The sequence below is a fragment of the Streptomyces sp. NPDC051214 genome (assembly GCF_040682375.1).
Lineage (GTDB): Bacteria > Actinomycetota > Actinomycetes > Streptomycetales > Streptomycetaceae > Streptomyces.
In genome coordinates this window covers 59,855-113,448 of sequence record NZ_JBFBAT010000021.1, presented here as the reverse complement: position 1 = coordinate 113,448, position 53,594 = coordinate 59,855, and the positions used below count along the sequence as shown (strand labels likewise).

The 53,594-nt window shown below is 71.0% G+C and carries 39 protein-coding genes, 6 tRNA genes, 1 pseudogene and 1 riboswitch (1 of these 47 cut by a window edge); of the genes and pseudogenes, 19 read left to right on the top strand and 27 right to left on the bottom strand.

Going from position 1 to position 53,594, the window contains the following annotated elements:
* Window positions 1-422 precede the first annotated feature (422 nt).
* Complete coding sequence (locus AB0M70_RS38670) at window positions 423-971, bottom strand: MarR family transcriptional regulator (RefSeq protein ID WP_363210067.1); 549 nt, start codon at window positions 969-971, stop codon at window positions 423-425.
* 122 nt (window positions 972-1,093) lie between these two features.
* Between AB0M70_RS38670 and AB0M70_RS38665 the strand changes: the two genes are divergently transcribed.
* Window positions 1,094-2,371 (top strand): MFS transporter, encoded by a 1,278-nt coding sequence (locus tag AB0M70_RS38665; RefSeq protein ID WP_365827902.1) that lies wholly within the window; start codon window positions 1,094-1,096, stop codon window positions 2,369-2,371.
* A 3-nt stretch (window positions 2,372-2,374) separates the two neighbouring features.
* Here AB0M70_RS38665 and AB0M70_RS38660 read toward each other — a convergent pair whose 3' ends face one another.
* Entirely contained in the window at window positions 2,375-4,048 is a 1,674-nt protein-coding gene (locus AB0M70_RS38660) for a SpoIIE family protein phosphatase (protein WP_365827900.1), read from the bottom strand.
* 142 nt (window positions 4,049-4,190) lie between these two features.
* Window positions 4,191-5,549, bottom strand: a complete 1,359-nt coding sequence (locus AB0M70_RS38655) for an NAD(P)/FAD-dependent oxidoreductase (protein ID WP_365827898.1) — start codon at window positions 5,547-5,549, stop codon at window positions 4,191-4,193.
* A gap of 374 nt (window positions 5,550-5,923) precedes the next feature.
* On the opposite strand from AB0M70_RS38655, the gene AB0M70_RS38650 reads away from it, so the two are divergent.
* Window positions 5,924-6,697 carry a helix-turn-helix domain-containing protein gene (locus tag AB0M70_RS38650; protein ID WP_365827896.1) on the top strand — a complete coding sequence of 258 codons (774 nt, stop codon included), beginning with the start codon at window positions 5,924-5,926 and terminating at the stop codon, window positions 6,695-6,697.
* Window positions 6,698-6,910: 213 nt separating this feature from the next.
* Window positions 6,911-8,812: a sigma-70 family RNA polymerase sigma factor gene (locus tag AB0M70_RS38645; protein ID WP_365827894.1), complete on the top strand. Its 1,902-nt coding sequence runs from the start codon at window positions 6,911-6,913 to the stop codon at window positions 8,810-8,812.
* A gap of 12 nt (window positions 8,813-8,824) precedes the next feature.
* Here AB0M70_RS38645 and AB0M70_RS38640 read toward each other — a convergent pair whose 3' ends face one another.
* Both AB0M70_RS38640 and AB0M70_RS38635 read right to left on the bottom strand, forming a co-directional pair.
* The gene (locus AB0M70_RS38640) at window positions 8,825-12,130 is read right to left on the bottom strand and encodes a BTAD domain-containing putative transcriptional regulator (protein WP_365827892.1); all 3,306 of its coding nucleotides are present in this window, start codon (window positions 12,128-12,130) and stop codon (window positions 8,825-8,827) included.
* A gap of 81 nt (window positions 12,131-12,211) precedes the next feature.
* On the bottom strand, window positions 12,212-14,314 hold the full coding sequence (locus AB0M70_RS38635; RefSeq protein WP_365827890.1) for an asparagine synthase-related protein: 2,103 nt from the start codon (window positions 14,312-14,314) through the stop codon (window positions 12,212-12,214).
* Window positions 14,315-15,015: 701 nt separating this feature from the next.
* On the opposite strand from AB0M70_RS38635, the gene AB0M70_RS38630 reads away from it, so the two are divergent.
* The 4 genes from AB0M70_RS38630 to AB0M70_RS38615 all read left to right on the top strand — a co-directional run bounded on the left by AB0M70_RS38630 (window position 15,016) and on the right by AB0M70_RS38615 (window position 20,294).
* The gene (locus AB0M70_RS38630; protein ID WP_365827888.1) at window positions 15,016-16,473 is read left to right on the top strand and encodes an MFS transporter; all 1,458 of its coding nucleotides are present in this window, start codon (window positions 15,016-15,018) and stop codon (window positions 16,471-16,473) included.
* Between the two features lie 143 nt (window positions 16,474-16,616).
* The gene (lhgO, locus tag AB0M70_RS38625; protein ID WP_365827886.1) at window positions 16,617-17,819 is read left to right on the top strand and encodes an L-2-hydroxyglutarate oxidase; all 1,203 of its coding nucleotides are present in this window, start codon (window positions 16,617-16,619) and stop codon (window positions 17,817-17,819) included.
* Between the two features lie 214 nt (window positions 17,820-18,033).
* The gene (trmB, locus tag AB0M70_RS38620; protein ID WP_365827884.1) at window positions 18,034-18,825 is read left to right on the top strand and encodes a tRNA (guanosine(46)-N7)-methyltransferase TrmB; all 792 of its coding nucleotides are present in this window, start codon (window positions 18,034-18,036) and stop codon (window positions 18,823-18,825) included.
* A 107-nt stretch (window positions 18,826-18,932) separates the two neighbouring features.
* Window positions 18,933-20,294 (top strand): PrsW family glutamic-type intramembrane protease, encoded by a 1,362-nt coding sequence (locus AB0M70_RS38615; RefSeq protein WP_365827882.1) that lies wholly within the window; start codon window positions 18,933-18,935, stop codon window positions 20,292-20,294.
* Here the strand turns inward: AB0M70_RS38615 and AB0M70_RS38610 are convergent.
* The 5 genes from AB0M70_RS38610 to AB0M70_RS38590 form a co-directional block, all read right to left on the bottom strand.
* Window positions 20,291-21,235: an aldo/keto reductase gene (locus AB0M70_RS38610; protein WP_365827880.1), complete on the bottom strand. Its 945-nt coding sequence runs from the start codon at window positions 21,233-21,235 to the stop codon at window positions 20,291-20,293. The two genes, AB0M70_RS38615 and AB0M70_RS38610, sit on opposite strands and share 4 nt — an antisense overlap.
* A gap of 171 nt (window positions 21,236-21,406) precedes the next feature.
* Window positions 21,407-22,492: a M23 family metallopeptidase gene (locus AB0M70_RS38605; RefSeq protein ID WP_365827878.1), complete on the bottom strand. Its 1,086-nt coding sequence runs from the start codon at window positions 22,490-22,492 to the stop codon at window positions 21,407-21,409.
* Window positions 22,493-22,503: 11 nt separating this feature from the next.
* Window positions 22,504-22,650, bottom strand: a riboswitch (cyclic di-AMP (ydaO/yuaA leader).
* Window positions 22,651-22,852: 202 nt separating this feature from the next.
* Window positions 22,853-23,989 carry a PP2C family protein-serine/threonine phosphatase gene (locus AB0M70_RS38600; RefSeq protein WP_365827909.1) on the bottom strand — a complete coding sequence of 379 codons (1,137 nt, stop codon included), beginning with the start codon at window positions 23,987-23,989 and terminating at the stop codon, window positions 22,853-22,855.
* Between the two features lie 155 nt (window positions 23,990-24,144).
* Window positions 24,145-24,218 (bottom strand) — tRNA-Met (locus AB0M70_RS38595).
* A gap of 109 nt (window positions 24,219-24,327) precedes the next feature.
* The gene (locus AB0M70_RS38590) at window positions 24,328-25,545 is read right to left on the bottom strand and encodes an alginate lyase family protein (protein WP_365827876.1); all 1,218 of its coding nucleotides are present in this window, start codon (window positions 25,543-25,545) and stop codon (window positions 24,328-24,330) included.
* Window positions 25,546-25,674: 129 nt separating this feature from the next.
* Here AB0M70_RS38590 and AB0M70_RS38585 point away from each other — a divergent pair, with 129 nt between their 5' ends.
* Entirely contained in the window at window positions 25,675-25,926 is a 252-nt protein-coding gene (locus AB0M70_RS38585) for a hypothetical protein (RefSeq protein ID WP_365827874.1), read from the top strand.
* A gap of 69 nt (window positions 25,927-25,995) precedes the next feature.
* Here AB0M70_RS38585 and AB0M70_RS38580 read toward each other — a convergent pair.
* From AB0M70_RS38580 to AB0M70_RS38565, 4 genes are all read right to left on the bottom strand, one after another.
* Window positions 25,996-26,068, bottom strand: a tRNA-Lys gene (locus AB0M70_RS38580).
* Between the two features lie 295 nt (window positions 26,069-26,363).
* Window positions 26,364-28,712, bottom strand: coding sequence for a DEAD/DEAH box helicase (locus AB0M70_RS38575; protein WP_365827872.1), 2,349 nt, complete (start codon window positions 28,710-28,712; stop codon window positions 26,364-26,366).
* Between the two features lie 265 nt (window positions 28,713-28,977).
* Window positions 28,978-29,544: a hypothetical protein gene (locus AB0M70_RS38570; protein WP_365827870.1), complete on the bottom strand. Its 567-nt coding sequence runs from the start codon at window positions 29,542-29,544 to the stop codon at window positions 28,978-28,980.
* A 99-nt stretch (window positions 29,545-29,643) separates the two neighbouring features.
* Complete coding sequence (locus tag AB0M70_RS38565) at window positions 29,644-29,994, bottom strand: metallopeptidase family protein (RefSeq protein WP_365827868.1); 351 nt, start codon at window positions 29,992-29,994, stop codon at window positions 29,644-29,646.
* Window positions 29,995-30,053: 59 nt separating this feature from the next.
* On the opposite strand from AB0M70_RS38565, the gene AB0M70_RS38560 reads away from it, so the two are divergent.
* From AB0M70_RS38560 to AB0M70_RS38545, 4 genes are all read left to right on the top strand, one after another.
* Window positions 30,054-31,604: a metallophosphoesterase gene (locus AB0M70_RS38560; protein WP_365827866.1), complete on the top strand. Its 1,551-nt coding sequence runs from the start codon at window positions 30,054-30,056 to the stop codon at window positions 31,602-31,604.
* A 79-nt stretch (window positions 31,605-31,683) separates the two neighbouring features.
* Window positions 31,684-31,756: transfer RNA gene (locus AB0M70_RS38555), tRNA-Glu, on the top strand.
* A gap of 39 nt (window positions 31,757-31,795) precedes the next feature.
* Window positions 31,796-31,870 (top strand) — tRNA-Asp (locus AB0M70_RS38550).
* Between the two features lie 24 nt (window positions 31,871-31,894).
* A tRNA-Phe gene (locus AB0M70_RS38545) sits at window positions 31,895-31,968 on the top strand.
* Window positions 31,969-32,022: 54 nt separating this feature from the next.
* On the opposite strand, the gene AB0M70_RS38540 is transcribed toward AB0M70_RS38545, so the two are convergent.
* The 4 genes from AB0M70_RS38540 to AB0M70_RS38525 all read right to left on the bottom strand — a co-directional run bounded on the left by AB0M70_RS38540 (window position 32,023) and on the right by AB0M70_RS38525 (window position 35,250).
* A complete protein-coding gene (locus tag AB0M70_RS38540) occupies window positions 32,023-33,132 on the bottom strand; it encodes an ABC transporter permease (protein WP_365827864.1) in 1,110 nt (369 codons plus the stop codon).
* 30 nt (window positions 33,133-33,162) lie between these two features.
* Entirely contained in the window at window positions 33,163-34,047 is an 885-nt protein-coding gene (locus AB0M70_RS38535; protein ID WP_365827862.1) for a cytochrome c biogenesis CcdA family protein, read from the bottom strand.
* Window positions 34,044-34,814, bottom strand: coding sequence for a DsbA family protein (locus tag AB0M70_RS38530; protein ID WP_365827860.1), 771 nt, complete (start codon window positions 34,812-34,814; stop codon window positions 34,044-34,046). Before AB0M70_RS38530 ends, AB0M70_RS38535 begins: the two co-directional genes overlap by 4 nt.
* A 61-nt stretch (window positions 34,815-34,875) precedes the next feature.
* Window positions 34,876-35,250, bottom strand: a complete 375-nt coding sequence (locus AB0M70_RS38525) for a hypothetical protein (RefSeq protein WP_365827858.1) — start codon at window positions 35,248-35,250, stop codon at window positions 34,876-34,878.
* 84 nt (window positions 35,251-35,334) lie between these two features.
* Between AB0M70_RS38525 and hrpA the strand changes: the two genes are divergently transcribed.
* The 3 genes from hrpA to AB0M70_RS38510 all read left to right on the top strand — a co-directional run bounded on the left by hrpA (window position 35,335) and on the right by AB0M70_RS38510 (window position 40,155).
* Complete coding sequence (gene hrpA, locus AB0M70_RS38520) at window positions 35,335-39,324, top strand: ATP-dependent RNA helicase HrpA (protein ID WP_365827856.1); 3,990 nt, start codon at window positions 35,335-35,337, stop codon at window positions 39,322-39,324.
* 95 nt (window positions 39,325-39,419) lie between these two features.
* Window positions 39,420-39,494: transfer RNA gene (locus tag AB0M70_RS38515), tRNA-Asp, on the top strand.
* Window positions 39,495-39,945: 451 nt separating this feature from the next.
* The gene (locus AB0M70_RS38510) at window positions 39,946-40,155 is read left to right on the top strand and encodes a DUF6274 family protein (protein WP_365827854.1); all 210 of its coding nucleotides are present in this window, start codon (window positions 39,946-39,948) and stop codon (window positions 40,153-40,155) included.
* Window positions 40,156-40,710: 555 nt separating this feature from the next.
* Here AB0M70_RS38510 and bldC read toward each other — a convergent pair.
* Window positions 40,711-40,917 carry a developmental transcriptional regulator BldC gene (gene bldC, locus AB0M70_RS38505; RefSeq protein WP_003949541.1) on the bottom strand — a complete coding sequence of 69 codons (207 nt, stop codon included), beginning with the start codon at window positions 40,915-40,917 and terminating at the stop codon, window positions 40,711-40,713.
* Window positions 40,918-41,405: 488 nt separating this feature from the next.
* Window positions 41,406-42,290 (bottom strand): hypothetical protein, encoded by an 885-nt coding sequence (locus tag AB0M70_RS38500; RefSeq protein ID WP_365827852.1) that lies wholly within the window; start codon window positions 42,288-42,290, stop codon window positions 41,406-41,408.
* A gap of 209 nt (window positions 42,291-42,499) precedes the next feature.
* On the opposite strand from AB0M70_RS38500, the gene AB0M70_RS38495 reads away from it, so the two are divergent.
* Together AB0M70_RS38495 and AB0M70_RS38490 are read left to right on the top strand one after the other, a co-directional pair.
* A complete protein-coding gene (locus tag AB0M70_RS38495) occupies window positions 42,500-43,582 on the top strand; it encodes a Glu/Leu/Phe/Val dehydrogenase dimerization domain-containing protein (RefSeq protein ID WP_363210147.1) in 1,083 nt (360 codons plus the stop codon).
* Window positions 43,583-43,872: 290 nt separating this feature from the next.
* Window positions 43,873-44,130 (top strand): DUF3073 domain-containing protein, encoded by a 258-nt coding sequence (locus tag AB0M70_RS38490; RefSeq protein ID WP_363210148.1) that lies wholly within the window; start codon window positions 43,873-43,875, stop codon window positions 44,128-44,130.
* A 113-nt stretch (window positions 44,131-44,243) separates the two neighbouring features.
* Here AB0M70_RS38490 and purM read toward each other — a convergent pair whose 3' ends face one another.
* The gene (purM, locus tag AB0M70_RS38485) at window positions 44,244-45,338 is read right to left on the bottom strand and encodes a phosphoribosylformylglycinamidine cyclo-ligase (RefSeq protein ID WP_365827849.1); all 1,095 of its coding nucleotides are present in this window, start codon (window positions 45,336-45,338) and stop codon (window positions 44,244-44,246) included.
* Between the two features lie 35 nt (window positions 45,339-45,373).
* Window positions 45,374-46,900 (bottom strand): amidophosphoribosyltransferase, encoded by a 1,527-nt coding sequence (gene purF, locus AB0M70_RS38480; RefSeq protein WP_365827847.1) that lies wholly within the window; start codon window positions 46,898-46,900, stop codon window positions 45,374-45,376.
* 162 nt (window positions 46,901-47,062) lie between these two features.
* On the opposite strand from purF, the gene AB0M70_RS38475 reads away from it, so the two are divergent.
* Window positions 47,063-47,164 (top strand): putative leader peptide, encoded by a 102-nt coding sequence (locus tag AB0M70_RS38475; RefSeq protein ID WP_365827845.1) that lies wholly within the window; start codon window positions 47,063-47,065, stop codon window positions 47,162-47,164.
* Window positions 47,165-47,204: 40 nt separating this feature from the next.
* Window positions 47,205-48,604 (top strand): annotated as a pseudogene (locus tag AB0M70_RS38470) (sulfatase-like hydrolase/transferase).
* A 31-nt stretch (window positions 48,605-48,635) separates the two neighbouring features.
* On the opposite strand, the gene AB0M70_RS38465 reads toward AB0M70_RS38470, so the two are convergent.
* From AB0M70_RS38465 to purQ, 5 genes are all read right to left on the bottom strand, one after another.
* On the bottom strand, window positions 48,636-49,448 hold the full coding sequence (locus tag AB0M70_RS38465; protein ID WP_365827842.1) for an META domain-containing protein: 813 nt from the start codon (window positions 49,446-49,448) through the stop codon (window positions 48,636-48,638).
* 59 nt (window positions 49,449-49,507) lie between these two features.
* Complete coding sequence (locus AB0M70_RS38460) at window positions 49,508-50,302, bottom strand: sterol carrier family protein (protein ID WP_365827840.1); 795 nt, start codon at window positions 50,300-50,302, stop codon at window positions 49,508-49,510.
* Between the two features lie 9 nt (window positions 50,303-50,311).
* Window positions 50,312-50,950, bottom strand: a complete 639-nt coding sequence (locus AB0M70_RS38455; protein ID WP_365827838.1) for a TetR/AcrR family transcriptional regulator — start codon at window positions 50,948-50,950, stop codon at window positions 50,312-50,314.
* 108 nt (window positions 50,951-51,058) lie between these two features.
* The gene (gene purL / locus AB0M70_RS38450; RefSeq protein WP_365827836.1) at window positions 51,059-53,308 is read right to left on the bottom strand and encodes a phosphoribosylformylglycinamidine synthase subunit PurL; all 2,250 of its coding nucleotides are present in this window, start codon (window positions 53,306-53,308) and stop codon (window positions 51,059-51,061) included.
* Window positions 53,305-53,594 carry the end of a phosphoribosylformylglycinamidine synthase subunit PurQ gene (gene purQ / locus AB0M70_RS38445; protein WP_365827834.1) on the bottom strand. 391 nt of this gene lie beyond the right edge of the window, so 290 of the gene's 681 nt are visible here — the last part of the coding sequence; its start codon lies off the right edge, out of view — the gene reads right to left on this strand; it ends in the stop codon at window positions 53,305-53,307. Before purQ ends, purL begins: the two co-directional genes overlap by 4 nt.

The following is a 53,594-nucleotide window of genomic DNA, read 5'->3' as shown; positions in this document are numbered from 1 at the left end:
TCATTTTGTTTTGCTGTGTTTCGCTGTCTTGCGTTTCCGACTCTATCAGACTCTTTCGTGTCCGATTTCCTCGGTGCCTTTCCGGTTCCCGCTCCTGCCTTTCGGCTTTCGCGTTTCCCTTTCCGGCGAGTCCGACTCTACCAGATCCTTTCGGGCCTGATTCCCAGTCAGCGGGCTTTGTCTTCCCGGCTGTTGGGCCGTTCCGACGTCTCAAACTCTAGCGGTTCTTCCCGGTTACTCATAATCGAGTCCTGGAATTGAATTCGGGCATGCCGAAATCGTTCCCGGTGGGATGTCGTGCAGAGTTTGTTTTGCCGCGTCTCAGCGGCGGGAGTTGCTGTCGCAGAACCGTTACGGCTCCGTGGCAACCCGAAGAACCTTACGGATCCGGCGGGTGACTGTCAAACGCCGTGGTGGGGCGCTCAGTCCAGGTCGGTGAGGCGGCCGCCGGCGTCCGGCTGGGCGTGCTCCACCCTGCGCAGGAGACGGGTCAGTACTTCGCCGAGGGCGCCGCGCTCCTCCTGGGACAGGTCCTGGAGGAGGTCCTCCTCGAACACCGTCGCGAGGCGCATCGCCTCCAGCCACTTCTCGCGGCCTTCCGCGGTGAGCTCGACGATCACGCGTACGCGGTTGGACTCGTCGCGGTCCCGCGTCACCAGACCCTCCGCCACCATGCGGTCGATGCGGTGGGTCATGGCGGCCGGCGTGAGGCCGAGGCGCTTCGCGAGCTCGCCGGGTCCCATTTGGTACGGGGCGCCGGAGAGGACGAGGGCCTTGAGGACCTCCCACTCGGCGTTGCTGATGCCGAGGGTCGCGGTCTGTCGCCCGTAGGCGACGCTCATCCGCCGGTTGAGGCGGCCGAGGGCCGAGACGATCTCCTCGACCTGGGGGTCGAGGTCCTGGAACTCCCGCTGGTAGGCGGCGATCTGCTCTTCGAGTGTCGGCTCACTGGGGCCGGGAGTGTCACCCATGGCCGCAGTATGGCACGCCCCTACTTGGCGTTGAAGTTCTTCGGTGTGTATTGTTTAGACTCTAACTTTAGCTTCGAAGTCTTCACGTCTAACTCCTAAGGCAGGTGAAAGTGACCAGGGCGATGGGCGCAGCGATGCGTCGTATTCAGGTAGGCAGCGCGCTGAGCGCGTTTGGTGTCGGGTTCACGGTTCCGTTCCTCTACGTCTACGTGGCGCAGGTGCGGGATCTTGGGGCCAGTACGGCGGGCATCGTGCTCGCCGCCTTTGCCATGGCCGCGCTGATCGTCCTGCCCGTCACCGGGCGCGTCATCGACCGTCGCGGCCCGCTCCCCGTACTCATGGGAGCCGCCCTGACCGCTTCGGTGGGCGCCCTCGCCCTGGGCTTCGCGAACAGTGAGCCGACCGCGATCGTCTCGGCGGCCCTCCTGGGTGCGGGCACCGCGGTGATGCAGCCGGCGCTCGCCACGATGATCGTCTGGTGCTCGACGCCCACCACGCGCACGCGTGCCTTCGCGATGCAGTTCTTCCTGCAGAACCTGGGCCTCGGCATCGGTGGCCTCTTCGGCGGCCAGATCGTCGACGAGCACGACCCGGGCAGCTTCCTCACGCTGTTCTCCATCGAGGCCGTGATGTTCCTGGTGCTCGCGGCGATCGTCGTCACCGTGCGCCTTCCGCACGCGCCGTCCATCCAGGACGCCGTGCCGAAGGACGGGTCCGCGCCGCAGAGCGGTCTGCGGACGCTGCTCCGGCACAAGGCGATGGTGCAGCTGTGCGTGCTGGGCTTCGTGCTCTTCTTCGCCTGCTACGGCCAGTTCGAGTCGGGTCTCTCCGCGTACGGCGTGGAGGCGGCCGGGATCTCGCCGTCGACGCTGGGCATCGCGCTCGCCGCCAACACGGCCGTGATCGTCATCGCGCAGTTCGCCGTCCTGAAGTTCGTCGAGCGGCGCAAGCGGTCGCGGGTGATCGCCGCCGTCGGTCTGATCTGGGCCGTCGCGTGGATCGCGGCCGGGTACGCGGGGCTCGGGCATGGCAGCCAGGCCATGGCGACCGCCGCGTTCATCTCCACGTACGCGCTCTTCGGGCTCGGTGAGGCGATGCTGTCGCCGACCGTCGCGCCGCTGGTCGCCGATCTGGCGCCGGCCGGGATGGTCGGTCAGTACAACTCGGCGTTCGCCCTGGTGAAGCAGCTGGCGCTCGCTGTCGGTCCCGCGGTCGGCGGTCCGATGGGGGCCGCGCTGCACGGGCCGTACATCGTGACGTTCCTGCTGTTCTCGCTGGGCATCACGGTGCTGGCCGTACGGCTCGGCAGGCAGCTCACCCCGCTGCAGAACCAGCCGTACGTGGCGAAGAGCCGGGTGGTGGCCCAGGGCGCCCCCGAGCCCGTACCGGCGAACTCCTAGACGCTACGGGCGCGGCAGGGCGAATTCGCACCAGACCGCCTTGCCGCCGCCCGGTGTGCGCCGTGAGCCCCAGTTCGAGGCGATCGTGGCGACGATGGCGATGCCGCGTCCCGCCTCGTCCGCGGGCTCGGCGCGCCGGCGCCTGGGCAGGTGGTCGTCGCCGTCCGTCACCTCGATGATCAGGCGGCGGTCCGTGCGGCGCAGGCGCAGGCGCATCGGGGGCGTGCCGTGCTGGAGGGAGTTGGCGACCAGTTCGCTGGCCGCGAGGACTCCCAGGTCGTGCAGTTCGGGCGGGAAGCGCCAGCTGGCGAGGACGCCGGTGGCGAAGGCACGCGCGCGTGGCGCCGCTTCCACGCCACCGAGCAACTCCAGTGCCGCGTTGCGGAACAGCTCGGCGTTCAGGCCGGTGCGTGCCGGGTGCTGGAGGACGAGGACCGCCACGTCGTCGTCGTGGTCGGCCGTCACGCCCAGGGCGCGGATCAGCCGGTCGCACACCACCTGGGGGGTGCCGGTGGCGCCCGCGAGGGCGCGCTCCAGTGCCGCGACGCCTTCGTCGATGTCCTCGCTGCGCCGCTCGACCAGGCCGTCCGTGTAGAGGACGGCGGTCGAGCCGGGGCCGAGGGGGACCGAGCCCGAGGTGTGCAGCCAGCCGCCGGTGCCGAGGGGCGGTCCCGTGGGCTCCTCCGCGCGGTGGATCGTGCCGCCCTCGTCCCGCACGAGGATCGGCAGGTGCCCCGCGGAGGCGTACACGAGGCTGCCTTCGTTCGGGTCGTGCACCGCGTAGACCATGGTGGCGATCTGGCTGGCGTCGATCTCCGCTGCGAGGCCGTCCAGGAGCTGCAGGACCTCGTGCGGGGGCAGGTCGAGGCGGGCGTACGCGCGCACGGCCGTGCGGAGCTGGCCCATGACGGCCGCCGCGCGGACACCGCGGCCCATGACGTCGCCGATGACCAGGGCGGTGCGGCCGCCGCCGAGGGTGATCACGTCGTACCAGTCGCCGCCGACCGCTGCCTCCGTGCCGCCCGGTTGGTACGTGGCGGCGATACGCAGGTCGTCCGGCTGCTCCAACTCCTGGGGCAGGAGCGAGCGTTGCAGGGTTACGGCGGTCTCGCGCTGGGAGCGCTCGCTGGCCCGCAGCCGCTCGGCGGCCTCCGCGTGGTCGGTGACGTCGGCCGCGAAGACGAGGACGCCGTCGTCCTTGAGGCCGGTGTCGGAGCCGCTCACGGAGAGCGTCACCGGGGTGCAGGTGAAGGTGTACGACCGGCCGCTCGCCGCCTTGCGGGACTTGACCGTGCGCGGCTTGGAGCTGCGCAGGACCTGATCCAGGAGGGGCAGCAGGCCGAGCTCCTCCAGCTCGGGCAGCGCCTCGCGGGCGGGCTCGCCCACGGGGCGCTCGCCGAACGCGCCGGCGTACGCGCCGTTGACGTACGCGATGCGGTGGTCGGGGCCGTGCACCAGGGCGACGAGGGCCGGAATGCGGTCGAGCACCTCACGGGTCGGCAGTTCGTCGACGCCCGCGGCGGCGGGGGTGAGGGTGGTGCCTTCCGGGCCTCCCTCGACGCGCGCCGCGGGGACCGAGCTCTCTGCTCGCTGTGGCGGGGAGATCCCCAGGTCGGTGCGCGCCGCGGCGCGGCGCTGCGTTCCGGGGAGCCGGGCGCTCCAGCGCGTGAAGTTCACTGCGGTAGGCCTCGTGATGTCGCTTCTGGATCGGGCGGGGATTTCCGGCGGTCCTGGCCCGCCCATGGTCACACGAACAGTCTGGCCGACCGGACTGACATCCGTCAGACGCCGGTGTCGTGCGGGGAGTTCCTGCCTCCGGTCAGGAGGACTCCTTCGGGCTTCTGCCCCCGGCCGCGAGTTCGAATTCCGCACGCGGGTGCTCGAGCGACCCCAGGGAGACGATCTCGCGTTTGAACAGGCCGGACAGGGTCCATTCGGCGAGCACCCGGGACTTGCGGTTGACGGTGGGCACGCGGCTCAGGTGGTAGACGCGGTGCATGAACCAGGCAGGGTAGCCCTTCAACTTCCGTCCGTAGACATGTGCGACGCCTTTGTGCAGCCCCAGGGACGCGACGGAGCCCACGTACTTGTGCGTGTACTCCTTGAGGGGCTGTTCGCGCAGGGAGGCGGCGATGTTGTCGCCGAGCGTCCTGGCCTGGCGTACCGCGTGCTGGGCGTTGGGGGCGCACTCCTTGCCGGGCTCTTTCGCGGTGACATCGGGGACGGCCGCCGCGTCTCCCGCGCCCCACGCGTGCGTGGCGCCGTTCACCGTCAGCTGCGCGGTGCAGTCGAGGCGGCCGCGTTCGTTCAGCGGCAGGTCGGTCGCGGCGAGCACCGGGTGCGGTTTGACGCCCGCGGTCCACACGACCGTACGGGTGGGGAAGCGTGCACCGTCGCTCAGGACGGCGACCCGGTCCTCGCAGGAGTCGAGACGGGTCTCCAGGCGTACGTCGATGTTGCGTCGCCGCAGCTCACGGACCGTGTACTTGCCCATCTCCACGCCGACCTCGGGGAGGACCCGCCCGGAGGCCTCGACGAGGATCCACTTCATGTCCTCGGCCTTGACGTTGTGGTAGTACCGCGTGGCGTAGCGGGCCATGTCCTCCAGCTCGCCGAGCGCCTCGACGCCCGCGTAGCCGCCGCCCACGAAGACGAAGGTGAGGGCCGCGTCGCGGACCGCGGGGTCGCGTGTCGACGAGGCGATGTCCATCTGTTCGATGACGTGGTTGCGCAGGCCGATGGCCTCTTCGACGGTCTTGAAGCCGACGCCGTGCTCGGCCAGGCCGGGAACGGGCAGGGTGCGCGAGATGGAGCCGGGGGCCAGGACGATCTCGTCGTACGTGATCTCGACGGCGCCCGAGCCCTCGTCCGCGGTGGCGAGCGTGGTGAAGGAGGCCGTGCGCTCGGCGTGGTCGACCGACTCGACCTGGCCGATGACGATGCGGCATCTGTCGAGGACGCGGCGGAGCGGGACCACGACGTGGCGCGGCGAGATGGAGCCGGCCGCGGCTTCGGGCAGGAACGGCTGATAGGTCATATAGGGATCGGGCGTCACCACCACGATCTCCGCTTCGCCCCGCTTCAGCTCCGGCTTCAGCTTCCGCTGGAGGCGCAGCGCGGTGTACATGCCGACGTATCCGCCGCCCACAACGAGAATGCGCACAGGTTCCTTCACCATCCCATGACGCACCCAGCTCTTGAGTTTGTCCACAGGCTCGACAATTTGTGTGACCGGTCATCGTGCGCGACGCGCCGTCGGGGCTTTGGCGGCGCGTGGGAAAGGTGCGCAGGTCAGCGGGGGAAAGCGGGGAATGACACGGGGGTGCAATCGGGTCGGAATCGGTGCGTACTCCGATCGGGGGGCGGTCCGTGCGGAACCCGCCTCTTCTGAATTGACTCTGGCTCAACTATGTTCGTGTGTCGTCGGGGTGTCGGGGGATGCGCTCGTCGGGTCGGGCTACGGGGCTCGGGTCCGGGCATGCTCCTCACACTCCGGTTAGTCAATGGCGGGGAGTGTCTCCGGGGGGAGACGTCATTACCGGGGGAACGCGTATGCATATTCAGGAATCTCACTGGACTTCGAGCACGGCGTCGGCATCAGCCGTCGCCACCAGCGGGAACGGACGCGACATGGGGGACGGGCCGCGTTCGACGCCGCTGCGGGTGGACGCACAGCGCAATCTCGAGCACGTGCTTCGCGCGGCGCGCGAGGTCTTCGGCGAGCTGGGTTACGGCGCGCCGATGGAAGACGTGGCCCGGCGTGCACGGGTCGGCGTCGGCACGGTCTACCGCCGCTTCCCCAGCAAGGACGTGCTGGTGCGGCGCATAGCCGAGGAGGAGACCTCCCGGCTGACCGACCAGGCGCGTTCGGCGCTCGGGCAGGAGGACGAACCGTGGTCGGCGCTCTCGCGCTTCCTGCGGACGTCCGTCGCGTCGGGCGCGGGGCGCCTCCTGCCGCCGCAGGTGCTGCGGGTGGGCGTCGCGGACGAGGTCGCGGGGGTACGGGACGACGAGGCGCGCGTGCCGCAGCAGCGGCAGGCGGCTCCGGCCGGTCCCGAGCTGCGGCTCGTCGAGCAGCGCTCGGCCCCGGCCGAGGAGTCGGCGGCCGACGACCCCGGGGCGATCGCGCTCCTGGACGTCGTCGGGCGTCTGGTGGAGCGGGCACGTACGGCGGGCGAGCTGCGCGCGGACGTGACCGTGTCGGACGTGCTCCTGGTGATAGCGACGGCGGCGCCCACGCTGCCGGACGCGGCACAGCAGGCGGCGGCGTCCTCGCGGCTGCTCGACATCCTGCTGGAAGGGCTGCGCTCGCGCCCCACGGCCTGACCACAGGGTCTGCACGGGTTCGTCACGCGGAAGGCTCAACTACCGCTCTGCACAAGGTGGTTGAGTCTTCCCCGAACGAGTGAACCGTAGTGCTCGATTGCGGTAAGTCACCCCGGAAGGGTGGTTGACCGTCATCGCCGTCCGCCGTGGCGGAACGTTGTGGCACTCTTTCCCGGATGGTCGGGTCCGAGTGTGCAAGCGGGGGCTTCCGCGATGAGTGGTGACGGGCGGGACGAGTCGTCCTCCGCCTTGGACGGGGAAGCCGCAGGGCTGCCTCCCCGACAGGTGCCGAACCAAGGCGGGCCCGCGGCCGCCGGTGGCCCCGGTGGTTCCGGCGACACCGATCCGAGCGTTCCACCGCAGCGCGAAGGCCTCCGGGGCGAAGGCCCGCCGGCCGACAGCGACCTGATCACCCGGATGCGGGCCGGCGACGACACCGCGTACGAGGAGCTGTACCGCAGGCACGCCGAAGCCGTCCGCAGGTACGCCCGCACCTGCTGCCGTGACGCGCACACCGCCGACGACCTCACGGCCGAGGTCTTCGCGCGGATGCTGCAGGCGGTCCGCGGCGGCAGCGGCCCCGAGCACGCGGTGCGCGCCTATCTGCTCACCACGGTGCGCCGCGTCGCGGCCGGATGGACGAAGTCCGCGAAACGGGAGCAACTGGTCGAGGACTTCGCGGTGTTCGCCGCGCAGGCCGCGCGCGGCTCCGAGGTCTCCGACGACGACACGCTCGACCTGGGCGCGGACGTGCGCGCGATGCACGAGGCCGAGCAGTCCATGGCCATGCAGGCGTTCCGCAGCCTGCCGGAGCGCTGGCAGGCCGTGCTGTGGCACACGGAGGTCGAGGACGAGTCCCCGAGTGACGTCGCCACGCTCTTCGGGCTGGACGCCAACGGCACCCGGGTGCTCGCCAAGCGGGCGCGCGAGGGCCTCAAGGAGGCGTACCTCCAGGCGCACGTGAGCACCACGCTCACCGCCGACGAGGAGTGCGCCCGGTATGCCGACCGGCTCGGCGCCTACGCACGCGGCAGTCTGCGCACCCGGGCCGAGCGCGGTCTGCGCAAGCACCTGGAGGAGTGCGCCAAGTGCCGCCTGGCCGCGGGCCAGATCAAGGAAGTCGCCAGCGGTATTCCCGGGGTCGTGCCGATCGCGGTCATCGGCTGGTTCGGCGCCGCCGGGTACGCGAAGGTGGCCGCCCTCGTCGGCGGTGGCGCCGCGGGTGCCGCGGGCGCCGGTGCGGCGGGCGCGGCAGCGGCGGGCGGCGGCTCGTCCGGTGGCGCGGCGGGCGGCGGGGCCGCGGCCGAGGGGCTCGGCGCGCCCGCGAAGGCCGGTATCGCCGCGGGTGTGATCGTCGCGGCGGCGGCCGTGGCGCTCGCCCTCACCGCGGGCGGGGACAAGCCGAAGGACCTGCCGAGCTCCGACAAGCCGCAGGCCGTCGAGCCCGTCGCGCCGAGCGAGCCACCGCCCCCGAAACCGAAGCCAAAGCCGCAGCCCGACCAGCCGGTCGCCGAAGCGAAGCCGAAACCGAAGCCGAAGCCTCCGGCGAAGTCCGCTCCCGAGCCGAAGCCGGCCCCGACGCCTGCGAAGCCCGAGCCCCCGGCCCCGGAGCCGAAGCCCACGCCGACTCCCACGCCGTCGGAGCCGAAGCCCAAGCCACCGCCTCCCCCTCCGCCGCCGCCCGCGGTCTACCAGTGGAGCGAGCTGCAGTACGGCATCGTCGGTGACGGCACCAAGCCCGAGATGCGGCTCGGCGAGAGCAGCTGGGTCTGGCAGCGTTCCGGCATGTCCATCGCCGACAAGCAGTACGGCCACGGCGTGACCGTCCACGGCCAGTCCTCCGTCACCATCGACCTGAACCGCACATGCTCCTCGTACGAGGCGGTCGTGGGCGTCGACGACATGACGATGGGCCTCGGCAAGGTGCGGTTCTCGGTCTTCGGCGACGGCACACGGCTGTGGAAGTCGCCGCTGATCGAGGGCGGGGACCCGGCGGTGCCGGTGCAGGTGAACCTGACCGGCCGCAAGACGATCCGCCTGGTCGTCGAGCCGCACTCGCCGTTCTACTCGGCAGCGCTCGCGGACTGGGCACAGTCGCGCTTCCGCTGTACGTAGACCGCGGGCGGGTCAGGCCGGCGCCGCGCGGGTCAGTTCCGCGAGCGCCTGGTCCGCGGTGAGTCCCGTGCCCGCGGCGGACTCCGCCTCGTACCGCTCGGGGCCGATCGCCGCCAGGGCCGCGGCCCTGGTCTGATCGGCCTCGGCGCGTTCCGGCATCGGGCGTGGGTGCCCGCCCCGCAGCCGGGTGCCGAAGGCGAGCAGGCGGGCCGCGCGCGGGTGATCGCCGAGCCGGCTGACCAGAGTGGCCCCGCCGTCCACCAGGCCGGCGACGACCACCTCCGCGCACCGGTGGTCGAGGGCGTCCCGCAGGCCCTCCGCGAGCAGCGGCAACGCCTGCTCCGGGCCGGACTCGGCGGCCACGATCCTGGTTTCCACGCCTTTCAGGGCCGCGCCGAACTGCGGCGGCGGCGTGCCCCGCGCCGCCTCGTCCCGGGACGCCTCGAACAGGGCGCGGGCCCGGGGCACGTCAGCGTCGTCCAGCGCCATGAGCGACTGGAGGAGACGCATGAAGGCCCGGGAATCCACCACCCCATAGCGGTCGGCCTCGATCCCCGCCTCGTCCAGGATCTTCACCGCCAGCGCGCGGTCACCTTCGCGGTACGCGATCTCGGCGAGCCGGACCAGCAGGAACGGCGTCTCGGCGTAGGCGCCCACCTCGTAGGCGAGCCGCAGCGCCTCGTCGTACTCGACGCGCGCCTCGTCGTGCAGGCTGCGCGCCATCGCGGCCTCGCCCGCCGCGCTGGACACCTGGGCGCGCATCCAGCGGTCGCCCGTGCGCGCGGCCAGCTCGCGCAGCTCGACGAGGTCCTCGTCGACTCCGTGGAGATTGCCGGGGGCGTCGACGGCCAGGTGCGTACGGAACATCAGGCTGACGCCGATCTCCCAGTCGCCGCCATATCTGCGGCAGTTGGCGACAACGGAGTCCATGGCGGGCCGCGCGGCGTCGGAGCCCTCGAGAAAGAAGGTGGTGAACGGCCAGATGAGGCCGGGGAAGCGGGCCGCCGCGGGCACCGGCCGCGCGAAGGCCTCCCGCACCTGAGCGACGTACGCGCGGTAGCTCTCCTCGGCCATGGCGTCCGACGGGCTGTAGTCCACCTCCAGGAAGATGTGGAGCAGGCGCAGGCTCATCCAGGACCAGTGGCGGGATTCGTCCTGCGGCCCGCCTTCGGGGCTTTCGGACGGCAGCGGCGGTGCGAGGGCCAGGAGGCGGGTCACCCATTCCATGGCTTCCCCGCGGTAGTTGCGCAGCCACCAGAACCAGCCGATGCCCAGGACGATCGCCAGGGCTTCGTCCTCCTCGCGCGACTCGATGGTGCGCTGCAAGGCCGCGCGCAGGTTGTCCAGCTCCGTCTCCAGGCGCTGGATCCACGGGAGTTGCTCGGCCGAACGGAGCAGGGGTTCCGCCTGTTCGACCAGCGCGCGGAAGTGCGCGGTGTGCCGGCGGGCCGCGGCCGCGCGGAGCTCCGGGCACTCGGCGGCCCGCTCGGTCGCGTACTCGTGGATGGTCTCCAGCATGCGATAGCGCATGTCGCCCTTGGCCGTGGGCTCGGCGATGAGCAGCGACTTGTCCACCAGGGCGCCGATGAGGTCGGCGGCGGGCCCGGTGCAGACCGCCTCCGCGGCCGCGAGGTCCCAGCCGCCCGCGAAGACGGACACCTCGCGCAGAACCGTCCGCTCGGACTCCTCGAGGAGATCCCAGGACCAGTCGACGACGGCCCGCAGGGTCTGCTGGCGCGGCAGGACCGTGCGGCTGCCGCTGGTGAGGAGACGGAAGCGGTCGTCGAGCCGGTCGGCGATCTGCCGTGGCGTGAGCAGCCGCAGGCGGGCCGCGGCCAGCTCGATGGCCAGCGGCAGGCCGTCGAGACGGCGGCAGATCTCGGCGACGGCCTCGGTGTCGTCCTCCGGGGCGAAGTCGGGGCGCACGGCCATGGCGCGCTCGGTGAAGAGGCGGTGCGCCGGGTCGGGCGGCAGAGGCTCGACCGGGCGGACGAACTCGCCGGGCACACCCAGGGGTTCACGGCTGGTGGCGACGACGGTGAGGTCCGGGCAGCGCGTGAGGAGGGTCTGGGCGAGGTCGGCGGCGGCGCCGATGACGTGCTCGCAGTTGTCAAGGAGCAGGAGCAGGCTGCGCGGGGCGCAGTACTCGATGAGCAGGGCGGTCGGGTCGCCCTGCGGCAGCGCGGAGAGCTCGCTGGTCATCAGCACGGTCTCGCGCAGACCGAGCGCGCTGACGACAGCGCCGGGCACCGCCTCCGGATGGTCGAGCGGGGCGAGCTCGGCCAGCCATGCCTGCGGATGCCCGGCGGCGGCTTCCTCGGCGAGGCGGGTCTTGCCGGAGCCGCCCGGTCCGGTGAGGGTGACCAGACGTGCTCGTCGCATGTCAGAACGGATGGCGGCGAGTTCGGGTTCCCGCCCGACGAAAGAGGTCAGACGGGGGCGGAGGTTGCCTTTTCGCTGGGGGCGCTGAGGGCGATCGGGGCCCTGCGGATGCTCCGGTTCCGCCGGGCTCCGCAGGTTCCCCGGGCTCTCTGGGCTCTCCGGGCTCTTCGGGGCCTCCGGGCGTCCGCCAGGAGCCACGGTGTCCGCCGAGCCCCCCTCCGGGTCCAGCAACTCCGCGTGGAGAGCTCGCAGTTCCGGGCCCGGATCGGCCCCGAGGGCGTCGGCGAGCGTGCGGCGCGCGTTCTCGTACGCGGCCAGGGCGTCGGCACCCCGGCCCGCGGCGCGCAGGGCGCGGATCAGGAGGGCGTGCAGCGTCTCGTCGTACGGCTGGGCGGCGATGAGCTCCTTCAGCTCCGGTACGACGTCGGAGGCGTGGCCCAGGAGCAGCCGCGCCTCCACGCGCGCGCGGGTCGCGTCGGCGAGCAGCGCTTCGGGGCGGGCGGCCGCGCTGCGGTCGGGCAGGTCGGCGAGGGCGGGACCCCGCCACAGGGTGAGCGCCTCGCCGAGGAGGTCGGCGGCTGCCGCCGGGTCGTGCCGGCCGAGGGCCGCACGTCCCTCGCTCACCAGGCGTTCGAAGCAGTGCAGGTCGACGTCTTCGGGAGCGGCGGTGAGGCGGTAGCCGCCGGGGTCCGAGGCGATGGCGGTCCTGCCCAGCGCGCGTCGGAGGCGGCCGACGAGGGCCTGGAGGGCGGCCGGGGCGTCCGTGGGCGGCTCGTCCTCGGCCCATACCTCGGCGATGAGGGCTTCTACGGGGACCGTGCGGTCGGTGCGGAGCGCGAGGGCGGCAAGGAGCGCGCGCAGCCTTCGGCCCCCCACGGGCAGGGGCGCTCCTTGTTCGTCGTACGCCTCGGTGGCGCCCAGGATTCTGTACCGCACGGGGTCATTCTCGCCGGTAGTGCGGTTCGAGGCGCGAGGGTTTTCCCTCCCTTGGCGAGCCGCTCCCCGGTACTGCTCCGGCTAGCGCCCCGCCCCCAAGGCCCCCCGCTGCGGCACGACACTCCCCGTGGGGACAGCCCTCTGCCGTGCGGGTGTACCCGTCCAGCACGTGCCCCTGCGGGACAGCAGGCGGCGCAGCCACAGCTCCGTGGAGACCAGGTCGGCCAGGCCGTCCAGCGGCAGCGGTTCTCCCTCTGCCGCCGCGCGCAGCGCCTTGCGGACGACGCGGGCCTCCACCAGGCCCGCCTGTGCGAGCAGGGGGGTGTCGAAGAGGGCGAGGAGGTCGTCCACCGCCACCCGCAGGCCCGTCCGCGCCGCCGCCGTGGACGACGCGTGGGACGGAGCGCCCCAGCCGGGCGGCAGTTCGGCCACCCCGGCGCCTTCGAGGACGGTGCGCAGGATCGCCGCCCGCGCCCCCGGCTGGACCCGCAGGGCCACGGGGAGCGCGCGGCAGGCCCGCACCACCTGGTTGTCCAGGAACGGCGCGTGCAGCCGCTGGAAGCGGACCTCGGCGGCCTGTTCGAGGACGCGCAGGTCGGCCGCGTGCCGGGCGAGCGCCGCGCGGGCCCGGAACTCCCCGGGCCGCTGGCCGGGTCCTGCGCCGGGGCGTCCGGTCGTGTCCTGGAGGCGAACCGATACTTCAGCGAGGGCCTCGCCCGTCAGCCACCGCGCGGCGGGCCCTGGTCTCGCCCACGCGAGCGCGGCGAGGGACGCACCCACCGCCCCGCCCGGCTCGTCGAACCGGCGCTGAAGGAGACGCTCGGCGAGCGAGTCGACGCCCGCGCGGTAGGACATCCGGGCGAGCTTGCGCGCGGCGCCGTACACGCGCGCGGGGACCATCACGGAGCCGCCGCCGGAGCCGTCCGCCTTCGCCAACGCGGCGACGGGGCGCACCAGATGGCGCCGCCTGCGGTCCATCAGGAGGTCGGCGAGGCGGGCCGGATGCGCGTCGAGCACCTGCCGTGCGCCGTACCCCGTGAAGTGGTCCGCGCTGCCCGAGGAGAGCCGCGCGCGGTGGCGCTGTGCCGTGACGAGGGTGGCGCTCGGCTCGTCCGTCAGAGGGCCGTCCAAGTCCGCGTACGGGAGGGCCTCTTCACCGGCGGCGACCACCACGTGGTGCAGGCGGGGGTTGGCCGCGATGGCGCCCGCCCGCTCCAGCTCGGCCTCACGGCCGGTGATCGCGAGGTCGTTGAAGGTGACCGCGAGGAGCCGTTCCCCCGCGCCCGTGCCATGGCCGAGGACCGTGCCGGGCATCCCCGGAAGCCCCGCGGCAAGCAGTGCGAGCGTGCCGGAAGCGGGCCCTCCGGAGAGGTCGGCGCCGATGCCGGGCACCGGCATCCCACGCGCCGCGCGCCGCTCGGCGGGGCCCATGCCGGGCACCGGCCCCGGGTCGACCTCCGAGGCTCCGGGGACGTGCCGCGGGGCGCCGAGGCGGGCGCGCACCGCCTCCACGAGCGCGTCACGGACGCCGTCCACCGCCGCGGTGGCGTCGGCCGCGGGCGCGGCCACCGCGAGGGACGCCACGTGTTCGTACCCGGCGATCTCCCGGCTGCCGGCGCGCAGGATCAGGGCGTGCCCCGGTGGCACACGGCGCACGCCCTGGTAGGGCGTCGAGTCCTGCAGTGCTTCCGGCACGTCGGGCGCCGCGAGGAGCGCCGCGAGGTGACCGATGTCCAGGTGCGCCTCGATGAGGTCGGCGAGCGGCAGCGCGGCCGTCGCGAAGGCCGTGCCCTCGGCCCACGGGGTGTAGAAGACAGGGCGCGCGCCCGCGAGGTCACCCGCGATCATGACGCGCCGTCCGACCTGCACGACCGCGGTGTAGCTCCCCGACCACGCGGTCAGGTGCCGCAGGGCGCCGCCCCGGGCGGCGAAGAGGCCGACCCTGAGTTCCTCGTCGCTCGCCCCGCAGGTGCCGAGGACCGCGATGCGGGTCTGTGCGTCCGCCTGCACCGTGCGCACCTCGTCGGCGCGCCAGTCACCCACCGCCCACAACGGGTCCGGGTCGCCCCACAGAAGTTGGGAGCCCACGGGATGAACGGTCTCGCCGTTCTCGCCGGTGGCCCCGGCCGAGCCCACCACCGCAGGCTTCACGGCAGTGCTGCTCCACCCCACCAACCACCGCATCGTTGCCTCCACAGGCTGTGGACAACCAGTGCATCGAAGAACTGGGGTCCCATGCTGCCACGAAGGAGGCGCGCGGGAGTGGCTACGGGGTCGCCCACGCTCCCGTTAATCTGCCGCGAGGGAGCGGTACTTGAAAGGCGCGACCACGGCGCATTCTTTGCGCCGGGGCGCACGACCCCGGCGTCCGAAGAGGCGATTTTCGGCCAAATCAGGGGTTGGCAGGCGCGCGGCGGAACCGTCATCGGCACCACACAGTCCGGGAGGCGGCGTTCGCCCCCCGGACCGGTCCGCCGCCCGCGGGGATGGAGGCGGCGGTGTCCCCCAGCCCACTGACTCCAGCGCAGCGGGCCGACCCACGCACCGACAATGGAAGCGCTCCCCTTATGGCCGGTGAAGAGCGCACACGCAGGCGCACGGCCACACACCCGGAGCACACCCCGGCACTCCCCCGCTCCCCTACCGGCAACAATCTCGCCATACGGAACTGCGCCTCTTAACGCTTGGGATTCGGCGAACTACGCTGTGTGTGCTGATGTTTTCGCGGAGGCATATACCTGGGGGCTCGGCCAAATGCTCTTGCGGCCGAGGTTCCGGGCCACGGCGGTCGTAGTCGCGGACGCCGCTGCCCCTGGGGGAACGCAGCACGAATGCCGTCGCGGTCAAGCCATCGCACGGCAGCCGTCTGTGTCGAGGGGTGGCGCATGTCCAGGGAGCAACGCGGGCCGAACGAAAAACTCGGCACCGTTCTCGCCCTCGCGGGAATCAGCAATGCGGGACTCGCGCGCCGGGTCAACGACCTCGGCGCCCAACGCGGGTTGACGCTTCGATACGACAAGACGTCGGTGGCCCGGTGGGTGTCCAAGGGCATGGTGCCGCAGGGCGCCGCGCCGCACCTCATCGCCGCGGCCATCGGACAGAAGCTCGGCCGCCCCGTCCCGCTGCACGAGATCGGGCTCGCGGACGCCGATCCGGCGCCTGAGGTGGGCCTGGCCTTCCCGCGCGACGTGGGCGCCGCGGTGAAGTCGGCGACCGAGCTCTACCGCCTCGATCTGGCGGGCAGGCGCGCGGGCAGCGGCGGCATCTGGCAGTCGCTCGCCGGCTCCTTCGCGGTGAGCGCGTACGCGACACCGGCCTCCCGCTGGCTGATAACCCCGGCCGACAGCTCGGTCGCCCGCGACGTCGTCCTGGACGAGCCCCGCGAGCTGGGCCACGCCGAGGACGGCGCGAACAGCGGGCATCCGATGAAGGTCGGCCACAGCGACGTGGTGAAGCTGCGCGAGGCCGCCGAGGACGCCCGGCGCTGGGACTCCAAGTACGGCGGCGGGGACTGGCGTTCGTCGATGGTTCCGGAGTGCCTGCGGGTCGAGGCGGCGCCCCTGCTGCTCGGCTCGTACTCCGACGAGGTGGGCCGCTCGCTCTTCGGGGCGTCGGCCGAGCTGACCCGGCTCGCCGGGTGGATGGCCTTCGACACCGGCCAGCAGGAGGCAGCCCAGCGGTACTACATCCAGGCCCTGCGCCTGGCCCGCGCGGCGGCCGACGTCCCCTTAGGGGGGTACGTCCTGGCCTCCATGTCCCTCCAGGCCACCTACCGCGGCTTCGGCGACGAGGGCGTCGACCTCGCGCAGGCGGCCCTGGAGCGCAACCGCGGTCTGGCCACCGCGCGCACGATGAGCTTCTTCCGCCTCGTCGAGGCACGCGCACACGCGCGCGCCAACGACGCGCAGGCGGCCGGAGCCGCCCTCCGGGCCGCCGAGGGATGGCTGGAGCGGGCCCGGGACGGCGACAACGACCCGTCCTGGCTCGGTTTCTACGGATACGACCGCTTCGCGGCGGACGCCGCCGAGTGCTATCGCGACCTGAAGGCACCCCGCCAGGTGCGGCGCTTCACGGAGCAGGCGCTCTCGCGGCCGACGGAGGAGTTCGTGCGCTCGCACGGCCTGCGGCTCGTGGTGTCGGCGGTCGCCGAGCTGGAGTCGGGGAATCTGGACGCGGCCTGCGAGCAGGGCACACGCGCCCTGGAGGTCGCCGGGCGCATCTCGTCCGCGCGGACCACGGAGTACGTCAAGGACCTCCTGCACCGCCTGGAGCCGTACGGGGACGAGCCGCGGGTGGTGGAGCTGCGGGAGCGCGCCAGGCCGCTGCTCATGGCCCCCGCGTAGTCCGCCGTGCCCGTGCACCCTCGGTATCCGTGCGCCGCCGGGACGGCGACAGCATTTACGCGCCCTGTAACCCCGCGGACCTCGCCGGGTTTGAGGGCGTTGTCAGTGGCGCAGTGCACTATCGGGGTGGGAGGTGATGCGGGATGGTCCGGGCCGTGGCGTACGACTGCGATGTGCTGGTGATCGGCGGCGGGATCGTCGGTCTGTCGACGGCGTATGCCATCACGCGTGCCGCGCCGGGGACGCGGGTCACCGTCCTGGAGAAGGAAGCGGGCCCCGCCAGGCACCAGACGGGACGCAACAGCGGGGTGATCCACAGCGGGATCTACTACCGCCCCGGCTCCCTGAAGGCGCGGTACGCGGTGCGGGGCGCCGCCGAGATGGTCAAGTTCTGCGCGGAGTACGGCATCGCGCACGAGGTCACCGGCAAGCTCATCGTCGCCACGGAGCGCTCCGAGCTGCCCCGCCTGCACGCCCTCGTCCAGCGCGGCCGGGAGAACGGCATTCCGGTGCGGGAGCTGGGCCCCGCCCAGATCGCGGAGTACGAACCGGAGGTGCGGGGCCTCGCCGCGATCCAGGTCGGCAGCACGGGGATCTGTGACTACGGCGCGGTGGCGGAGCACCTCGCGGACGCCTCCGGGGCCGATGTCCGGTTCGGCGCGGAGGTCGTCCGCATCGACCGCCGCGCGTCGCTCGGGGTGGCCGTCCGCACGGCCGACGGCTCCGTGGTGCGGGGAAAGGTCCTGGTCAACTGCGCGGGACTGCAGTGCGACCAGGTGGCCATGCTGGCCGGCGACGACCCCGGGATGCGGATCGTCCCCTTCCGCGGGGAGTACTTCGACCTGGCGCGGCCCGATCTTGTGCGGGGCCTGGTCTATCCGGTGCCGGACCCTGCCTTCCCCTTCCTCGGGGTGCATCTGACGCGGGGCATCGGAGGCGGGGTCCATGTGGGGCCCAACGCGGTGCCGGCGCTGGCCCGTGAGGGGTACGGATGGGGTGTGGTGCGGCCACGGGAGCTGGCGGGGACGCTGAGCTGGCCGGGGTCCTGGCGCCTCGCCGGGCGGCACTGGCGGTATGGGGCCGGGGAGCTTCGGCGCTCCCTCTCCAAGGAGGCGTTCACCACGGCCGTACGGAGGCTGCTGCCCGCGGTGACCTCGGATGATCTTGTGCCGGTGGCGGCGGGGGTGCGGGCGCAGGCCGTCTTGCGTGACGGGACGCTGGTGGACGACTTCCTCATCCGGGAGGGGGTGCGGGCGGTGCACGTCCTCAATGCGCCCTCACCTGCGGCGACGGCTTCTCTCCCTATCGGGAGGGCTGTGGCTCGGCGGGTGCTGGCGGTTCTGTAGGGCGTTCCCTGCGGGGCTCTCCCCAATCCCGCCCCTTCCCGAAACCGGGGCTCCGCCCCAGACCCCGTACAAGATGGCCTCAAACGCCGGCCGGGCTGAATCTTTCAGCCCCTCCGGCGTTCGAGGAGGGCCCTCGCGCCGAGCGACCCGCGGCGGAGCCGCGGATGTCACAGCCGGGAAGGGGCGGGGTTGGGGAAGATAAAATCCCCCCACTGTGTCTGAGTCAGCCCCCTCCCCCAGCAGCCCCCGCCCTCCCCGCCCGAAGGGCGAGCCCCGTTTCCCGGACGGTCCCGCCCCGGACCCCGCGGGGTCACACTTCGAGCGCCGCATCCGCAGCTTCCAGCCCCGGCGGAGCCGCGTCACCACAAGCCAAGCGGACGCGCTCCAGCGGCTGTGGCCCAAGTGGGGCCTGGACATCGACGGACAGCGCGTCCTCGACCTCGCCACGATGTTCGAGGGCAAGAGCGCCGTCGTCCTGGAGATCGGCTTCGGCATGGGCGAGGCCACCGCCCAGATGGCCGCCGACGACCCGCACACCGGCATCCTCGCCGTCGACGTACACACCCCGGGCCAGGGAAACCTCCTCGGCCTCGCCGAGCGGAACAACCTGGACAACGTCCGCGTCGCGAACGGCGACGCCGTCATCCTGCTCCGCGAGATGCTCCCGCCCGCCTCCCTCGACGGCCTGCGCGTCTACTTCCCCGACCCCTGGCCCAAGGCCCGCCACCACAAGCGCCGCATCATCCAGCCCGACTTCCTCGACCTCGCCGCGCCCCGCCTCAAGCCCGGCGCCGTGCTGCACTGCGCGACCGACTGGGAGCCGTACGCCGAGCAGATGCTGGAAGTGCTCACCGCGCACCCCGCGTTCGAGAACACCGAGGCCGACGGCGGATACGCGCCCCGCCCCGCCTTCCGTCCCCTCACCCGCTTCGAGGGCCAGGGCCTGGACAAGGGCCACGTCGTCCACGACCTCCTGTTCCGCAGAACAGGCACCCCCTGCGACTGAGGCGGACTGAGATACGGGCCACGCGCACCGAGACACCGTCGCGGCCCACCCCCGTCCCTCGTTAGGGTCAACGAGTGGCCACCCGTTCAGCGCACCCTCACCCCCCGATGCCCCCCGCAGGGCCCGCCGGGCTGCGGCACGCGCGCTGGTGGCAGCGGCGGGCGATACGCGCGGCCGCCCTGGTCACGCTGCTCGCCCTGTCGGGCCTGGTGATCCTGGCCCTGGTCAGGGAGCAGACCGGCACCCAGGGCTTCCTGGTCGGGCTCGGTCTCGCGACGCTGCCCGTGCCGCTCCTGGTGACCGCCTTCCGCTGGCTGCAGCGCGTCCAGCCGGGCCCCTGGCGGAACCTGATCTTCGCCTTCGCCTGGGGCGCCTGCGCCGCCGCCCTCATAGCCATCGTCGCGAACAGCTTCGCGACCCGCTGGATAGCCACCGCCACCGCCGACCCCACCAGCGCGGACACCCTCGGCGCGACGGTCATAGCCCCGATCGTCGAGGAGAGCGCGAAAGCCGTGGCCGTGCTGCTCGTCTTCCTCTTCCGCAGACGCGAGTTCACCGGCATCGTCGACGGCGTCGTGATCGCCGGCGTGACCGCCACCGGCTTCGCGTTCACCGAGAACATCCTCTATCTCGGCAGCGCCTTCGGCACCGACCAGCTCAACGGCGAGACCGGCATCGCGTCCGTGACGGCGGCGACCTTCTTCGTGCGCGTCGTGATGTCGCCCTTCGCGCACCCGCTGTTCACCGTGCTCACCGGAATCGGCTTCGGCGTCGCCGCGCTCGGCGCCGACCGGCAGAACTGGCGGCGCGTCCTGCTCCCGATCGCCGGGCTGCTCCTCGCGATGGGCCTGCACGCCCTGTGGAACGGCTCGGCCAGCTTCGGCGACTACGGCTTCTTCGCCGTGTACGCGACGTTCATGCTGCCCGCGTTCGGCCTGCTCACCTGGCTGGCGATCTGGACCAGGCAGCGCGCCCTGCGCGTCGTGCGCGCGGAACTGCCCGCGTACGCGATCGCGGGCTGGCTCACCGCTCCCGAGCCGTACGCGCTCGGCACGATGCGCGCCCGCACCCTCGCCCGCGACTACGCCTCGTACACCCAGGGCAAGGCCGCGGCCCGCGCGGTCGCCCAGTACGAGGCGTACGCGACGTCTCTCGCGCTCCTGCGCCACCGAGGACGCCGGGGCAAGGCGGGCGCCGACTTCGTCGCACGGGAGCGGGAGTTGCTGCACGCGCTGTGGGAGCGCCGCGAGGCAGCGCGCCCCGCCCTCGCCTACGCGGCCCGCGCGACGGCACCCGTGCTCGTACCGATGCCGCCGCCGTACGGGTACGGACACCGCCGGCCCTACCCACAGCCGTACGCCCAGCCCTACGCGACCCAGCAGCCCTACGCGCAGCCGCCGCACCCCTACGGACACCCGTACGCCCAGCCTGCGATGCCCTACCCGGCGTACAACCCCTACCGGGGTTAGGCCGAAGCCGCCGTCAGCGTCGACACCTCGGCGTCCGTCAGTTCGAGCTCGCCCACCGCGAGCAGCGCGGGCAGCTGCTCGACCGTACGGGCCGACGCGATCGGCGCCGCCACCGTCGGCTGGGCCGCCAGCCACGCGAGGGCGACCGTCGCGAGCTCGGCGCCACGGGACTCGGCGACCTCGTCGAGCGCGGCGAGCACCCGCCGGCCACGCTCGGTCTCCAGGTGCTTGCCCGCGCCCTCGGCCCGCGCGCTGTCGACCCGCGTACCCGGGCGGTACTTGCCGGTCAGGAAGCCGGAGGCGAGCGCGTAGTACGGGACGGCGGCCAGGCCCGAGCGCGAGGCGACCTGCTCCAGCTGGCCCTCGTACGTGTCGCGCGAGAGGAGGTTGTAGTGCGGCTGAAGGACCGAGTAGCGGGCGAGGCCCTCGCGGTCGGAGAAGTCCAGGAACTCCTGGAGCCGCTCGGGGGTCACGTTGGACGCGGCGATGGCGCGCACCTTGCCGGACGTCACGAGGTCGTCGAGCGCGGCGATGACCTCCTCGACCGGGACGGTCGGGTCGTCGTAGTGCGTGTAGTAGAGGTCGATGTAATCGGTGCGCAGGCGGCGCAGCGACTCCTCGGCACCGGCCTTGATGGTGTGCGCGGACAGGCCCTTGAAGTCGGGGTGGGCGCCGACCTTGGTGGCGAGCACGACGTCGGAGCGGTTGCCGCGCGCGGCGAACCAGTTGCCGAGGACGGTCTCGGACTCGCCGCCCTTGTTGCCCGGCACCCAGGCCGAGTAGACGTCGGCGGTGTCGATGAAGTTGCCGCCGGCGGCGGTGTAGGCGTCCAGCACGTCGAAGGACTGCGCCTCGTCGGCCGTCCAGCCGAAGACGTTGCCGCCCAGGGCGAGCGGGAAGACCTCGAGGTCGGACGAGCCAAGCTTGCGGAGAGAAGTCATGAGGAGATCAACGCCCTCGTGGACCGCGGCATTCCGCGCAAGGGGACGTGCGTTCCATCGGGTGGGGCCGCGCACGCCGAACCGGCAGCCCTGACGTCGGGGGGTTGTCGCCAGGACCGCCGGGGTTCCGGGGTTGCTCATATGGACTGGTGCCTCAGATGGACCGGCGCCTCAGATCGACTGGCCCTTGCCGCGCAGCCACGCCGCCGGGTCGACCCCGGTGGAGTCGCCGCCCGGGTGGACCTCCATGTGGAGGTGCGCGCCGGTGACGTTGCCGGTGGCTCCGACGCGGCCGATGGTCTCGCCGGTGGTGACCTTCTGGCCTGCGCTGACGTTCATCGAGGACTGGTGGCAGAACCACACCTCGGTGCCGTCGTCGAGTTCGAGGACCGTGCGGTAGCCGTACGCCCCCGCCCAGCCGGCCTCCTTGATGGTGCCGGAGTGGACGGCCTTGATGGGCGTGCCCGTGGGAGCCGCGAAGTCCAGGCCGGTGTGGTAGCCGGAGGACCACATGGAGCCGGGCTGACCGAAGGTGCCGGTGAGGGTGTACGAGGCGACGGGCAGGGTGTAGCTCTTCGCGAGCTTGGCCAGGCGCTCGGCCTCGGCCTTCTTCTTGGCCTCGGCCTCGGCCTTCTTCTTCGCGGCGGCCTTCTCGGCGGCGATCTTCTTCTCGGCCGCGGACTGCTTGGCGGCGGCCTGTTCGGCGGCCTGCTTGACGGCGGCTTCCTCGGCGGCCTTCTGGACCGCGTCGTCCGCCTGGTCCTGCTGGTTCTCTGCCTGCTCCATGATGCGGGCCCGCAGTGCCTCGCCCGCGTCCGTGGTGCCCTGCTCGGTGTCGGCGGCGCTGAGGCCGGCGGCGCTGAGGGGCGCGGCGGCGGTCACCACGCCGTTGTCCGCGGAACCCGCGTCGGCCGAGTCGTCGGCTATCAAGGACCCCACGCCCGGAAGCGACTTGGCCTCCGGCAGCGAGTCCGTGACGGCCGAGAGGTCCGGCATCGCGATGGAGACCGGGGGCTTGCCGTCCTGCGCGGTGGCGATGCCGCCCGCGCCGACGGCGGCGATGACGCCTACGCCGAGAACCGTGGAGCTGCGGGCGAGCCCGCCACCACCCCGCTTGTGCACGCGGTGCCTGCCGCGGACGGGACGGATGGACTCCTCGGTGGGGTTCCATTCCTCCCAGGAATTGTCGTCGTACCCACCGAAATCGTCGTCATTCGGTACGTAAACGCCTTGGGGGGCAGGGCGGTTGGACGCCACTGGGGCGCACTCCTTTCCTTCCTTCTCGCCTACCGGGTTAGCTGACGGGTTCGGAGCAGGAAGGTCTCCTACGAACATCTGGCACGGATGCACAGATGCCCGATTCACCCCAATTAGTGGTTCCCCGGCTCCCTTTCGGGATTAGGCGCGTGCGCGCGGAGCCGACTCGAGTGACGGCTGGGACGACCGCGCTGCGTTATCGAACGTTAATAGACAGCAGGCCGGTATTCCAAGCTGTTCCGACTGATCGTTAACGCTCATGGCCCGTACTTATCGGGACACCGGGGGCCGGAACGGGGCGAGTTGACCCCACTTCTTCACACACCGGAGCTTCACATCTCCTTGACAGTACGTCAGTTGTTATGCGGAGGGGTGTCCTTCCGTCACGGCCGGTGACAGGGGCCGCCGCACCGCGAGCAACGCCATGTCGTCGGTCCCCCCGCCGCCGGTGTGCCGCCGCACTTCCTCGACGAGCGTCGTCAAGAGCGCGTCCGGACCACCCGGCCCCGGGAAGATCCGGCCGCCGAGCCGCGCCGCCGGGTCGTAGAACTCGCCCCGGGCGTCGCGCGCCTCGCAGAGCCCGTCGGTGTAGAGCAGCAGCATCGCCCCCGGCGGGAACTCCGTCTCGTCCGCACGGTCCGGCCAGGCCCCCAGCTCGCCCATCCCGAGCGGCAGCGCGGGCTCGGTGGCGGACAGGACGCACAACCGGCCGTCGCCGCGCAGGAGCAGCGGGCCCGGATGCCCGCGGTTGATGAGACGCACCAGACCGTCGCCGTGCGGGATCTCCGCGAGGACGGCGGTCGTGAACCCCTCGAAGGCGTCGAGCCCGTCGCGTCGTGTGCCCTCCCGCGCGAGGGCACGCTCCAGGCGCTGCGCCACGGCCTCCAGCGTGGCCTCCTGCTCGGCGGCCTCCCGGAACGCCCCGATCACCACGGCGACGGCCGCCACCGCGCCCATGCCCTTGCCCCGCACGTCACCGACGATGACGCGGACGCCGTGCGGGGTGTCCTGCACGGCGTACAGATCGCCGCCGATGAACGCGTCGGCCTCCGCCGCCTCGTACCGCGCCGCGATGTCGAGACCGCCGATACGGGGGTCCGGCTGCGGCAGTACGGCGCGCTGGGCGGCCTCGGAGATGGAGCGGGCGGACGCGAGCTGTTTGTCGCTGCGGCGTACGACGCGGTTGATGACGACGGCGAGGACGGCGACGGTCACCACCGTGATCAGTTCGGTGACGGCCTCGACGTCGGTCGTGGTGTTGGTCTTGAAGTGCAGGGCGAGCACGGCGGAGCAGGAGGCGGCGCCGATGAGGAGGGTGCTGAGCAGCGAGTAGAAGGGCGCGGCGATGAGCGGGGCCGCGGTGAACAGGGGCACGGCGGTGAACCTGGGCGGGGTCGAGACGTCGTACACGATCCCGGCGACGATGAGCAGCAGGGGAAGAGCCCGCACGAGCGCCCGCTCGTGCCGGACGTCGGGACGCTTGCCGCCCCCGCCGATTTCTCCTCGCTGCCCCACTCACTCAGGGTTCCCGGAGGGGCGGCGTGGGGCGACCGGTGTGGGCCGACCGGGTGAGCGACTTCCGTCGGGGCTCACGTCGGCGGAAAACACCGAAGGCCCGGATCCATTTCTGGATCCGGGCCTTCGGTCTTTAGTAGCGGGGACAGGATTTGAACCTGCGACCTCTGGGTTATGAGCCCAGCGAGCTACCGAGCTGCTCCACCCCGCGCCGTTGAATGCAACTCTACGCCATCAGGGGGAGTGAAAGCGAACCGGTTACGAACCACCTGGAAACGGAGCCTTTCAAGGGAGCCTTCTGAAGGGTCGGTCGCCCCCGCTCACACGTTCTCGGCGTGTGTCAGCGTCTCCCAGGCCACGAACAGGTCGTCCGTCCCCTCGGGCCGCTGCTCCTGGGTGAGCCTCTCCGTCTCCGGCAGGGCGAGCCGCAGCCGTTCCCGCAGGTGGTTGAGGCCGACCTCGGTGTCGGGCCCCATGTCGCGCCGCACCGTGCCGCCGCACAGCCAGTCCGGCGCCTTGGCGCCCAGCTGGTACCGGGAGTGGAATTCCAGCGCGGCCCGCAGCCGCTCCTTGACCTCGCCGTACAGGTCGACGCCCTGGTGCCAGGCGGTCTCGGCGATGTGCGCGGTGGCCGCGAGGGAGTAGCTGGCGTGCTTGAAGTTCCGGCAGGTCTCCTGGGAAAGGCCGTCGGCGAATGTCTTCTGCCCGAACCAGTACTTCTGGAGCTTCTCCGCGGTATTGATGCCGCTGCCCGCGGGTGACACGGGCAGCGGGCCGTCCGACTCCAGATAGAAATAGGCGGGCACGCGGGTCCTGAAGTGCGTCACCGCCTTCTCGAAGGACTCGTGGTCGTCGAGGAAGACGGCCATGCTGATGGTCGCGTCGGCCATCAGAAGATCCCAGTTGCCGTTGAAGTCGGCTGCGCCGTCCCGCACTTGGGGCAGGTAGGCGTTGCGCAGCATGCGCTCGAAGCGGAGGAGTTCGCCGTCGGTCCAGCCGTCGTAGGTGTACCGCACGGCTTCGGCCGCGCGTGCCCACGAGGAGGCGGCCCAGGCCGTCTGGAGCCCGGCGTTGGCCTCGGTATGCCGCGTGATCACCCGCGCCCAGGCGTCCATGATCTGCACGGCCTTCTCGGCGTGCGCGCGGTCGCCGGTGACGTTCCAGAGCAGGGCCTGCGTGTACGCGGCGATGGCGTCCTCACGCTCTTCGACGCAGCCCCGGCCCGCGCGGGCGCCGGCCGGGCACGCGACGACGGCGTACGGCTTGGCCGTGTAGTCGTCGGCGCCGTACCTGCTGTCCCGCATCCGCTCGAACGCCGTCAGCCAGGGCTGCTCGCGCGCCGCGACATGGGCGCGTACGCGGTCCAGCTGGGCCTTGCTGACGAGGACCCCCGGGTGCGCGAAGGCAAGCTCGGCGGGCCGAGCCCGGTCACTGGCTCTCCCACTCCCACTCCCGCCCCCGGACCCCCCGCAGGCCGCCGCGACCCCGACGAGCAACGGCACGAGCACCATCACGAGAGCCCGCCGTACGGAACCCATGCTGCACCTCCGGATCGGCCACCTGCCAGGCACAGCGTCACTCGCGAGGGCCAAGGGCGCAGTCGAGGCGGGTCCGTTCGGGCGACCGGCGGCGCGTGACGCCCTGGACCGGGCGTCGTTTGCCAGCTCATGAAGAAGATCATCACCGCAGGCATGCTGGTCATCGGCTCGCTCGCCCTGGCGGCACCGGCCCACGCCGACAACGACTCCAACTTCGGCGGCGGCGTGAACGCCACCAACAACTGGAACTTCACGGCAGCCGCCGTGTGCCTCCAGGAAGTCGCCGTGGTGCCGGTCCTCGGAGACTGGGTGAGCGACCACGCCAACAACTGCTCCAACGGCAACGTCATCGACCACGCCCGCGCCGCACTGCCCGCCTAGGCCCCGGCACTCACCCCTGAACACACCGAAGGCCCAGCTCGGGGACCTCCCCGAGCTGGGCCTTTGCGGTAGACCGTGTGGGACTCGAACCCACAACCAATGGATTAAAAGTCCACTGCTCTGCCAATTGAGCTAACGGTCCGTGCGGACGCACCCCCCGAGCATAGCCGCAGAGGCCCGCCCATCCGATCGGGTATCACCTCCCGGGCCCGTCGCACGGTCGCGAGCCACCGGTCAGTCCGAGGTTCCTCCGGCGCGCAGCACCGCCACTTGCCGCTCACTGAGCGCTCCCGCATACGCCTGCACGTCGGCGATCCGGCCGTCCCAGAACCGGCCTTGGCCGTCGGCCGTCGGCACCGAGCGAGAGACCCCGCGCACGCCGAAGGGCCCGCACAGCAAAGCTGTGCGGGCCCTTCGGTTCAACTGTTCAGCAGGCGTCAGCCGTTGCGCTTCCAGCGCGGCTTGTCGTCGCGGCGGCCGAAGGAGCCGGTGCCCGTGCCGGTGCCGGACGTGCCCGAGTTGCGGTTGTACGACGGGCGGTCGTGGCCGCCGGAGCGGAAGCCGCCCGAGCCGCCCGCGGGGCGGTCGTCGCGGCGGTCGCGGTTGAACGGACGGTCGCTGCCACGGTGGCCGCCGGAGGGGCGGTCGTCGCGGCGGAAGCCGGAGCCACCACGGTCGTTGCGGTCACGGTTGAAGCCACCGCCGCCTTCGCGACGGTCACCGCCACGGAAACCACCCGAAGAGGGACGGTCGTTGCGGTCACGGTTGAAGCCACCGCCACCCTCACGACGGTCGCCACCACGGAAACCACCACGGTCGCCGCCCGACGGACGGTCGTCGCGGCGGAAGCCGGAGCCACCACGGTCGTTGCGGTCACGGTTGAAACCGCCACCGCCCTCACGACGGTCACCGCCACGGAAACCACCCGAAGAGGGACGGTCGTTGCGGTCACGGTTGAAGCCGCCGCCACCCTCACGACGGTCGCCACCACGGAAACCACCACGGTCACCGCCCTCACGGCGGTCGCCGCCGCGGAAGCCGCCACGGTCACCCGACGCACGGTCGTCACGGCGCTCGAAGGAACGGCCACCGCGGTCGTCGCGGCGCTCACGCTCGTAGTTGCCGCGCTCGTCACGCTGCGGACGGCGCTCCTCGCGCACGGCCGCGGGCTGCTGCTCCGGCACGGAGGCAGCGGCCTCGACCTCGGCCTCGGCGGCGGCGGTGGCCTCGGCGACCGCGGTCTCCGGGTCGTCGCCACGCTCGCGGGCGGCACGCGCGGTGAGGCGCGAGGCCTCCTCGCGCAGCTCCGTCGCGCGACGGGTCGCGCGCTCCAGCTCCTTGGTGAGGTCCTTGACCTCACGCTCGGCCTGGGTCGCCGCGTTGCCCGCGGAGTCGGCCTGCACCTCGGTCATCGAACGGGCGCCGGTGATCTCGGCGACCTCCGGGTCGAAGGTGCCGCCGCCGTTGATGATGTGACGCGTGGCGTCGACGCCCGCGTCCTCCATCAGGCGGAAGATCTGGCGGCGCTGGTGCGGGAGGGACAGGGACACGACCGTGCCGCTGCGGCCCGCGCGGGCCGTACGGCCCGAGCGGTGCAGGTAGTCCTTGTGGTCGCCGGCCGGGTCCACGTTCAGGACCAGGTCGATGCCGTCGACGTGGATGCCGCGCGCGGCGACGTCGGTGGCGACGAGCGCGTTGACGTAGCCCTTCTTGAAGTCCTCAAGAACGCGCGTACGAGCGCCCTGCGTCATGCCGCCGTGCAGCGCGTCGGCCTTCACGCCGGACTCGCAGAGCTGCTCGGCGATGCGGTCCGCGCCCAGCTGGGTGCGGACGAAGATGATCGTGCGGCCCTTGCGCGAGGCGATGGCGGCCGTGACGGGCGCCTTGTCGCGCGGCTTCACGATCAGGATGTGGTGGGTCATGGTCGTGACGTTGCCCTGGGCGCTGTCGACCTCGTGCGTGACCGGGTTGTTCAGGTAGCGCTTGACCAGCGTGGAGATCTCGTTCTCCATCGTGGCCGAGAACAGCATGCGCTGGCCGCCGGACGGAACCTGGTCGAGCAGCTCGGTGACCTCGGGCAGGAAGCCCAGGTCGGACATCTGGTCGGCCTCGTCGAGCACCGCGATCTGGGTGTTCTCGAGCGAGCAGGCGCCACGGCTGATGATGTCGCGCAGACGGCCCGGGGTGGCGACGAGGATGTCGACGCCGCGCTCGAGGGCGTAGATCTGGTTGCCCATCGACGTACCGCCGCAGACGACCTTCATCTTCAGGCCGAGCACGTCGCCGTACGGCTGGAGGGCGTCCGCGACCTGCATCGCGAGCTCACGCGTCGGCGTGAGGATGACACCGCGGGGCTTCTTCTTCTCGGTGCGGCCCTCGGAGGCCAGCGTCGCCAGCATCGGCAGGCCGAAGGAGAGGGTCTTGCCGGAGCCGGTGCGGCCACGGCCGAGGATGTCCTTGCCGGCCAGGGCGTCCGGGATGGTCGCGGCCTGGATCGGGAAGGGGGAGGTCACGCCGTTCTGCGCGAGCTTGCGGACGATGCCCTCGGGCAGCCCGAGGTCACCGAAGGTGGGGCCGGTCTCCGCCTCTTCGGCGGCTTCTTCGACCTCGGCGGCGGCCTCGGCGGCAGCCTCGGTCTCCACGACGACCTGCTCGGCGGCCTCCACGACGTCGGCGACGTCGGTGGCCTGGACCGTCTCGACGGCCTCGGTGACGGTCTGAGCCGTCAGCTCGTCGGTCGTCTCGTTCTCGGGCAGGACGGCGTGGTCAGAGTGAGAAATGGACATGCGAAATGCGAAACCTTCCGGAGTCTCGGCACGCGCCCGTCAACTCCGTGATTTCGCAATGGACCGCCTCGATGCGGTCAGCCACGGCAAGGGAGAGTACGCGCCACGCGGCGCTCTTCTTTTTCGGCGCCGGGCAAATGGGATCAAACGATCTACCACCATACGCACCCACCCCCCCAGAAGGCAAACCGCACCCTCCGGGGCACCTTGGATTCCACCCCTTACGACCTGTCTCACCTGCGAGGAAGCGGGTTTTCGGAACCCCCTACGCAGGACCCGCCTCCGGTGACGGCTCACGAGACCTGAGCCCCTCCGACCGCTCCCCCAGCTGAGTGTCCTGCTTCGGAGGCTCGTGCGCCGACGACGAGGGCTCCGGGGTGGGCTCGGGAGTCGGCGTGGGGGTCGGCTTCGGGGGGTCGGGCGTCGGCGTGGGGCGCGGCGCGTCGGGCTTGGACCTGGTGGGCGAGGGGCGCCCGTCGCTCGTCGGCGGGGCAGGGTTCCCGCCGCCGGACGCGGAGGCCGAGGCTCGGGCGGCGTCGGAACCGGACCCGCCGCGCGCGCCCGAACCGCCCTTGCCCTTGCTCTTCCCCTTGCCGCCCTTGCCGCGTTTGCCACCCTTCGCGTCATCGCGGCCCCCGCTGCCACCACCGGCGGAATCCGCGCCCGGCGTGACCCCTCCGCCGTCCGGGGCGGCCGCCGCGCTGCGCTCGCCGACGGACCGCGCGGGTCCCGGCTCACCGCCGTCGTCGTCGCCGATGCTCATGCAGCCCGCGGTCGCCATGACGGCCACCGCCGCCGCGGCCAACCGGACAGGAACGTACAACTGGCGCACGGCCTAGCACCTCCGAGGCGCTGAGAAGCGGGGACGCCCTACCCAACTCCCTTGCCCCGCAAGAGGACACGGACCGGCGGACGGACCTGCCGCCTTCCGTCAGCCGTACCCCAGGGCGTGCAGGCGCTCGTCGTCGATCCCGAAGTGATGTGCGACTTCGTGCACGACGGTGATCTCGGTCTCCGCGACCACGTCCTCGCGCGACGCGCACATGCGCAGCGTCGGCCCCCGGTAGATGGTGATCCGGTCCGGCAGCACGCCCGCGTACCACTCGCCCCGGTCCGTCAGCGGGGTTCCCTCGTAGAGCCCGAGCAGCTCGGGGTCCTCGGCCGGCGGTTCGTCCTCCACGAACACCGCCACGTTGTCCATCAACCGCGTCAACTCGGGAGGAATCCGGTCAAGCGCCTCGGCGACCAGTTCCTCGAACTCTTCCCGCGTCATCTCCAGCACACCCCCATTGTCGGCCACCGCCCCGCATGGCCGCCCCTCCCCATGGGCATACGGGCCCAATGGCCCGCGACTTCCGTGCGCTCGCCGCCCTCGTACGCCACTACCGATCCCGCCACCCCCGCCCGGTCGGCGAACTCGTCAGTCCTCCGCATCCCTACGGCCGCGCACTGGGCCTGGTCGCGGTCGTGCTGTTCGGCGCCTGGCTGGGCCTGCTGATCGTCGGCAGCGTGCACGCGCCCGTGGGGCCGATGGACACGCGAATGACGCTGCGCCCCTCGCTCACCGGCGGCACGAAGATCGACGTCTCCCCGCTGGGCGCCCTGGAACTGCGCTCGCACATCGCGCCCATCCGCCTGGACGTGGACGTGGACCGCCTGGACCCGGTCCGCTCCCAGGCCCTGGTCGACCACCCCGAGCGGATCGCGGGACTCCAGGACGAGGTGGCCAAGGACGTCGGCCACGGCACGCTCGACCTGGCCGTGCGCTCCTGCGCCGCCGTCGTCGCGGGCGCCACGGCGCTGGGCCTCGCGGTCTACCGGCGTCCGCGCCGGGCCCTCGCGGCGGGCGGTCTCGCGCTGGCCCTGCTCGCCGCGTCGGGCGCGGCGGCGTACGCGACGTGGAACCCGAAGTCCGTCCTGGAGCCGAAGTTCTCCGGCCTCCTCAGCAGCGCGCCGTCGGTGGTCGGCAACGCGCGCTCCATCGTGAGCGAGTTCGACGTCTACCAGCAGGAGTTGGCGCGCCTGGTCACCAACGTGACGAAGCTGTACGACGCGACGTCGACACTGCCCGCGTACCAGCCGGACCCGTCCACGATCCGCGTCCTGCACGTCTCGGACATCCACCTCAACCCGGCGAGCTGGAAGATCATCGCCTCGCTCGTGGAGCAGTACGACATCAACGTCATCGTCGACTCCGGCGACACGATGGACCACGGGAGCGCCGCCGAGAACGCCTTCCTGGACCCGATCGAGGATCTGGGCGCCCCGTACGTCTGGGTCCGCGGCAACCACGACTCGGCCACCACCCAGCGCTACCTCCAGCGCATGAAGAACGTGCACGTACTGGACGAGGGCAGGGCCGTGTCGGTCGCGGGCCTGCGGTTCGCCGGGACGGGCGACCCGCAGTACACCCCGGACCGCTCGGTGGCGGCGGAGGGCAAGCCCGTCGAGGAGATGGCGGGCATCCGCCTCGCCTCCGCCCTGCGCGACCAGCAGACGGCGGGCACCCCCGTGGACGTGGCCGTCGCGCACAACCCCGATGCCGCGCGGGAGACGGACGGCGAGGTGCCGCTCGTCCTGGCGGGCCACGTCCACCATGCGGAGATGGAGGTCATGGACCGCGGGACCCGGCTGCGGATCGAGGGGTCCACGGGCGGCAGCGGGCTCCGGGCGGTGGAGGGCAAGTACCCCGACCCGGTCGAGACGTCGGTGCTCTACCTGGACCGGGAGACCCGGCGGCTCCAGGCCTGGGACGAGATCAAGCTGGGTGGCCTCGGGCTGACGAAGGCGGAGGTCAGCCGCCATCTGCCGAAGGAGAACCAGCCGGGGGCGACCCCCTCGCCGGCCCCTCCGGGGCGCTCCCCGGGGAGCGGTTCCCCGGCCCCCCGATAACCGTTTTGGCGATAGCTCCCCGCATCCCATATGCTTCTCACGTCCCCGACGCGCTGCAAAGCGCCCAGGTGGGCCCTTAGCCCTCATCGTCTAGTGGCCCAGGACGCCGCCCTTTCAAGGCGGTAGCACGGGTTCGAATCCCGTTGGGGGCACGCAACACCTTGTGCGAGACTAGTGCTCGCACAACGCTTGGTCCTGTGGAGCAGTTTGGAGTGCTCGCCACCCTGTCAAGGTGGAGGCCGCGGGTTCAAATCCCGTCAGGACCGCTTGCGATTCCACGCGGATCGCGTGGCTGGGTAGCTCAGTTGGTACGAGCGATCGCCTGAAAAGCGATAGGTCGCCGGTTCGATCCCGGCCCCAGCCACCTCTTCGAAGGCCCCGTCCGATGGACGGGGCCTTTCGCGTTCCCCCGGTCCGTTCACCCCGCGGGGGCGGCCGCATGGGCCGCGGGCTTCTCCCGTCCGCCGGGGTGCCGGTGCCGCCAGACCCAGAACACCGCGGACGCCAGGACCGCCCACCCCGCGAGGACCAGGAACGGGAACGCGTGCTGGTGGCTGCCGAAGTACACCGCCGTGTGCTGCGCGTTCACCGACGCCCCCGGCGGCAGCCACCGCCCGATGTGGCCGAGCACCGAGGGGAGCAGGGGCCAGGACACCGCGCCGCCCGACGACGGGTTGCCCAGGAGCACCATCAGGCCCCACGTCGGGATCATCGCCCAGCGCCCGAACAGCGTGTTGAACATCGTGAAGACCATCCCCGACGCGAACATCGTCAGCGCCAGGATCAGCCACGACTCGACGAACGGCAGGTTCACCGCCCCCAGCCACCAGTCCACCACCGCCGCGATCACGAAGCCGCCGAGCAGCGAGTAGAGGATGGTGAAAGCGATCCGCTCGGCCGGATTCAGCCCGCGGGCGTGCACGCTGAGCTGGATCGCCCCGACGAAGCCGATGATCACCGCGGCGAGCGAGATGTAGAAGATCGCGAGACCTCGCGGGTCGCCCTCCTGGAGGGGCTTGATGTCCTTCACCGTCACCGGCACCCCCACCTCCTTGCCCACCTTGGGCGCGGCTTCCGCGAGCACCTGGGCGACCGAGGCCCCGGAAGCACCCGAGACGTCGAACGTCACCTTGTCCCCGCCCCCCGGAGCCACCGCGAGGATCGCGAAGACCTTCTGCTCGGCCACCGCGTTGCGCGCCGCGGCGACGCTGTCGTACTCGTGCACCTCCAGGGAGGCGTTCAGCGCCTTCTCCATGCCGTCGAGGAACGCCTTGCCCTGGGTGGCCTCCTCGGCGCCGACCACCGCGGTGGGGATGTGGTGCGGGGTCGGCTTCGCCATGGAGTACGTGTACGAGCCGGCGAAGAGGCCCGCGGCCGCCGCCAGGATGAACACGAGGACGACCGCTGGCAGGAAGGGCGAGTCCTTGAACGACGACCACCGCTCACGCCCGGTGGGAGCCCTTCCGTGGGCGCCGTGAGCGCCATGGGCTCCGTGCCGGTGCTCTTCGTGATCAAGCTGTTCAGCCATACGAATCAGGCTAAAACACCTGAAACGGACTCACCCCTGCTCGGCCTCAACCGGCCCACTCGTCCGCGCCCGAGACCGCGCCTGCGTCCGCGCCCTCGCCCGCTTCCGCCACGCCCGCACCCCGAACCAGAGGCCCACAAGCGCCACCACACCCACGAGCAGCACCGCGTCCGGCACGGCACGGCCCACGCCCCCGGCCCACCGCTCCACGGCGAACGAATCGTCCACGTCGAGGAGACCCGGCAGCGCGGTGGTCCCGTCGTACGCCAGGAAGAGGGCGCCGAGGGCCACGAAGAACAGCCCCGACAGGAGCGAGGTCGTGTGCAGTTCGAAGCGCCCGATCCGGAAGGCGCGCCCCCGCAGCCACCGCCGCCGCCCGAGGTCGAACCGCTCCCAGAGCAGGGCGAGCACGAACAGCGGCACTGCCATCCCCAGGGCGTAGACGGCGAGCAGCAGTCCCCCGTAGACGGGGCTCCCGCTCACCGCGGCCACGGTGAGGACGCTGCCGAGGATCGGGCCCGCACAGAACCCCGCGAGTCCGTACACCGCGCCCAGCGCGTACACGGAGACCGCGGTCGTCGGCCGGATACGCCCCGAGAGCTCGGACATCTTCCGCGAGGCGAACCCCATGCCCACGACCTGCAGCACGCCGAGCGCGATGATCAGCCAGCCGGCGACCAGCACCAGCTGGTCCCGGTGCCCGAAGAAGAACCGCCCGGCGACCGAGCCCGCCGCGCCCAGCGGCACGAGGGTCGTGGCGAGACCGGCGTAGAAGATGCCGGTGCGCGCGAGCAGCCGTGAGGTCGAGTCGATCGAGTACGCGAAGAAGGCGGGGAGCAGCAGCGCGCTGCAGGGGCTGATCAGGGCGAGGAGACCGCCGAGGAACGCCGCGAAGTACCCGACGTCGGCGGTCACTTGTCCGCCGACCCGGAGCCGGCACCCGCGCTCTTCGCCGCCTGCTCGATCGCCTGGTCGAAGACCTCGTCCGGCTGGGCGCCCGAGATGGGCCGCCCGTTGACCAGGAAGGACGGGGTCGACGTGGCCCCCAGGCCGTACGCCTCCTCCTGGTCCTTCTTCACCGCCGCCTTGGCCGCGGCGCTGCCCGCGTCGTCCGTGAAGCGGCCGATGTCCTTGACCCCGGCCTCCTTCGCGAGCTCCTTCAGGCGCTCGCCGCCGAAGCCCTTCTCCTTGGCACCATCGGCGTACGCCGCCGCGTGGAACTGCCAGAAGCGCCCCTGCTGTCCTGCGGCCCACGCGCCCCGCGCCGCCGACTCGGAGTCCGCGCCGAAGATGGGGAAGTTGCGCCACTCGATGCGCAGGGTGCCGTCCTCGACGTACTTCTTCACGAGGCCGGGCTCGGTGTCGCGGGCGAACTTGCCGCAGTAGCCGCACTTGAAGTCGGCGTACTCGATGAGCACGACCGGCGCGTCCTTGCGGCCCTGGGCGAGGGCGTCCTTGCCGTCGCGCCTGGCGAGCTTCGCCAGCTCCGGGTAGACCCCGGCCTGCGGGTCGGCGGAGACGTCCGCGGCGGGCTCCTCCTTCGCGGTGACGGAGGAGGGCTCGTCGGGCTTGGTGGCGCTGTAGGAGGCGGCGCCGAGGAGCAGGGCGGCGAGGGCCACGGCGGCGCCGATGGCGATGTTCTTCTTGCTGGACTTGCTGGACTTGCTGGGATGACTGGACATGGCTGTGCGCTTCTCCTGTTGCGTACGACGATCAAGGGACCCCTGCGGAGACAGGGGTCTCCTACACGCGCAGAACGGAGAGTTCTATCGGGGAGGGCGGCGCGAGCGCGGGTGGGGCGCGGCCCGGCGCGACGGTGAGTACGGCTTGGTCGCCACCCCAGGCACCGGTCGCCGCGTGCGCCTCGTACAGAGCGGGCAGCAGCTCATGAGCCGAACTGGGGCGCGGCGGTGCCACCGGTCCGCTCCCGCCGTCCTGCTGTCCGCCCTTGCCACAGCCGGGCACGCTGTCCGTCTCGTGCACGACAGCAGTCGCCGCTGCTCGCGACTGCTGCGCCGAAGCGGCGGACGCAACGGCCGCGGGCCCGCAGAACGCCCCGAGCACGATCAGCAGCACCCCGAGGAGGGGGCACCACGACAGACGCGTACGGGACGACATGCCCGGAATCGTACGTCCCCTGGCGCCCCGCCAGATAAATCGGTTCGCCACCTCCGAGCGGCGGGTGAGATCCTGGACGCCGTTATGTCTACGCAGCCTGCCCTCACCCTCGACGCCCTCGCCCCGCGCCTGTCCGAGCTGTCGCTGCGCGACGAGCACCGGATCGGCCGCCGGCTCGAGGGTGCGCGCCGGATCCGCAAGCCCGATGCCCGAGCCGCCGTCCTCGCCGAGATCGCGGCGGACGTCGACAAGGCCGCGGCCCGGATGGCCGAGCGGGGCAGCCGTCTGCCCAAGATCACGTATCCGGCGGAACTCCCGGTCAGCCAGAAGAAGGACGACATCGCCGCGGCGATCCGCGACCACCAGGTCGTGATCGTGGCGGGCGAGACGGGCTCCGGCAAGACCACGCAGATCCCCAAGATCTGCATGGAGCTCGGGCGCGGCGTTCGCGGCATGATCGGCCATACGCAGCCGCGCCGTATCGCCGCCCGCACGGTCGCCGAGCGCGTGGCCGACGAGCTGAACACCCCGCTCGGTGAGGCCGTCGGCTGGAAGGTCCGGTTCACCGACCAGGTCGGCGCGGACACGTACGTGAAGCTGATGACGGACGGCATCCTGCTGGCCGAGATCCAGACGGACCGCGAGCTGCGCGCGTACGACACGATCATCATCGACGAGGCCCACGAGCGGTCCCTCAACATCGACTTCCTGTTGGGCTACCTGGCACAGCTCCTCCCCAAGCGCCCGGACCTCAAGGTCGTCATCACCTCGGCGACGATCGACCCGGAGCGGTTCTCCAGACACTTCGGGGAAGCGCCGATCGTCGAGGTCAGCGGCCGTACGTATCCGGTGGAGGTGCGCTATCGCCCGCTCCTGGAAGAGGACTCCGAGGACAGCGACCGCGATCAGATCACCGCGATCACGGACGCCGTCGAGGAGCTGCAGGCCGAGGGCAAGGGCGACATCCTCGTCTTCCTCTCCGGAGAGCGCGAGATCCGGGACACCGCGGACGCCCTGAACAAGAAGAACTACCGGTTCACGGAAGTCCTGCCCCTCTACGCCCGCCTCTCGCACGCCGAGCAGCACCGCGTGTTCCAGCAGCACACGGGCCGCAGGATCGTTCTCGCGACGAACGTCGCCGAGACCTCACTGACCGTCCCGGGCATCAAGTACGTCATCGACCCCGGCACGGCCCGCATCTCCCGCTACAGCCACCGTACGAAGGTGCAGCGCCTGCCCATCGAGGCGATCAGCCAGGCCAGCGCCAACCAGCGCAAGGGCCGCTGCGGACGTACGTCGGACGGCATCTGCATCCGCCTCTACTCGGAGGACGACTTCGTCTCGCGCCCCGAGTTCACGGACGCGGAGATCCTGCGCACCAACCTCGCCTCGGTCATCCTGCAGATGACGGCGGCCGGTCTCGGCGAGATCGAGAAGTTCCCCTTCATCGACCCGCCGGACCACCGCAACATCCGCGACGGCGTCCAGCTCCTCCAGGAACTCGGCGCCCTGGACCCGACGCAGAAGGACCCCAAGAAGCGCCTCACCGAGCAGGGCCGCAAACTCAGCCAGCTCCCCGTCGACCCGCGCCTGGCCCGCATGGTCCTTGAGGCCGACAAGAACGGCTGCGTACGCGAGGTCATGGTGATCGCCGCCGCGCTCTCCATCCAGGACCCGCGCGAACGCCCCGCCGAGAAGCAGACGCAGGCCGACCAGCAGCACGCGCGCTTCAAGGACGAGACGTCCGACTTCCTGGCCTTCCTCAACCTGTGGCGGTACGTCCGCGAGCAGCAGAAGGAGCGCGGCTCCTCCTCCTTCCGGCGGATGTGCAAGGCGGAGTACCTCAACTTCCTGCGCATCCGCGAGTGGCAGGACATCTACACGCAGCTGCGTACGGTCGCCAAGCAGATGGGTATTCACCTCAACGAGGACGACGCCCCTGAGCAGCACGTCCACATCTCGCTCCTGTCCGGCCTGCTCTCCCACATCGGGATGAAGGACGTGAAGGAGTCGAAGGAGAGCAAGGAGAAGGACCCCAAACAGCGCGGCGGCGGCCGGGGCGAGTATCTGGGCGCCCGTGGTGCCAAGTTCGCGGTCTTCCCCGGCTCCGCGCTCTTCAAGAAGCCCCCGCGTTTCATCATGTCCGCGGAGCTGGTGGAGACCTCGCGCCTCTGGGCCCGCGTCAACGCGCGGATCGAGCCCGAGTGGGTCGAACCGCTCGCCCAGCACCTCCTGAAGCGCACGTACAGCGAGCCGCACTGGGAGAAGGACCAGGCAGCGGTGATGGCGATCGAGAAGGTGACGCTGTACGGCGTCCCGCTCGTCACCGACCGCAAGGTGAACTACGGCCGCATCGACCCCGAGGTCTCCCGCGACCTGTTCATCCGCAACGCGCTCGTCGAGGGCGACTGGCGCACGCACCACAAGTTCTTCGCCGCCAACCGCCGCCTCCTGACGGAGGTCGAGGAGCTCGAACACCGGGCCCGTCGCCGCGACATCCTCGTCGACGACGAGACGCTCTTCGACTTCTACGACCAGCGGGTGCCGGCGGACGTCGTGTCCGGCGCGCACTTCGACTCCTGGTGGAAGAAGAAGCAGCGGGAAGAGCCCGAACTGCTCGACTTCGAGCGGTCGATGCTGATCAACGAGCGCGCGGGCGACGTCTCGAAGGACGACTACCCCGACTCGTGGCGCCAGGGGCCGCTCAAGTTCAAGGTGACGTACCAGTTCGAGCCGGGCGCGGACGCGGACGGCGTCACGGTGCACGTACCGCTCCAGGTCCTGAACCAGGTCACGGCGGACGGCTTCGACTGGCAGATCCCCGGCCTGCGCGAGGAGGTCGTGATCGAGCTGATCCGCTCCCTGCCCAAGCCCATCCGCCGGCATTACGTGCCCGCGCCGAACTACGCGAAGGCGTTCCTGGAGCGGGCCGTGCCCCTCCAGGAGCCGCTGCACGTGACGCTGGCCCGCGAGCTGCAGCGGATGGTCGGCGTGCCCGTGTCGCCGGACGACTTCGACCTCACCCGCGTGCCGGACCACCTGAAGATCACCTTCCGGATCACCGACGAGCGGCGCAAGAAGCTCGCCGAGGACAAGGACCTGGAGGCGCTGAAACTCCAGCTCCGCCCGAAGGCCCGCAAGGCGCTCTCCCAGGCGGCCGCGGCGACGGCGGAGCGGACGGGCGGCTCGGCGGTCGAACGCGCCGGCCTCACGGACTGGACCATCGGCTCCCTCAGCCGCGTCTTCGAGACGCGTCGCGCGGGCCAGCCGGTGAAGGCGTACCCCGCGCTCGTGGACGACGGCTCCGAGGCGAACACCGTCTCGGTACGCCTCTTCGACACCGAGGCCGAGCAGCAGCAGGCCATGTGGAAGGGCACGCGCCGCCTGATCCTGCGCAACATCCCGGTGAATCCGGCCAAGTTCGCCTCCGACAAGCTGACCAACGCCCAGAAGATCGCCCTGTCCGCGAACCCGCACGGCTCCATCCAGGCGCTCTTCGCGGACTGCGCGATGGCGGCGGCGGACAAGCTGATCGGCGACTTCGGCGGTCCGGCGTGGGACGAGGAGTCGTACCGCAAGCTGTACGAGAAGGTGCGTGCCGAGATCGTCGACACGACGGTCCGCACGGTCTCCCAGGTCCAGCAGGTCCTCGCCGCCTGGCAGGCCTGCGAGCGCCGCCTGAAGTCGACGAAGAGCCCGACGCTCCTTGCCAACCTCACGGACGTCCGCGCCCAGTTGGACGCCCTGATCGGCCCCGGCTTCGTCACGGCCACGGGAATCCGCCGCCTGCCGGACCTGATGCGCTACATGACGGCCGCCGACCGCCGCCTCCAGCAGATGCCGACGAACGTCCAGCGGGACACCTCGCGCATGGAGAAGGTCCACGAGATGCAGGACGAGTACGCCTGGCTCCTGGAACAACTTCCGCAGGGCCGCCCCGTACCGCGGGAGGTCCTGGACATCCGCTGGATGCTGGAGGAGCTCCGGGTCAGCTATTTCGCGCACGCGCTCGGCACGGCGTACCCCGTCTCGGACAAGCGGATCGTGAAGGCGATCGACACGGCCGCACCGTGACCGCCCACGCACCCTGGGTGAGTTCGACCGCCGGGCCTGCGCTGCTGTAGAGTCCTGTCTCGCAGCGCAACGCACCAATAAGCGCCGCAAAGCAAGGTCCTGTGGAGCAGTTTGGAGTGCTCGCCACCCTGTCAAGGTGGAGGCCGCGGGTTCAAATCCCGTCAGGACCGCAGCAAAAGAAGGGCCGCCCCCGCCAGCCGGGAGCGGCCCTTCTTGCGTGCCGCCACGGACTCAAGGCGGAGGCCGCGCCCGCGGCGCAGCCGCAATCAGACACAGCAAATCCCGTCAGGACCGCCGCACCACAAAGGCCGCCCCCGCCAACCGGGAGCGGCCCTACTTGCATGCCGCCACGGACTCAAGATGGAGGCCGCGCCCGCGGCGCAGCCGCAATCAGACACAGCAAATCCCGTCAGGACCGCCGCACCACAAAGGCCGCCCCCGCCAGCCGGGAGCGGCCCTACTTGCATGCCATCTCATGCGCCCTCGAGCGACCGGCAGTGGGCCGCGTCCTCCCTCGGGCGCGGCCCATTGCCGTTCCGGCATCTTGACTGCGTCACATTCCGCCGGTACCCAGACAGCAGGGAACAGGGGCGGGACCGGTTCCCCATCTGGAGGTGGCGCATGACGGCTTCAGCGGCGTCCGCACGGCACGAGACTCGCGCGCTCCTGCGGGCCCATCTCTCCGCGGCGACGAGCTATCGCCACCTGACCCGGCACTGCCCGATCTGCCACCGCCTCGAGCGGCTGGCCCTGGAGACCGCCTCCGCCGCCCAGAGCGGCTGTGAGGGCGGCTGTGAACCGGACGAGGACGAAAGTCCCCCGAACGCGTGACCAAAGCCGACCCGCGACCCACCCCGCTGGTGGGAGGGTGAGGAGTAGGGCCCTCGGGTGGGCCCGGGTGCGTCGGGCAGGAAGCCGTCAGCGTCCGTCAACTCCCCTGCGCCATCCGGGATCTCCTCTAGCCCAATGGTGTCGCGGGCAACAAGGTTCCCGGCGTGTGACGGGTGTCACCGAAGCAGTTTTTGAAACCCCCGAACTTACACCCCTCCTACAACCGGTCAATTTAATATGTGCAATTGCACCACCCGCACAGCCTCCACCAAGCCGTCCGCCAAGCGCCTCCCACAGCGCGGCCCCACCACTCCTCAGAGACCAACAAGCCCGCTCACAGCGGCGCTCACCAGCACCTCCTGGGCGCACAAAAAAGATCGCGCTGGACCCGGCGGAGTCCAGCGCGATCGAAACGACTCACCCATGAGGCTCAGGCGTGGGACCCGTTGGGGCGGGACCCGCGTCGTGTGTAGCTAGGGGTCGGACGGTGCGGCCGAGTTGGGGGACCCGGCAGCGGGCGTACTTTTCGTCCTGGTACTGCGGTAATGCGGTAAATCAGGCCTCGCTGCGCTGCTGCGGGATACCCGCGAGCAGTGCGCGGACCTCGGCCTCGCGGTAACGGCGATGCCCGCCGAGCGTGCGAATCGACGTGAGCTTGCCAGCCTTGGCCCACCGCGTCACCGTCTTCGGGTCGACGCGGAACATCGTGGCAACCTCAGCCGGGGTCAGCAGCGGCTCGGCATCAGGGGTGCGAGCGGTCATGAGCGGCCTCCTCGGAGAACCGAACCTTCTCGGTTCATTCCTCTAAATTCTGCACCTTGACCCGCGTTGCCCGAAATGGCGGACGCGAGTCGAGTCGGTTATAGGACGAACGGCTTGTCCTCGGCACTACAACTACACCATCCGTCCAGCCACGTCGGCCAAACCGATGGAATTGCCCTCCCAGGTGTCTATCAGCGACGGAAGCCGATGGACCATGCCATAGCGGACAGTCACGCCACAGTGACGATCAGTCACAGAGCGATCAGGAGTCAACAGACCCCCCATAGCGTGCAATGCTGAGTATTCCGCCCAGACATGGACGGAAGGAGCCCTCCCCGGACTCCTTGTCCTATTTTGGCACGAGGGGGGGCGATGGGCGCAAGGGCCCCGTAAGTGCGGTCCGTCACGCTTGACACAAAAGCCCGGATCGGGACCTACGTCCCGTGTAGGCGCCACGTAGGGATCACCCACGGGCGCCCGGACGACGTTCAGTTCGAGAACTGGCGGTCCCGGACCGCCCTCCATCGCTCCATGAGCCTCGCATACGCCTCGCCGGCACCCTCGCCGTCGCCGTTGCGCAGCGCCTCGATTCCCTCCGCCACGTCAGCCGCCGAGTGGTCCTCGGCGAGCTGCTCCTCGGTCAGGGCGTGCACGAGCCCGCCGTAGTCGAGTTCGACCAGGGAGCGCGGATGGAACTCCTCGAGCCACCGGCCCACGTCCGTGAGCCCTTCCACGAGCGGTCCGTCGTCGAGGGTGTCCCGCAGCGTCTTGAGCCCACGGGCCACCCGGCGCCGCGCCTGCACCATCGGCGTGCGGTAGCGCAGGACGGGCGCACAGGCGGGCTCCGCACCCTCGCCGTCCGCGCCCTCGTCGCCCCGCTTCTCGTACCCCTTCTCGAACTGACGCTCCTCGTCGGCGACGAGCACGAACCAGTTCAGCGGCACCTGCCACGTCGACGTACGGATCCAGGGGCGCGCGTCAGGGTTCCGGACGAGCCACTGCTCGTAGTCGGCGGCCGTCTGGCGGCGCACCACCGGCGGCAGGACCGCGTCGAGCACCGAGGCCGGCAACTGCCCCGGCAGCTCCCCCAGGGCCTGCCAGCCGCGCAGCCGGGTGCGCCAGGGGCAGACGCACACCACTCCGTCGGACTCGACCACGAACGCGTCGCTGCTCTCGTGCACCGGGACGGGCACCGGCGGTGTGGGCAGCAAGTCCGCCAGGGAGCGCCTCAGTTCGTCCTGGTACGAGGGGCGGTCCGTGCGACGCGCGTAGCGGGACCAGTGCGCGCGCTCGGGCTCCGGGAAAGCGGCGAGGGGCTCATAGACGCGCAAGTAGGACGCGTACGGGACGACCAACGAAGACACCTTGGGCACGGCTGCTCCCTCCCCCGCACACCGGCTGGAAAACACTGCAAATCGTGCCATGGCCGAACTCCGCCGTACCGGTCGCTGCGCCGGGAGAGGGTGATCCTCGGCACTGCGCGGCCACCGGGTTCTTCCAGGCTCTAGTCTCATGCCCATCGGGCCCCGCCACCCGCACGGGCGCCCGCCCAACCGCCGCCACTTGACCGGGAGTCACCACAGTGACCGAAGCAGACAACGGCGTCCTGCACACCCTGTTCCACTCGGACCAGGGGGGCCATGAGCAAGTAGTGCTCTGCCAGGACCGAGCCAGCGGCCTCAAGGCCGTCATCGCCATCCACTCCACCGCCCTGGGCCCGGCCCTCGGCGGCACCCGCTTCTATCCGTACGCGAGCGAGGAAGCGGCCGTCGCCGACGCGCTGAACCTCGCGCGCGGGATGTCGTACAAGAACGCCATGGCCGGTCTCGACCACGGCGGCGGCAAGGCCGTGATCATCGGCGACCCGGAGCAGATCAAGAGCGAGGAGCTCCTCCTCGCCTACGGCCGCTTCGTGGCGTCCCTCGGCGGCCGCTACGTCACGGCGTGCGACGTCGGCACGTACGTCAAGGACATGGACGTCGTCGCACGTGAGTGCCGCTGGACGACCGGCCGCTCCCCCGAGAACGGCGGCGCGGGCGACTCCTCCGTGCTCACCGCCTTCGGTGTCTTCCAGGGCATGCGGGCGAGCGCGCAGCACCTGTGGGGCGACCCCTCGCTGCGCGGCCGCACGGTCGGTGTCGCGGGCGTCGGCAAGGTCGGCCACCACCTCGTGGAGCACCTCCTGGAGGACGGCGCCGAGGTCGTGATCACCGATGTGCGCGAGGAGTCCGTGAACCGGATCACCCACAAGCACCCGTCGGTGACCGCGGTCGCCGACACCGACGCGCTGATCCGGTACGAGGGCCTCGACGTGTACGCCCCCTGCGCCCTTGGCGGCGCCCTGAACGACGAGTCCGTGCCGGTGCTCACCGCGACGGTGGTCTGCGGCGCGGCCAACAACCAGCTGGAGCACCCCGGTGTGGAGAAGGACCTCGCCGACCGCGGGATCCTCTACGCGCCCGACTACGTGGTGAACGCGGGCGGCGTGATCCAGGTCGCCGACGAGCTGCACGGCTTCGACTTCGACCGGTGCAAGGCGAAGGCGTCGAAGATCTTCGACACCACTCTTGCCATATTCGCTCGTGCGAAGGAAGACGGCATTCCGCCGGCCGCTGCGGCCGACAGGATCGCCGAGCAGCGGATGGCGGAGGCCCGCGTCCGCTGACCTTTCGGGTGCCGTGAGAGCGCCCCGCCGACGTGCGCGAGAGACAAGACTCACCCCCGTCGGCGGGTCGCCCGGCAAGAAGAGGTTAAAATCGCAGTTGACCAGCGAGGACAGGGCTCCTCGTGGGTTGTGCGCCGAGGCGCGTCCTGCGGGCGACGTACCGTATGGCCGCAGGAGCAGGTACCGTGGAAGCCCTACGGACCGGCCTCTCCACGGAGAGCCCGTTCCTGATCATGAACGCGTGTCAAGACTCTGGGGTCACCAAGCCCCATATCCGAGGGGGTCGAGCCATGGGGCGCGGCCGGGCAAAGGCCAAGCAGACGAAGGTCGCCCGCCAGCTGAAGTACAGCAGCGGCGGGACTGACCTCTCGCGTCTGGCCAATGAGCTGGGCGCTTCGACTTCGCAACAGCCGCCGAATGGCGAGCCGTTCGAAGACGACGACGAGGAAGACGACCCGTACGCCCAGTACGCGGATCTGTATAACGACGACGAGGACGAGGACTCTTCCGACGAGTCAGGTCCTTCGTCGCAGCGCCGCGGCGCTTGACCTCGTTGCATTCGCAGCACCTGAAGTATTCGCAGTTCTCGTAGCAACTGCACCTCACCCGGTCCGGGGTGGTCACCACACCGGACCGGGTTTTGTGCTGCCCTCGCGGACTTCTACTTCGCGTAGTCACCGATGAGCTCGGCGCCCGTGGTGTGCGCGCCGCGCTCGGTGATCTCACCGGCGATCCAGGCGTCCACACCGCGGTCCGCGAGGGTCGTGAGGGCCGCGTCGGCGGACTCCTCGGGGACGATCGCCATCATGCCGACGCCCATGTTCAGCGTCTTCTCCAGCTCCAGGCGCTCGACCTGACCGGCCTTGCCGACGAGGTCGAAGACCGCGCCGGGCGTCCAGGTCTCGCGGTCGACGATCGCGTGCAGACCGTCCGGGATGACCCGGCCCAGGTTCGCCGCGAGACCGCCGCCCGTGATGTGGCTGAAGGCGTGGACGTCCGTGGTGCGGGTGAGCGCCAGGCAGTCCAGGGAGTAGATCTTGGTGGGCTCCAGGAGCTCCTCGCCGAGCGTGCGGCCGAACTCCTCGACCTCGCGGTCCAGGGACCAGCCGGCGCGGTCGAAGACCACATGCCGGACGAGCGAGTACCCGTTCGAGTGAAGGCCGGACGAGGCCATGGCGATGACGGCGTCACCCTTACGGATGCGATCGGGGCCGAGCACGCGGTCCGCCTCGACCGCGCCCGTGCCGGCGCCCGCGACATCGAAGTCGTCGGGGCCGAGCAGGCCCGGGTGCTCGGCGGTCTCGCCGCCGATGAGGGCGCAGCCCGCGAGCACACAGCCCTCGGCGATGCCCTTCACGATGGCCGCGACACGCTCGGGGTGGACCTTGCCGACGCAGATGTAGTCGGTCATGAAGAGCGGCTCCGCGCCGCACACCACGATGTCGTCCATGACCATGGCGACGAGGTCGTGCCCGATGGTGTCGTACACGCCGAGCTGGCGGGCCAGGTCGACCTTCGTGCCGACGCCGTCGGTGGCGGAGGCGAGCAGGGGGCGCTCGAAGCGCTTGAGGGCGGAGGCGTCGAAGAGTCCGGCGAAGCCGCCGATGCCGCCGAGGACCTCGGGGCGCTTCGTCTTCTTCACCCACTCCTTCATCAGCTCGACTGCGCGGTCGCCCGCTTCGATGTCGACGCCTGCGGAGGCGTAGCTGGCACCAGTGCCCGCATGCGGAGCATGCTCAAAAGACTCAGCAGACATGGGGTGAGAGCTTTCGTGTCGTTACTACGGGTGGCTTACGGGCGACGGATCGCGTCGGCCGCTGCCGTGGACGCCGGACCGGCGGCCAGCTCCGTCTCCAGGAGCTGCTTGCCGAGCAGCTCGGGGTCGGGAAGGTCCATCGGGTACACGCCGTCGAAGCAGGCGCGGCACAGGTTCGGCTTGTCGATGGTCGTGGCCTCGATCATGCCGTCGATGGAGATGTACGAGAGCGAGTCGGCGCCCATGGACTTGGCGATCTCGTCGATCGTCATGCCGTTGGCGATGAGCTCGGCGCGGGTCGCGAAGTCGATGCCGAAGAAGCAGGGCCACTTCACAGGCGGCGAGGAGATCCGGATGTGGATCTCGGCGGCCCCGGCCTCGCGGAGCATCTTGACCAGGGCGCGCTGGGTGTTGCCGCGCACGATCGAGTCGTCGACGACGACCAGCCGCTTGCCCTTGATGACTTCCTTGAGGGGGTTCAGCTTGAGACGGATGCCGAGCTGGCGGATCGTCTGCGAGGGCTGGATGAAGGTCCGGCCCACGTAGGCGTTCTTCACCAGGCCGACGCCGAAGGGGATGCCGGAGGCTTCGGCGTAACCGACCGCGGCCGGCGTTCCGGACTCCGGGGTCGCTATGACGAGGTCGGCCTCGGCGGGAGCTTCCTCGGCGAGTTTCCGGCCCATCTCGACACGCGAGAGGTAGACGTTCCGGCCGGCGATGTCGGTGTCGGGGCGCGCCAGGTAGACGTACTCGAAGACACAGCCCTTGGGCTTCGCTTCCGCGAATCGGGACGTTCGCAGGCCGTTCTCGTCGATCGCGATGAACTCGCCGGGCTCGACCTCGCGGACGAAGCTGGCGCCGCAGATGTCGAGCGCCGCGGACTCCGACGCCACGACCCAGCCGCGCTCCAGGCGGCCGAGGACCAGCGGGCGGATGCCCTGCGGGTCACGGGCCGCGTACAGCGTGTGCTCGTTCATGAAGACGAGGGAGAAGGCGCCCTGCACGTCCGGGAGGACCTTGGTGGCGGCTTCCTCGATGGTCATCGGCTTGCCGTCGTCGTCCACCTGGCCCGCGAGGAGAGCCGTCACCAGGTCGGTGTCGTTGGTCGCCGCGACCTGGGTCGCGCGGCCGTTCTCCTTGGGCAGGGCGGCCACGAGCTCGGCGAGCTGGGCCGTGTTGACGAGGTTGCCGTTGTGCCCGAGCGCGATGGAGCCGTGCGCGGTGGCACGGAACGTCGGCTGGGCGTTCTCCCATACGGAGGCTCCAGTGGTCGAGTAGCGGGCGTGACCGACCGCGATATGACCCTGGAGCGAGCTGAGAGAGGTTTCGTCAAAGACCTGGGACACGAGCCCCATGTCCTTGAAGACAAGGATCTGGGAGCCGTTGCTGACCGCGATTCCCGCGGACTCCTGGCCTCGATGCTGGAGGGCGTACAGCCCGAAGTAAGTGAGCTTGGCGACCTCTTCACCCGGAGCCCAGACACCGAAGACGCCGCAAGCGTCCTGGGGGCCTTTCTCGCCGGGGAGCAGATCATGATTGAGTCGACCGTCACCACGTGGCACGACATCGAGTGTAGGCGAGATCGACCACTGGTCCGAATTGGGGATACAGGGCCTGTACGGAGCGTGATTGCGGCCCTGGTGCGCACGGGAAGTACGAAGCCCGTGTGAACAGATGAGCGGGAGCGTTGACGGGGTGGCCGGAGCCCGTGAAGCTCCTGGTCCATGCCCCTGCAGCCCCTCGGTGACCCGTCGGTCACCCTTGTGGAGCGCCGCCACGTCGACCTGGTCCGTGTCGCGAGCGCCATCTGTCGCAGCGCTGTCTGAACTCACCCTCCGTCTTCCGTGCCTGTTCAGGAGCGCAGCCATGCCCTCGTACGAAAAGTCCCCTCTGTCCCGACGTGCCTTCACCGGTGCCGTGGGCGCCGGTGCCGCCGCCGCGGTGGGGCTGCCCGCCGCCGCCGAAGCCCGGGAGCGGCCCTTCCGTGCGGCCCCGCGCCGGAGCGGCCGGCGGCCGAACATCCTGTTCATCCTGGGCGACGACCTGGGCTGGGCCGACCTCTCGTCCTACGGGTCGCCGCACATCAAGACCCCGAACCTGGACCGCCTGGCACGCCAGGGCGTGCGGTTCACCGATGCCTACGCCGGGTCCGCGACCTGCTCGCCGACCCGCTTCAGCCTCTACACCGGGCGCTTCCCCGGCCGTACGGAGGGCGGGCTCGCGGAGCCGATCGCGGACAAGTCCGTGGGCCTGGAGCCGACGCATCCCACGCTGGCGTCACTGTTGCGGGACGCCGGGTACGCGACCGCGCTCATCGGCAAGTGGCACGCGGGCTACCTGCCGGACTACTCGCCGACCAGGTCGGGCTGGGACGAGTTCTTCGGGAACTTCGGCGGGGCCCTGGAGTACTACTCGAAGCTGGGGCTCGGCGGTGAGTACGACCTCTACGAGGGCGACGCCGAGTACAAGGACCTGCGCTACTACACGCGCATCCTGACCGAGGGGCGAGCGAGTACGTGCTGCGGGACCACGGCGACAAGCCCTGGCTGCTCAACCTGAACTTCACCACCCCGCACTGGCCGTGGATCGCCGACGGCGACAAGGAGGAGAGCGCCGAGATCGTACGGAGGATCAAGGCGGGCGAGAAGGGCGCGCTCTGGCATCAGGACGGCGGGTCCGTGGAGAAGTACACGGAGATGGTGCAGGACCTGGACCGGTCGGTCGGTGAGGTCCTGAAGGCCCTGAAGAAGTCCGGCCAGGAGCGGGACACCCTGGTCTTCTTCGCCTCCGACAACGGCGGCGAGCGCTTCTCGTACAACTGGCCCCTGTCGGGCAACAAGGCCTCGCTCCAGGAGGGCGGCATCCGCGTGCCGACCATCGTGCGGTGGCCCGCGCGCCTCGACGGCGGGCAGGTCAGCCACGAGCCCGTCTTCACCCCGGACTGGACGGCCACGCTCCTGGAGGTCGGCGGGGCCAGGCCCAGCCCCGCGTACCCGCTGGACGGGACCAGCCTCGCGCCCTACCTCCTGAAGGGCGAGGAGCTCGCGGAGCGGGAGCTGTTCTGGCGCGTGCGCGGGGAGCGGGCCCTGCGGCGCGGGGACTGGAAGTACTACCGGGGCAAGGGCGGCAAGGACCAGCTCTTCGACCTCGCGTCGGATCAGCGCGAGCAGGCCGACCTGGCGGCGCGCGAGCCGCGGCTGCTTGCCGAGCTGAAGGCGGCCTGGGAGAAGACGGACAAGGGGCTGCTGCCGTACCCGGCGGCCTGAGACCGCGGCCCTGACCGCCGCCGCGTCGCCCTCACTTCTCCTTCGGGGCGGCCGCGTTCGCGCTGACGACCGTGCCGTCGGCGGCGGTGAGGGAGAGCCCGTCGTGCGTCAGCTTGTACGTCACCTTGCCGTCGAACAGCTTGAGGAGCTTCTTCTCGGTCTCCCCGGCGGCTCCCTGGCACATCATCCGGGTGGTGCGGGGAGCGCCGAGCGTGATCTGTCCGTCCTTCACCTCGGCCTTGGCGGTCACGCTGTTGCAGCCGAGGTTGCCGCGGACGGTGCCGTCCTTGCCGAAGGTCAGATGGGCCTTGCCGTCCACTTCCTTCGGCAGGGACGCCGAGACCTTGCCGTCGCCGATGCCGTTCACGTTCCACTTCGTGCCGGTGAGCGGGGCGTCCGCTTCCGGCTTCGAGGTGAGGGCCACGCGGTCCCCCTTGTCGGTGGTGAGCGTCAACTTGTCGCCGTCGACGGCGGCCTTCAGCTCCCCCTTGGCGAGGGCGGACTTGAAGGCGTTCTCGAAGTCCTGCTTCTCGCAGCCCCGCTTGGTGGAGAGGGCGTTGGCGAAGCCGACGGTGTCGCCGTCCGTCTTCACGTCCGCGGTGAAGCCGTTGCAGCCGTAGTTGCCCTCGGCCTTGCCCTTGTCGCCGATCTTGACGTACGCGTCGCCCGGGGCCTGCTGTTTCTTGCCGTTCACCGTGACGCTCTCCACGCTCCAGTGGACGCCGGAGAGCCTCGGCTGAGACCCGACGGACCCGCTGCCTGAGCTGGTCTCGGTGCCGCACGCGGTGAGCATGCCCGCGGCGGCCAAGGCCATGACGGTCGGAGTCAGTCGTTGCTTCTGCATGCCGCTGTGACGGGACAAGTGGGTGATCCGGTTCCCTTCTCGCCGTGAGGGGCGCCCGGCTAGCTCATGACCGGCAGCAGCCCCGCCAGATCGGCCCGCTCCCCGCTCGCCCCGACCTTCGCCGCGTCGAGGGCGGTCTTCCAGTCCGTACGCCCGGTCGCGAGGCGGATCCAGGTGAGCGGGTCGGTCTCCACGACGTTCGGCGGGGTTCCGCGGGTGTGCCGGGGCCCCTGGACGCACTGGACCACGGCGAACGGCGGGACCCTGACCTCGACGGCACCGCCGGGGGCCTTCACCGCGAGGGCGTCGGCGAGCAGCCGGGTGCAGGCCGCAAGGGCCTGGCGGTCGTACGGGACGTCCAGGCCCGGCACCGCGTCGTTCAGGTCGTCGGTGTGGACGACGAGTTCGACGGTACGGGTGACCAGGAAGTCGTCGAGGGTCATCGCGCCGAACCGCGTCGGCATGAGCCGGCCCGCCGTGACATCGGGCAGCGCTTCCTCGAAGTCGGCGAGGGTGCGCGCGTAGAGACCGGTCAGATCCTCCTGCGCGGCGAAGGCCCGCGCGGCCTCGTCGACCTGCGAGGCCGCCGACGCCGTCGCGAACGGCCAGTCCAGCAGGGCCACTTCGCGTGCCGGCGGCTCCGGCATGGCGAGGAAGCGGGTCGCGCCGCCGAGGGCCATCGTGAGGTGGGCGGCGAGCTCGCGGACGGTCCAGGCGCCGAGCCGGGTCGGCAGGGCGAGCTGCTCGGGCTCCAGGGTGCCGACCGCTTCCCGTACGTTCCCGAACTGGGCGAGGACGGCGGTGCGGATCTTGGCGGAGTCGTACGAACGCGTGCGCTTCTTGGCCGGTGGCATGGGGCGAGCCTAATTCTTCCCGGGGTAGCCCCGAAGACCCTTTTCCACCTGGCCGAAGACGCGCTCGGCGGACTCGGCGCAGTCCTTGGCGATCTCGTCGAGGGGGTCGCCGGCGAGGGTGCGCTCGTGGTTCTCGACGATGAGCGCGTTCCGGGCGCCGATCAACTGGGCGGCGGCGACCCGCGCGAGGAGCAGGTCGTCGGTCTCCTCGGCGAGGGCGTCCGCGAGGAGCTGGACGCTGCGCATGTGGAAGCTGACCATGCGCAGCGAGAGGGTCGGGGTCTCGCTGATGAGCTGGCGCACCTTGAGCGCGCGCGGGTCGCCGCTGAGGCCGATCGCCGGGTCGCGTCCCGCGATCTGCCCCAGGAACTGGCCGCGCATCGCGGCGACCGCGGACTCCCCGGGCTGCCGCTCGCGCACCGCGCGGGCCGGGTCGCCGACGTGCTCCTCCATGGGGCCGACGATTGCACCTTCCTTGGTACCGAAGTAGTTGAAGACGGTCATCTTGGACACGTCGGCAGCCTCGGCGATCTCCGCCACGGAGACATGGTCGAAGCCACGCTCGGAGCAGAGGTCCACGGCGGCCCGCCAGATCCGCGACGCGGTCTGCTTCTTCTTGCGCGCGCGCAGCCCCAGCTCCTCAGTCATGCAGGTCACGGTACCGGGGCGGCCTCCGCGCGGACCGCGAGCGTGACGAAGCCCCCGCCCGGATCAGCAGGCCCGGACGGGGGCTTCGACGGTGGATCGGGAGGCGGATCAGGCGAAGAGCCCCGGCAGGGTCCCCTCGTGCGCCTCGCGGATCTCGGCCAGCGGGAGCGTGAACTCGCCCTGGAGCTCCACCGCGTCGCCGTCGACCACACCGATGCGCGTCGCGGGCAGGCCCCGCGCCCCGCACATGTCGGTGAAGCGCAGCTCCTCGGAACGGGGGACGGACACGACCGCGCGCCCCGCCGACTCGCTGAACAGGAAGGTGAACGCGTCCAGGCCGTCCGGGACGACCAGGCGCGCGCCCTTCCCGCCACGGAGGCACGACTCGGCGAGGGCCTGCGCGAGGCCACCGTCGGAGAGGTCGTGCGCGGCGTCGATCATGCCGTCGCGCGAGCCCGAGATGAGGATCTCGGCGAGCAGCCGCTCGCGCTCCAGGTCGACCTTCGGGGGAAGCCCGCCGAGGTGGTCGTGGACGACCTGCGACCAGGCCGAACCGCCGAACTCCTCGGTGGTGTCACCGAGCAGGTAGAGCAGCTGGCCCTCTTCGGCGAACGCGATCGGCGTGCGCCGCGCGACGTCGTCGATCACGCCGAGCACCGAGACGACCGGGGTCGGGTGGATCGCCGCCTCGCCCGTCTGGTTGTAGAGCGAGACGTTGCCGCCGGTCACCGGGGTGCCCAGGATCTGGCAGGCGTCGGCGAGACCACGGGTGGTCTCGGCGAACTGCCACATCACGTCCGGGTCCTCGGGCGAACCGAAGTTGAGGCAGTCCGATACGGCGAGCGGCTTGGCGCCGGTCGCGGCGACGTTGCGGTACGCCTCAGACAGGGCCAACTGCGCGCCGGCGTACGGGTCGAGCTTGGAGTAGCGGCCGTTGCCGTCGTTGGCGAGGGCGACACCGAGGCCGGTCTCCTCGTCGATGCGGACCATGCCGGAGTCCTCGGGCTGCGCGAGCACCGTGTTGCCCTGCACGAAACGGTCGTACTGATCCGTCACCCACGCCTTGGATGCCTGGTTCGGCGACGCGACGACCGCGAGGACCTGCTCGCGCAGTTCCTTCGAACTCGCCGGACGCGCCAGCTTGTTGGCGTCGTCGGCCTGGAGGGCGTCCTGCCAGGACGGGCGGGCGTAGGGACGCTCGTAGACCGGTCCGTCGTGGGCGACGGTGCGCGGGTCGAGGTCGACGATCTTCTCGCCGTGCCAGAAGATCTCCAGGCGGTCGCCGTCCGTCACTTCACCGACGACGGTGGCGATGACGTCCCACTTCTCGCAGATCGCGAGGAAGCGCTCGACCTTCTCGGGCTCGACGACCGCGCACATGCGCTCCTGCGACTCACTCATGAGGATTTCCTCGGGAGTGAGCGTGGAGTCGCGCAGCGGTACGTCGTCCAGCTCGACGCGCATGCCGCCGGAGCCGTTGGACGCGAGCTCGGAGGTCGCGCAGGAGAGGCCTGCCGCGCCGAGGTCCTGGATGCCGACGACGAGCTTCTCGGCGAAGGCCTCCAGGGTGCACTCGATGAGGAGCTTCTCCTGGAAGGGGTCACCGACCTGTACGGCCGGACGCTTCGACGGCTTCGTGTCGTCGAAGGTCTCACTCGCCAGGATCGAGGCGCCGCCGATGCCGTCGCCGCCCGTGCGGGCCCCGTAGAGGATGACCTTGTTGCCGGGCCCTGAAGCCTTGGCGAGGTGGATGTCCTCGTGCCGCATGACGCCGATGGCACCGGCGTTGACCAGCGGGTTGCCCTGGTAGCAGGCGTCGAAGACGAGCTCGCCGCCGATGTTGGGCAGGCCCAGGCAGTTGCCGTAGCCGCCGATGCCCGCGACGACACCCGGAAGGACACGCTTCGTGTCGGGGTGGTCGGCGGCGCCCATCCGCAGCGGGTCCACGACCGCGACCGGGCGCGCGCCCATCGCGATGATGTCGCGGACGATGCCGCCGACACCGGTGGCCGCGCCCTGGTAGGGCTCGACGTACGAGGGGTGGTTGTGCGACTCGACCTTGAAGGTGACCGCGTAGCCGTTGCCGACGTCAACGACTCCGGCGTTCTCGCCGATCCCGACGAGCATCGCGTCGTTGTCCGGGGCCTTCTCGCCGAACTGGCGCAGGTGTACCTTGCTGCTCTTGTACGAGCAGTGCTCGGACCACATGACGGAGTACATGGCGAGCTCGGCGCCGGTGGGGCGGCGGCCCAGGATCTCGCGTACGCGCGCGTACTCGTCTTCCTTCAGACCCAGTTCGGCCCAGGGCAGCTTGACGTCGGGAGTCTCGGCTGCGTGCTTGACGGTGTCCAGAGTCATGCGTTGACCAGCTTCTTCAGGATCGAGGTGAAGAATCCGAGGCCGTCGGTGCGGCCGGTCCCGACCAGCGGCTCCACGGCGTGCTCGGGGTGCGGCATGAGGCCGACGACATTGCCCGCCTCGTTCGTGATGCCGGCGATGTCACGGAGCGAGCCGTTCGGGTTGCCGTCCAGATAGCGGAAGGCGACGCGGCCCTCGGCCTCCAGCATGTCCAGGGTCCGCTCGTCGGCCGTGTACTGGCCGTCGATGTTCTTCAGCGGAATGTGGATCTCCTGGCCGGCCGTGT

What these genes read in the sequence shown, in the direction of transcription:
- AB0M70_RS38630 (WP_365827888.1), top strand. Translation starts at nt 15,016, where the DNA reads ATGTCCAGGGAGCAACGCGGGCCGAACGAAAAACTCGGCACCGTTCTC.
- AB0M70_RS38475 (WP_365827845.1), top strand. Translation starts at nt 47,063, where the DNA reads ATGCCCCTGCAGCCCCTCGGTGACCCGTCGGTCACCCTTGTGGAGCGC.
- AB0M70_RS38510 (WP_365827854.1), top strand. Translation starts at nt 39,946, where the DNA reads ATGACGGCTTCAGCGGCGTCCGCACGGCACGAGACTCGCGCGCTCCTG.
- AB0M70_RS38525 (WP_365827858.1), bottom strand. Translation starts at nt 35,250, where the DNA reads ATGTCGTCCCGTACGCGTCTGTCGTGGTGCCCCCTCCTCGGGGTGCTG.
- AB0M70_RS38490 (WP_363210148.1), top strand. Translation starts at nt 43,873, where the DNA reads ATGGGGCGCGGCCGGGCAAAGGCCAAGCAGACGAAGGTCGCCCGCCAG.
- AB0M70_RS38590 (WP_365827876.1), bottom strand. Translation starts at nt 25,545, where the DNA reads ATGGGTTCCGTACGGCGGGCTCTCGTGATGGTGCTCGTGCCGTTGCTC.
- lhgO (WP_365827886.1), top strand. Translation starts at nt 16,617, where the DNA reads ATGGTCCGGGCCGTGGCGTACGACTGCGATGTGCTGGTGATCGGCGGC.
- AB0M70_RS38455 (WP_365827838.1), bottom strand. Translation starts at nt 50,950, where the DNA reads ATGACTGAGGAGCTGGGGCTGCGCGCGCGCAAGAAGAAGCAGACCGCG.
- AB0M70_RS38460 (WP_365827840.1), bottom strand. Translation starts at nt 50,302, where the DNA reads ATGCCACCGGCCAAGAAGCGCACGCGTTCGTACGACTCCGCCAAGATC.
- bldC (WP_003949541.1), bottom strand. Translation starts at nt 40,917, where the DNA reads ATGACCGCTCGCACCCCTGATGCCGAGCCGCTGCTGACCCCGGCTGAG.
- AB0M70_RS38465 (WP_365827842.1), bottom strand. Translation starts at nt 49,448, where the DNA reads ATGCAGAAGCAACGACTGACTCCGACCGTCATGGCCTTGGCCGCCGCG.
- AB0M70_RS38560 (WP_365827866.1), top strand. Translation starts at nt 30,054, where the DNA reads ATGGCCCGCGACTTCCGTGCGCTCGCCGCCCTCGTACGCCACTACCGA.
- AB0M70_RS38585 (WP_365827874.1), top strand. Translation starts at nt 25,675, where the DNA reads ATGAAGAAGATCATCACCGCAGGCATGCTGGTCATCGGCTCGCTCGCC.
- purL (WP_365827836.1), bottom strand. Translation starts at nt 53,308, where the DNA reads ATGACTCTGGACACCGTCAAGCACGCAGCCGAGACTCCCGACGTCAAG.
- AB0M70_RS38540 (WP_365827864.1), bottom strand. Translation starts at nt 33,132, where the DNA reads ATGGCTGAACAGCTTGATCACGAAGAGCACCGGCACGGAGCCCATGGC.
- AB0M70_RS38575 (WP_365827872.1), bottom strand. Translation starts at nt 28,712, where the DNA reads ATGTCCATTTCTCACTCTGACCACGCCGTCCTGCCCGAGAACGAGACG.
- AB0M70_RS38635 (WP_365827890.1), bottom strand. Translation starts at nt 14,314, where the DNA reads ATGCGGTGGTTGGTGGGGTGGAGCAGCACTGCCGTGAAGCCTGCGGTG.
- AB0M70_RS38615 (WP_365827882.1), top strand. Translation starts at nt 18,933, where the DNA reads ATGCCCCCCGCAGGGCCCGCCGGGCTGCGGCACGCGCGCTGGTGGCAG.
- AB0M70_RS38670 (WP_363210067.1), bottom strand. Translation starts at nt 971, where the DNA reads ATGGGTGACACTCCCGGCCCCAGTGAGCCGACACTCGAAGAGCAGATC.
- hrpA (WP_365827856.1), top strand. Translation starts at nt 35,335, where the DNA reads ATGTCTACGCAGCCTGCCCTCACCCTCGACGCCCTCGCCCCGCGCCTG.
- AB0M70_RS38610 (WP_365827880.1), bottom strand. Translation starts at nt 21,235, where the DNA reads ATGACTTCTCTCCGCAAGCTTGGCTCGTCCGACCTCGAGGTCTTCCCG.
- AB0M70_RS38645 (WP_365827894.1), top strand. Translation starts at nt 6,911, where the DNA reads ATGAGTGGTGACGGGCGGGACGAGTCGTCCTCCGCCTTGGACGGGGAA.
- AB0M70_RS38530 (WP_365827860.1), bottom strand. Translation starts at nt 34,814, where the DNA reads ATGTCCAGTCATCCCAGCAAGTCCAGCAAGTCCAGCAAGAAGAACATC.
- AB0M70_RS38665 (WP_365827902.1), top strand. Translation starts at nt 1,094, where the DNA reads ATGGGCGCAGCGATGCGTCGTATTCAGGTAGGCAGCGCGCTGAGCGCG.
- AB0M70_RS38650 (WP_365827896.1), top strand. Translation starts at nt 5,924, where the DNA reads ATGCATATTCAGGAATCTCACTGGACTTCGAGCACGGCGTCGGCATCA.
- purM (WP_365827849.1), bottom strand. Translation starts at nt 45,338, where the DNA reads ATGTCTGCTGAGTCTTTTGAGCATGCTCCGCATGCGGGCACTGGTGCC.
- AB0M70_RS38655 (WP_365827898.1), bottom strand. Translation starts at nt 5,549, where the DNA reads ATGGTGAAGGAACCTGTGCGCATTCTCGTTGTGGGCGGCGGATACGTC.